The 57,671-nt window shown below is 56.3% G+C and carries 51 protein-coding genes (1 of these 51 running past the window's edge); 19 read left to right on the top strand and 32 right to left on the bottom strand.

Translation table 11 applies throughout. From position 1 onward, the window contains the following. The 7 genes from JXO48_01450 to JXO48_01420 form a co-directional block, all read right to left on the bottom strand. Positions 1 to 111, bottom strand: the 5' portion of a protein-coding gene (locus JXO48_01450) for a hypothetical protein (GenBank protein ID MBN2282534.1). Its footprint begins 477 nt before the window's first position; the window shows 111 of its 588 coding nt (coding positions 1–111); it begins with the start codon at positions 109 to 111; its stop codon lies off the left edge, out of view. A gap of 25 nt (positions 112 to 136) precedes the next feature. Next, positions 137 to 1,870, bottom strand: coding sequence for a 4-hydroxy-3-methylbut-2-enyl diphosphate reductase (gene ispH / locus JXO48_01445; GenBank protein MBN2282533.1), 1,734 nt, complete (start codon positions 1,868 to 1,870; stop codon positions 137 to 139). A 99-nt stretch (positions 1,871 to 1,969) separates the two neighbouring features. After that, positions 1,970 to 2,719 carry a TlyA family RNA methyltransferase gene (locus JXO48_01440; protein MBN2282532.1) on the bottom strand — a complete coding sequence of 250 codons (750 nt, stop codon included), beginning with the start codon at positions 2,717 to 2,719 and terminating at the stop codon, positions 1,970 to 1,972. Between the two features lie 34 nt (positions 2,720 to 2,753). Then, entirely contained in the window at positions 2,754 to 4,649 is a 1,896-nt protein-coding gene (locus tag JXO48_01435; protein ID MBN2282531.1) for a 1-deoxy-D-xylulose-5-phosphate synthase, read from the bottom strand. A gap of 29 nt (positions 4,650 to 4,678) precedes the next feature. Next, positions 4,679 to 5,569: a polyprenyl synthetase family protein gene (locus tag JXO48_01430; GenBank protein ID MBN2282530.1), complete on the bottom strand. Its 891-nt coding sequence runs from the start codon at positions 5,567 to 5,569 to the stop codon at positions 4,679 to 4,681. 4 nt (positions 5,570 to 5,573) lie between these two features. Then, positions 5,574 to 5,816: an exodeoxyribonuclease VII small subunit gene (locus JXO48_01425; GenBank protein MBN2282529.1), complete on the bottom strand. Its 243-nt coding sequence runs from the start codon at positions 5,814 to 5,816 to the stop codon at positions 5,574 to 5,576. Then, positions 5,797 to 7,158: an exodeoxyribonuclease VII large subunit gene (locus JXO48_01420; GenBank protein ID MBN2282528.1), complete on the bottom strand. Its 1,362-nt coding sequence runs from the start codon at positions 7,156 to 7,158 to the stop codon at positions 5,797 to 5,799. The genes JXO48_01425 and JXO48_01420 overlap by 20 nt, the downstream gene beginning before the upstream one ends. A 425-nt stretch (positions 7,159 to 7,583) precedes the next feature. On the opposite strand from JXO48_01420, the gene JXO48_01415 reads away from it, so the two are divergent. Beyond that, positions 7,584 to 7,967: a RidA family protein gene (locus JXO48_01415; protein ID MBN2282527.1), complete on the top strand. Its 384-nt coding sequence runs from the start codon at positions 7,584 to 7,586 to the stop codon at positions 7,965 to 7,967. Between the two features lie 129 nt (positions 7,968 to 8,096). On the opposite strand, the gene rpoD is transcribed toward JXO48_01415, so the two are convergent. The 9 genes from rpoD to hisI all read right to left on the bottom strand — a co-directional run bounded on the left by rpoD (position 8,097) and on the right by hisI (position 16,246). Then, the gene (gene rpoD, locus JXO48_01410; GenBank protein ID MBN2282526.1) at positions 8,097 to 9,854 is read right to left on the bottom strand and encodes an RNA polymerase sigma factor RpoD; all 1,758 of its coding nucleotides are present in this window, start codon (positions 9,852 to 9,854) and stop codon (positions 8,097 to 8,099) included. A gap of 18 nt (positions 9,855 to 9,872) precedes the next feature. Then, a complete protein-coding gene (locus JXO48_01405; GenBank protein MBN2282525.1) occupies positions 9,873 to 11,798 on the bottom strand; it encodes a DNA primase in 1,926 nt (641 codons plus the stop codon). Then, positions 11,798 to 12,244: a GatB/YqeY domain-containing protein gene (locus JXO48_01400; protein MBN2282524.1), complete on the bottom strand. Its 447-nt coding sequence runs from the start codon at positions 12,242 to 12,244 to the stop codon at positions 11,798 to 11,800. The genes JXO48_01405 and JXO48_01400 overlap by 1 nt, the downstream gene beginning before the upstream one ends. A gap of 153 nt (positions 12,245 to 12,397) precedes the next feature. Beyond that, the gene (locus JXO48_01395) at positions 12,398 to 12,742 is read right to left on the bottom strand and encodes a histidine triad nucleotide-binding protein (GenBank protein MBN2282523.1); all 345 of its coding nucleotides are present in this window, start codon (positions 12,740 to 12,742) and stop codon (positions 12,398 to 12,400) included. Positions 12,743 to 12,777: 35 nt separating this feature from the next. Next, positions 12,778 to 13,524, bottom strand: a complete 747-nt coding sequence (gene hisA / locus JXO48_01390) for a 1-(5-phosphoribosyl)-5-[(5-phosphoribosylamino)methylideneamino]imidazole-4-carboxamide isomerase (protein ID MBN2282522.1) — start codon at positions 13,522 to 13,524, stop codon at positions 12,778 to 12,780. Positions 13,525 to 13,603: 79 nt separating this feature from the next. Then, on the bottom strand, positions 13,604 to 14,311 hold the full coding sequence (locus JXO48_01385) for a hypothetical protein (GenBank protein ID MBN2282521.1): 708 nt from the start codon (positions 14,309 to 14,311) through the stop codon (positions 13,604 to 13,606). Positions 14,312 to 14,396: 85 nt separating this feature from the next. After that, positions 14,397 to 14,984, bottom strand: a complete 588-nt coding sequence (hisB, locus tag JXO48_01380) for an imidazoleglycerol-phosphate dehydratase HisB (GenBank protein ID MBN2282520.1) — start codon at positions 14,982 to 14,984, stop codon at positions 14,397 to 14,399. A gap of 12 nt (positions 14,985 to 14,996) precedes the next feature. Then, entirely contained in the window at positions 14,997 to 15,878 is an 882-nt protein-coding gene (locus tag JXO48_01375) for an ATP phosphoribosyltransferase (protein MBN2282519.1), read from the bottom strand. After that, positions 15,866 to 16,246, bottom strand: a complete 381-nt coding sequence (gene hisI / locus JXO48_01370) for a phosphoribosyl-AMP cyclohydrolase (GenBank protein MBN2282518.1) — start codon at positions 16,244 to 16,246, stop codon at positions 15,866 to 15,868. The genes JXO48_01375 and hisI overlap by 13 nt, the downstream gene beginning before the upstream one ends. A 238-nt stretch (positions 16,247 to 16,484) precedes the next feature. Between hisI and JXO48_01365 the strand changes: the two genes are divergently transcribed. The 5 genes from JXO48_01365 to JXO48_01345 all read left to right on the top strand — a co-directional run bounded on the left by JXO48_01365 (position 16,485) and on the right by JXO48_01345 (position 20,709). After that, positions 16,485 to 16,778 carry a hypothetical protein gene (locus JXO48_01365; GenBank protein ID MBN2282517.1) on the top strand — a complete coding sequence of 98 codons (294 nt, stop codon included), beginning with the start codon at positions 16,485 to 16,487 and terminating at the stop codon, positions 16,776 to 16,778. Positions 16,779 to 17,236: 458 nt separating this feature from the next. Then, complete coding sequence (locus tag JXO48_01360; GenBank protein ID MBN2282516.1) at positions 17,237 to 18,262, top strand: TRAP transporter substrate-binding protein; 1,026 nt, start codon at positions 17,237 to 17,239, stop codon at positions 18,260 to 18,262. 195 nt (positions 18,263 to 18,457) lie between these two features. Further along, positions 18,458 to 18,940 carry a TRAP transporter small permease gene (locus tag JXO48_01355; GenBank protein ID MBN2282515.1) on the top strand — a complete coding sequence of 161 codons (483 nt, stop codon included), beginning with the start codon at positions 18,458 to 18,460 and terminating at the stop codon, positions 18,938 to 18,940. Beyond that, a complete protein-coding gene (locus JXO48_01350; protein ID MBN2282514.1) occupies positions 18,937 to 20,238 on the top strand; it encodes a TRAP transporter large permease in 1,302 nt (433 codons plus the stop codon). The genes JXO48_01355 and JXO48_01350 overlap by 4 nt, the downstream gene beginning before the upstream one ends. Positions 20,239 to 20,247: 9 nt before the next feature. Continuing rightward, positions 20,248 to 20,709, top strand: coding sequence for a 3D domain-containing protein (locus JXO48_01345; protein ID MBN2282513.1), 462 nt, complete (start codon positions 20,248 to 20,250; stop codon positions 20,707 to 20,709). Between the two features lie 65 nt (positions 20,710 to 20,774). Here the strand turns inward: JXO48_01345 and JXO48_01340 are convergent, their stop codons facing one another. The 6 genes from JXO48_01340 to folD all read right to left on the bottom strand — a co-directional run bounded on the left by JXO48_01340 (position 20,775) and on the right by folD (position 28,146). After that, positions 20,775 to 21,251, bottom strand: a complete 477-nt coding sequence (locus JXO48_01340; protein ID MBN2282512.1) for a lipoprotein signal peptidase — start codon at positions 21,249 to 21,251, stop codon at positions 20,775 to 20,777. Positions 21,252 to 21,325: 74 nt separating this feature from the next. Next, positions 21,326 to 24,124, bottom strand: a complete 2,799-nt coding sequence (gene ileS, locus JXO48_01335) for an isoleucine--tRNA ligase (protein MBN2282511.1) — start codon at positions 24,122 to 24,124, stop codon at positions 21,326 to 21,328. Positions 24,125 to 24,301: 177 nt separating this feature from the next. Next, the gene (gene groL / locus JXO48_01330; protein MBN2282510.1) at positions 24,302 to 25,933 is read right to left on the bottom strand and encodes a chaperonin GroEL; all 1,632 of its coding nucleotides are present in this window, start codon (positions 25,931 to 25,933) and stop codon (positions 24,302 to 24,304) included. Between the two features lie 24 nt (positions 25,934 to 25,957). After that, entirely contained in the window at positions 25,958 to 26,248 is a 291-nt protein-coding gene (gene groES / locus JXO48_01325; protein MBN2282509.1) for a co-chaperone GroES, read from the bottom strand. Positions 26,249 to 26,633: 385 nt separating this feature from the next. Next, positions 26,634 to 27,248 carry an MBL fold metallo-hydrolase gene (locus tag JXO48_01320; GenBank protein MBN2282508.1) on the bottom strand — a complete coding sequence of 205 codons (615 nt, stop codon included), beginning with the start codon at positions 27,246 to 27,248 and terminating at the stop codon, positions 26,634 to 26,636. A gap of 43 nt (positions 27,249 to 27,291) precedes the next feature. Then, entirely contained in the window at positions 27,292 to 28,146 is an 855-nt protein-coding gene (gene folD, locus JXO48_01315) for a bifunctional methylenetetrahydrofolate dehydrogenase/methenyltetrahydrofolate cyclohydrolase FolD (protein ID MBN2282507.1), read from the bottom strand. A 197-nt stretch (positions 28,147 to 28,343) separates the two neighbouring features. Here folD and JXO48_01310 point away from each other — a divergent pair, with 197 nt between their 5' ends. The 6 genes from JXO48_01310 to JXO48_01285 all read left to right on the top strand — a co-directional run bounded on the left by JXO48_01310 (position 28,344) and on the right by JXO48_01285 (position 35,551). Then, entirely contained in the window at positions 28,344 to 29,807 is a 1,464-nt protein-coding gene (locus tag JXO48_01310; protein MBN2282506.1) for an AMP-binding protein, read from the top strand. 266 nt (positions 29,808 to 30,073) lie between these two features. Beyond that, a complete protein-coding gene (locus JXO48_01305; protein MBN2282505.1) occupies positions 30,074 to 31,363 on the top strand; it encodes an acetyl-CoA C-acetyltransferase in 1,290 nt (429 codons plus the stop codon). A 58-nt stretch (positions 31,364 to 31,421) separates the two neighbouring features. Continuing rightward, positions 31,422 to 32,282, top strand: coding sequence for a 3-hydroxybutyryl-CoA dehydrogenase (locus tag JXO48_01300; protein ID MBN2282504.1), 861 nt, complete (start codon positions 31,422 to 31,424; stop codon positions 32,280 to 32,282). Between the two features lie 17 nt (positions 32,283 to 32,299). Then, positions 32,300 to 33,082 carry an enoyl-CoA hydratase/isomerase family protein gene (locus JXO48_01295; protein ID MBN2282503.1) on the top strand — a complete coding sequence of 261 codons (783 nt, stop codon included), beginning with the start codon at positions 32,300 to 32,302 and terminating at the stop codon, positions 33,080 to 33,082. 49 nt (positions 33,083 to 33,131) lie between these two features. Then, complete coding sequence (locus JXO48_01290) at positions 33,132 to 34,280, top strand: acyl-CoA dehydrogenase family protein (GenBank protein ID MBN2282502.1); 1,149 nt, start codon at positions 33,132 to 33,134, stop codon at positions 34,278 to 34,280. A gap of 62 nt (positions 34,281 to 34,342) precedes the next feature. Continuing rightward, a complete protein-coding gene (locus JXO48_01285) occupies positions 34,343 to 35,551 on the top strand; it encodes a 2,3-bisphosphoglycerate-independent phosphoglycerate mutase (GenBank protein MBN2282501.1) in 1,209 nt (402 codons plus the stop codon). Positions 35,552 to 35,712: 161 nt separating this feature from the next. Here the strand turns inward: JXO48_01285 and JXO48_01280 are convergent, their stop codons facing one another. From JXO48_01280 to JXO48_01240, 9 genes are all read right to left on the bottom strand, one after another. After that, positions 35,713 to 36,168 (bottom strand): NAD(P)H-dependent oxidoreductase, encoded by a 456-nt coding sequence (locus JXO48_01280; GenBank protein MBN2282500.1) that lies wholly within the window; start codon positions 36,166 to 36,168, stop codon positions 35,713 to 35,715. Between the two features lie 33 nt (positions 36,169 to 36,201). Beyond that, positions 36,202 to 37,002, bottom strand: coding sequence for an alpha/beta hydrolase (locus JXO48_01275; GenBank protein MBN2282499.1), 801 nt, complete (start codon positions 37,000 to 37,002; stop codon positions 36,202 to 36,204). A 38-nt stretch (positions 37,003 to 37,040) separates the two neighbouring features. Then, on the bottom strand, positions 37,041 to 38,732 hold the full coding sequence (locus JXO48_01270) for a long-chain fatty acid--CoA ligase (protein ID MBN2282498.1): 1,692 nt from the start codon (positions 38,730 to 38,732) through the stop codon (positions 37,041 to 37,043). A gap of 327 nt (positions 38,733 to 39,059) precedes the next feature. Beyond that, the gene (locus JXO48_01265) at positions 39,060 to 40,310 is read right to left on the bottom strand and encodes a YcaO-like family protein (protein ID MBN2282497.1); all 1,251 of its coding nucleotides are present in this window, start codon (positions 40,308 to 40,310) and stop codon (positions 39,060 to 39,062) included. Positions 40,311 to 40,411: 101 nt separating this feature from the next. Continuing rightward, entirely contained in the window at positions 40,412 to 42,565 is a 2,154-nt protein-coding gene (locus JXO48_01260; protein ID MBN2282496.1) for a 4Fe-4S dicluster domain-containing protein, read from the bottom strand. A gap of 195 nt (positions 42,566 to 42,760) precedes the next feature. Continuing rightward, the gene (locus JXO48_01255) at positions 42,761 to 43,735 is read right to left on the bottom strand and encodes an electron transfer flavoprotein subunit alpha/FixB family protein (protein ID MBN2282495.1); all 975 of its coding nucleotides are present in this window, start codon (positions 43,733 to 43,735) and stop codon (positions 42,761 to 42,763) included. 22 nt (positions 43,736 to 43,757) lie between these two features. After that, a complete protein-coding gene (locus JXO48_01250) occupies positions 43,758 to 44,528 on the bottom strand; it encodes an electron transfer flavoprotein subunit beta/FixA family protein (protein MBN2282494.1) in 771 nt (256 codons plus the stop codon). Between the two features lie 127 nt (positions 44,529 to 44,655). Then, positions 44,656 to 46,626: an acetate--CoA ligase gene (gene acs / locus JXO48_01245; protein MBN2282493.1), complete on the bottom strand. Its 1,971-nt coding sequence runs from the start codon at positions 46,624 to 46,626 to the stop codon at positions 44,656 to 44,658. 663 nt (positions 46,627 to 47,289) lie between these two features. Then, a complete protein-coding gene (locus tag JXO48_01240) occupies positions 47,290 to 48,597 on the bottom strand; it encodes a hypothetical protein (protein MBN2282492.1) in 1,308 nt (435 codons plus the stop codon). 302 nt (positions 48,598 to 48,899) lie between these two features. Here JXO48_01240 and JXO48_01235 point away from each other — a divergent pair, with 302 nt between their 5' ends. From JXO48_01235 to hflX, 3 genes are all read left to right on the top strand, one after another. Continuing rightward, positions 48,900 to 49,826 carry an SHOCT domain-containing protein gene (locus tag JXO48_01235; GenBank protein MBN2282491.1) on the top strand — a complete coding sequence of 309 codons (927 nt, stop codon included), beginning with the start codon at positions 48,900 to 48,902 and terminating at the stop codon, positions 49,824 to 49,826. A gap of 438 nt (positions 49,827 to 50,264) precedes the next feature. Then, positions 50,265 to 51,491, top strand: a complete 1,227-nt coding sequence (locus JXO48_01230; GenBank protein MBN2282490.1) for a hypothetical protein — start codon at positions 50,265 to 50,267, stop codon at positions 51,489 to 51,491. A gap of 151 nt (positions 51,492 to 51,642) precedes the next feature. Further along, positions 51,643 to 53,289 carry a GTPase HflX gene (gene hflX, locus JXO48_01225; protein MBN2282489.1) on the top strand — a complete coding sequence of 549 codons (1,647 nt, stop codon included), beginning with the start codon at positions 51,643 to 51,645 and terminating at the stop codon, positions 53,287 to 53,289. 31 nt (positions 53,290 to 53,320) lie between these two features. Here the strand turns inward: hflX and JXO48_01220 are convergent, their stop codons facing one another. After that, complete coding sequence (locus tag JXO48_01220) at positions 53,321 to 54,112, bottom strand: SDR family oxidoreductase (GenBank protein MBN2282488.1); 792 nt, start codon at positions 54,110 to 54,112, stop codon at positions 53,321 to 53,323. Between the two features lie 393 nt (positions 54,113 to 54,505). Here JXO48_01220 and JXO48_01215 point away from each other — a divergent pair, with 393 nt between their 5' ends. Genes JXO48_01215 through JXO48_01200 form a run of 4 tightly spaced genes read left to right on the top strand, consistent with a single transcriptional unit; the run spans position 54,506 to position 57,477 of the window. Then, a complete protein-coding gene (locus JXO48_01215; protein MBN2282487.1) occupies positions 54,506 to 55,072 on the top strand; it encodes a 2-oxoacid:acceptor oxidoreductase family protein in 567 nt (188 codons plus the stop codon). 2 nt (positions 55,073 to 55,074) lie between these two features. Next, the gene (locus tag JXO48_01210; GenBank protein ID MBN2282486.1) at positions 55,075 to 55,371 is read left to right on the top strand and encodes a 4Fe-4S binding protein; all 297 of its coding nucleotides are present in this window, start codon (positions 55,075 to 55,077) and stop codon (positions 55,369 to 55,371) included. After that, complete coding sequence (locus JXO48_01205; protein ID MBN2282485.1) at positions 55,364 to 56,572, top strand: pyruvate ferredoxin oxidoreductase; 1,209 nt, start codon at positions 55,364 to 55,366, stop codon at positions 56,570 to 56,572. The genes JXO48_01210 and JXO48_01205 overlap by 8 nt, the downstream gene beginning before the upstream one ends. Before the next feature lie 5 nt (positions 56,573 to 56,577). Continuing rightward, positions 56,578 to 57,477 (top strand): pyruvate synthase subunit beta, encoded by a 900-nt coding sequence (locus JXO48_01200; GenBank protein ID MBN2282484.1) that lies wholly within the window; start codon positions 56,578 to 56,580, stop codon positions 57,475 to 57,477. The last annotated feature ends 194 nt before the right edge of the window (positions 57,478 to 57,671 follow it).

The raw sequence follows: 57,671 nt of genomic DNA, 5'->3' as shown, positions 1-57,671 counted from the left end.
GGGATGAAAATTCTCGAGGTCCGGCGCGAGCTGCGAATACCGTAGTCCGCCGCAGGCCCCGACCAGGAGAACACACAGAACGATCAGCATTGTTTTCAGTATTTGTTTCATATTGCCCCTCCCGGCATTTACACCGTTAAAAACGGGTGATGATCATAAACCACAGCCCCGCAACGAGTCCGGCGATTATGTAATTCGCCCCCAGAAGCCCTTCCAGCATAATGCTTGAAAATCGGGCTCTTTTATCACAAACCCGGAAACAAATCCACACATAAAATATGGGCAGCAGAAGCACCGGTGCAACGCCGGCACCCCATCCCGCCAGGTAACCCGCCACGAGCAGAAGCCCCATGGCAAGGGACATGACCTTGAGCAGTTTTTTCGTCCCCGCCTCACCCAGGACGACGGGGAGCGTCTCTTCTCCGACAAGCCGGTCACTCTGAATATCCATCATGTCCGAGAGCGCCGACTTTACAAACACAAGTGTAAAGACGAACAGAAAGGCCATGACCGCCGCCGGTTCGAAGAACCCGCCGGCACCCGCCGGGGGAAGAAGTGCCGTTGCGGCGGCCCACGCCAGCGCGACAAAGAGGCTTTTCGTTCCGGGGATATCCGCCAGGCGGTCCACCCGCCGGCGCCAGGGAAAGATCCTGATGTTGTAAAGGACGCCGAACACGGAGAGAACAAGGAGAATGACGAAGGGGGCCGGTCCCGCCAGGAAGGAAAGGACCAGGGCCACCGCCAGGCAGACGAGGGCGAGGGCGTACTGGAGGTTCGTATGCCGGCTGTAAAGTTCCTTGCGGTAGCTGCCCATGAGCCGCGCGATATTTCTGCTCCGCAGGCGGTTGATGACGTGCACGGCATAGACGTAAAAAGACGCGATAAGGATGGGGAGAACGCTGAGGGCCAGTCCCTGGAGGATCATGCTCGCCGCCGAGAGAAAGCCGGCGCCGATCGCCGAATACAGGTCGGTGCGGACCAGAAACGACCAGAAACGATAAAGGCGTGACAATCCGAACCGGCTCGATCCTTCCCGGTAATGCGTCAGATAATCTATGACACCGTCGGTGATCCAGTTCGGCGTCGACGCGCCGGCGGAGACACCTATCTTCTCATACCCGCCGAGGTCCAGGGCCTCCAGTTCGGCGGCCGTTTCGACATGGAAGGTCGGGGCCCCCAGTTTCCGCGATATGGCGGCAAGCTGGCGGGTATTGGCACTGTTCTTCCCTCCCACGATGATGATCGCGTCCATCTCGGTCGCCATGTTCCTGATCTCGGTCTGGCGGCGCTCCGTGGAATCGCAGATGGTGTTGAATATGACGGCGCCGGGATATTTTTCCCTGACGGCGGTGACGATCGATTCAAAAACGGCGGAATTCAGCGTTGTCTGCGTCACCAGGCAGACCTTTTCGAGGGGCGGCAGCGAGGCGATCTCATCGGGACCGCCCACCACGATGCCGCGGTCAGACGCGTAGCCGAGCAGACCGATAACCTCGGGGTGGGTCCGGTCGCCGGCGATGAGCACCGTATAGCCGCTGCCGCTGTGCTTCTTGATGATCGCCTGGACCCGTGCCACCTTGGGACAGGTGGCGTCCACGATGGCAATTCCCTTGCGCCTGATCTTCTCGCGGTCTTCGGGGGATATCCCGTGCGCCCGGATAATGACGAGCCCGTCCTGAACCCCGTTGACATCGGTCAGCGGAATGACCCCCCGTGATTCGAGGATCTCTATGGTCTGCGGATTGTGGATCAGGGGACCGTAGGTATATATCTTCTCTTCCCCGCCCCGCTGGGCCATATCGAGGGCGATATCAACGGCCCTCTTCACGCCCATGCAGAATCCCGCTGTATGTGCCAGTTTGACGCGCATCCGGAACCTTTCTGATCTTTTTACCGTCCCGAAGCATTTATGAAATATTCAATAGTTTCGAGTGTGTAAAGTCTTACGCGCAATCGGGCACCAGCCCTCTCAACGCTTGACCCCATGGAGAAAGAATTCCCTGTTCCCCTCGGGCCCGGTGATGGGCGACTCGCAGGTCCCCGCGACGGCCACTCCCAGACGGTCACTGAGATCGACGATCTCCCGCACCACCCGTTCATGGACCGCCGGGTCCCGCACCACGCCCTTTTTGCCCACTTCACCCCTGCCCGCCTCGAACTGCGGCTTGATGAGGGCAAGTATGCTTCCTCCCCGTTCCGTCAGTTTCAACACCACGGGGAGCACCAGTGTCAGAGAGATAAAGGAAACATCGACAACGGCAATCTCGATGGCCTCCTCGATGCCCCGGCCGTCGAAATGACGGATATTGGTGCGTTCAAAGAGAACGACCCGTTCGTCCTGCCTGAGCTTCCAGGCAAGCTGCCCGTATCCCACGTCCACGGCATACACCCTGCGGGCGCCCTCCTGGAGCAGGCAATCGGTGAAACCGCCTGTGGAAGCGCCGACGTCGAGGGCCACCTTTCCCCGGACATCGATACCGAACCGGTCCAGAGCTCCCTTGAGCTTCAAGCCGCCACGGCTGACATAGGGATTATCCTCGCCACGGACGCGGATATCGGCATCGGGCGAAACAAGGGCACCGGCCTTTTCGACGCGGTGGTCATCGACCACGACGGAACCGGAGAGGATCAGCGCCTTTGCCCGCTGCCTCGTCGCCGCTATCCCCCGTTCAACCAGGAGCGTATCGAGCCTCATTTTCCGAGGTGTGGCATTTTTCATGACCTGCCCGAACCGTTCGACCGCGTCACGGACACTATTCCCCGTCCGCCAGGAATTCCAGTGCCACCCGGGCGATCCCACTCGCGTCGAGGGAATACCGCCTCCTCAGTTCCGTCTGGGACGCGTGCTCTACAAAGGTATCGGATATCCCGATGCGCCTGATCCGGACATCCGAAATACCGCCGTCACCGAGAAGCTCCATGACGGCGCTGCCGAAGCCTCCCATAAGGACATTCTCTTCAACGGTGAGGATCTTTTTTATCCTTCGGGCCGTATCACGGAGGAGTTCCCCGTCCAGGGGCTTGATGAAGCGGCCGTTGATGACACAAGCCTCGATGCCCTTTTCCTCGAGAATGCCGGCGGCCTCAAGGGCCGGGTGGACCGAAGCGCCCACGGCGACGATGGCCAGGTCACCACCCGCCCGAAGGACCTCTCCCTTTCCGAGGGGCAGGGAGCGCGGTTCCTTATCCAGGGGAACACCGACACCCCGTCCCCGGGGATACCTGATCGCCGTGGGATGTTTCGATTCAACAGCGGTCTTCAGCATGTGCTGGAGTTCGTTTTCGTCCTTGGGCGCCATGAGGATCATGTTCGGGATCGATCGCAGGTAGGCAAGGTCGAACAGCCCCTGGTGGGTCTCCCCGTCCTCTCCGACAATACCGCCACGGTCGAGGGCGAACACGACGGGAAGGTCCTGGAGGCAGACGTCATGAAGGACCTGGTCGTAGGCCCGCTGCAGAAAGGTGGAATAAATGGCGACCACGGGAATGAATCCCTCCACGGCAAGACCCGCCGCGAAGGTGACACCGTGCTGTTCGGCGATACCCACGTCAAAGAACCGCCGGGGGATCTCCCGGGCGAGGAGATCGAGCCCCGTCCCGGTGCTCATGGCCGCCGTTATGGCCACGATGCGCGGATTTTCCCGGGCCAGGGTGACCATGGTCTTTCCGAAGACCGACGTGTATGCCGGGGGGGCGCCGTTTTCATGAGCGGGTTCGCCCGTGGCAATATCGAAGGGGCCGATGCCGTGGAACAGTGCCGGCCGTTCTTCCGCGAAGTGATACCCCTTTCCCTTTTTCGTTATCACATGCACGAGCACGGGCCGGTCCAGGGCCTTCACGTTCCGGAAGGTCTTGATGAGGTGGTCAAGATGGTGTCCTTCAAGGGGCCCCACATACATGAATCCCAGTTCTTCGAAGAGGATGCCGGGAACAATGAACGCCTTGAGGGATTCCTCCACCTGCTTGGTGAACTTCACCATCTGTTCACCGATACCGGGGATGGTCTTCAAAAAGGCCTGCACGCGGTTGCGCAGTTTCGTCATCTGCTGTCCCGTCATGATGCGGTTCAGGTACGAGGACAGCGCCCCCACGTTCTCGGAGATCGACATTTCATTGTCGTTGAGGACCACGATGAGGTCCTTTTTCTGATCACCCGCCCAGTTGATGCCTTCATAGGCAAGGCCCGCCGTCATGGACCCATCGCCGATGACGGCGATCACCTTGTAGGTATCATCCTTCAGGCACCGCGCCTCGGCAATGCCGGAGGCGGCAGAGATCGAGGTACTGCTGTGTCCCACGTCGAACACATCGTAAGGGCTCTCCTTGCGTTTTGGAAACCCGCTGATGCCCCTGTCTTTGCGCAGGGTATCGAAGACGTCCCGGCGGCCCGTGATGATCTTGTGTGCGTATGCCTGGTGTCCTACGTCCCAGACGATCCGGTCGTGGGGGGTATTGAAAACGTAATGCAGCGCCAGGGTCAGCTCGACGGTCCCCAGCGATGGAGCCAGGTGCCCCCCGTTCCGGGAGACCGTCTCGATGATCATGCCCCTGATCTCCTCGGCGAGTTGTTCCAGCTCTGCCGGTTCAAGAGCGCGTACATCGGACGGCGCGGTGATCCTGTCTAAAAGATGTTCCTTCTTTGTATCCAACGGCAATGCTCCCGTTTTTTTTCATCAATCTAGGACCGCCGCTCGATGATGAAGCGGGCGATAAGCCGCAGCGGTTCGGCTCTTTCATCAAAAGACGCGATCACCGAGAGTGCCTCCTCGACAAGGCGCCGGGCCTGCTCCCGGGATCTCTCGATCCCCATGAGGGCGGGGAAGGTCATTTTTCCCCGGACACCGTCGGCACCGGTGTCCTTTCCCAGAAGGTCCCTGTCGCCTTCAATATCAAGGATATCGTCGGCTATTTGAAAGGCAAGGCCGATGTTCCCGCCGTATTGTGTCAGCGCTGCAAGTTCAGTGTCCCCCGCCCCGGCCAGGATGGCCCCCGACCGGAGAGACACGGTGATCAGCGCGCCTGTCTTTTTTTCATGTATATAGGAAAGCGTATCAAGGTCCACGGCCTTTCCTTCCGAGATGATATCCACGACCTGGCCGCCCACCATGCCGTAAAAACCCGCCGCTCGTGATATTTCACCGATGACGGCGAGTATCCGTTCCGCCGGTACCAGGGGGCTGCCGGCAGGCTCCGACATGACCCGAAAGGCCTCCGTCAGGAGCGCGTCACCGGCCAGGATGGCGATATTTTCCCCGAAGACGGTGTGATTCGTCGGTTTCCCCCGCCGGAAGTCATCGTTATCCATGGCAGGTAGATCGTCATGGATCAGCGAATAGGTATGGATCATCTCCAGGGCGCAGGCAACGGGAAGCACCAACTCACTGTCACCACCCAGGGCCTCGGCGGCGGCCATGCAGAGGATGGGCCGTATCCGCTTCCCCCCGGCAAAGAGACTGTAGCGGACCGACTCAAAGATGGATGAGGACAGTGGATCGCCCGCCGGGATACGCTCGTTCAACGCTTCATCGACAAGCTCTTTCCGCTCCCTGAGGTACGCGTCCAGTTCCATGACTCTATCCCTCTTCACCCGGTTCACTTTCTCCGGGAAAGGGCTCCACGGTGAATCCTTCTTCATCGGCCAGCAGCACTTCCACCTTGCGTTCCGCCTCATCAAGCTTCTTTGAACAGAACCGCGCCAGCCGGATGCCCTCTTCAAAGGCCTTCAGCGATTCATCGAGGGTCATTTCACCCTCCTCCAGCCTGCGGACGATATCCTCCAGCCGTTCAAGGGCCTTTTCAAATTTCTTTTCCGCCATCTTCGTGCTCCTCTGTTACCTCTGTCACCCTCGCGTCAAAACCGCCGAGGGCGATCTTGACCGATACCAGGTCGCCCGCTGCGACCGTTGCGGCATCTTTGATCACCGTCCCGTCCGGTATTTTCCTGATGATCCCGTACCCGCGCCTGAGGACCGCGAGCGGGCTCAACCCGTCAAGCAGCGCCGCGTTCCGCCGGACCCTGCTTTCCAGCTCCCGCAGATACACACGCAATGACATGTGCAGGTGCCGCAGCGTGTTGTCGAGAGCTCTCCCGTGTTCCCGAACCCGCCTGTCCGGACTCGACCGAAGCAGGAGACCGCGCAGAGCGGATACCTCTTTCCCCCTGGCGCCGATATCACGCCTGAGGGTCTCGATCAGCTCCGACAGCCGATCGTCCACGAGAAGCCGCAGGTCGACGATCCGTCTTCTCGGGTGGGGTATCTTCCCCTGAAGGTAATTCACCCGCTCCCGCAGGCGGGCCGCCATGTTGCGCCGGCCCGATAACAGGCGCGCTTTCAGTGTTTCCAGGCGTTCCACCAGGTCCCGCCGGTTCGGCACGACCAGTTCAGCCGCCGCGGACGGCGTCGGGGCGCGCAGGTCGGCGACAAAATCGGCGATGGTGAAATCTATTTCATGGCCGACGGCGGAGATGACCGGGATCCGGGAGGCGAATATGGCCCGCGCCACCCGTTCATCATTGAAGGGATACAGGTCTTCAAGCGAACCGCCGCCCCGGGCGACGATAATGACATCTATATCGCTCAGGGAATTCAGGGCCTCGATTGCTCGGCATATCTCAGGGGGTGCCTCCATGCCCTGTACCCGGACAGGGGCGATAAGGATATTAACGGACGAGAACCGGCGGCGGGTGATGTTCAGGATGTCCCTGACGGCCGCTCCCGTGGGAGAGGTGACGATACCGATCCTGTCGGGCAGGAAGGGAACGGCCTTTTTCGCTTCGGGGGCGAAGAGGCCCTCCGCTTCGAGCCGCCGTTTGAGCTGTTCAAAGGCCATCTGCAGGGCGCCCAGCCCGCGTGGCTCCGCCGCTTCGACAATGATCTGGTATTCCCCGCGGGGCTGGTACAGGGACAGCCGGCCCCGGCAGACGATGCTCATCCCCTCCTCGAGGGCAAAACCGATCCGTGACGCGTACGGGCGGAACAGGACGGCGCGGATCTGGCTTTCTTCATCCTTGAGGGTGAAATAGACATGGCCGGACCCCGGCCGCCTCAGGTTCGACACCTCGCCGGCGACCCAGACGTATCCGAACCGGCTTTCCAGAAGGTCCTTTATCTGTTGCGTCAATTCCGTAACGGTCAGAATATGTTCCATAGGATGCATACCATGGTGCTTAAACGTAAATTATCTCAATAACAAAGGCGCCGTCCTTGTGCAAGGACAATCGGGATTCGTAAAACGCGATTCGGGAATCGTTAATCGTAACTCGTAATCCGTAATCCCTAATCCGTATTCCCTGACCCATTATTGTCGTTGCCTTATTTATAGGTTTTTCTCGTTTTTCTCCTCCCTTTGTAAAGGGAGGTTGGGAGGGATTTTTAAAGAGGATTACGGATCAAACTGGTGAACAGTCATGCGGATTCCGGAAAAACAAAGAGTAAAATCTCCCCCAATTCCTCTTTATAAAAGAGGGGGGGCAATAACAGGCACTCATACTTAGGAACTCAGGCACTCATTTTTTTTCATTGACCATTCCCCGCATCTGCGAGTAAAAGCAGGTAATCATCTTGAATGGAGGAGCGCCGCCCATGGAACGCACGCCCGTCATGACCGACAAGGCCCCGGAACCGGTGGGACCCTATTCCCAGGCAATCAGAGCCGGCAACTGGTTGTTCGTCTCCGGTCAGTTACCGATCGACCCGAAGACGGGAGAATCCGCCTCGGGGTCATTCGAACGCCAGGTACGGCGGGCCCTTGAAAACCTGAAAGCGATCATTGAAGCGGGCGGCTCCGACCTCGACCGTGTCGTGAAGGTCACCGTTTACCTGACCGACATGGAGCGGTTCGCCGAGCTCAACGCTGTTTATGATGAATACTTTGGAGATTCGCGGCCTGCGCGGGTCTGCATCGAGGTACGGGACCTTCCCCGCGGCGCTCCGCTCGAGATAGAGGCGATCGCCTTCTGCGATTGACCGGATTCCCGCCTGCGCGGGAATGACAGAATAAAAAAGCCCGATAAATCGGGCAACTGCAATAAGGGATTACGGATTACGAGTCCCGAATTCTGAATAACGAATCACGGATCGTACTCAGGCACTTTTTTACTTCGTCCCGCTCTTGATCTCCCGCCTTCGCGATGACGATCGCATCTTCTTGAGCACGTTCGCCTCTATCTTCCGGGCCCGCTGGACCGTGTCGGTCAGCTTGTCACTGTTCAGGTCGAGATCATAATCACACTTTTCGCTGATACCGAAGCGCATCCGCAGTACCTTTTCCTCCCGCGGCGTCAGCGTGGACAGGATCTTTCTGGTCTGGTTGGCCAGGTCCATGCTCATCGTCGCCTCCGAGGGAGACATGATCTTCTTGTCCTCTATGAAATCACCCAGCGAGCTGTCCTCTTCCTCGCCGATCGGGGTTTCGAGAGAAATGGGCTCCTTGGCGATCTTCAGGACCTTTCTTACCTTATCCAGGGGAAATTCCATTTTATCGGCAATCTCAGCGGGATTCGGTTCCCTGCCCAGTTCCTGCACGAGGTATCGAGAGGTCCGTATCAGCTTGTTGATGGTCTCTATCATGTGAACGGGGATCCGTATGGTACGCGCCTGATCGGCAATGGCACGGGTTATGGCCTGCCGGATCCACCAGGTGGCGTATGTGGAGAACTTGTAACCCCTCTGGTACTCGAACTTCTCCACGGCCTTCATGAGGCCGATGTTGCCCTCCTGGATGAGATCGAGGAATTGCAGTCCCCGGTTCGTGTATTTCTTGGCAATGCTGACGACGAGACGCAGGTTTGCCTTTATCAGCTTCTGTTTGGCCTCGTTGGCCTCCCGCTCTCCATTGGAGATCTGCTCGAGTATGTTCTTGAGCGCTTCCTTCGGCGCTCCGATCTCTGCGGCCACCCGCTTGAACTCCCTCCGGCCTTCGCGTATCGTCTTTTCCGCATCTTTCAGCTTCTCCAGGGATACCCTGTTCTCCTTGGCGATGGCCTTCACCTTTTGGGGCTCGTTGCGCATCCGGGCGAATACCCGATCGAGCGCGTTCAGGGACATACCCGTTTTATCCTTGCATACCTGTATCTTCCTCTCATATTTTTCGATCCGGGCCACGGCGTCCTTCAGATCGGAGCTCATTTTGCTGATGCGCCGTTTGCTGAACCGCACTTCCATGCACAGTTCGACGATCTTCTGCCGGTTGTTCTCCAGCTCCCTGGTCAGCCGTTTGATCCTCTTTTCATCCAGATCGGGGTCTTTGAGACGCTCCTCAATGGTACCATTCCTCCGGTGCAGTTTCGTGATCTGATCGATAAGTTTCTGCACCCGCTCTCGCTGGATGTCCTCCTCCATGAAGCCGCTCTCGTCCTCCAGGTTGTCGACGACGGACTTGATGCGCACCTCTCCCGTTTTCAGACGCGCGCCGATAATGACGATCTGGTCCACGTAAATGGGAAGGCTCAAAAGGGTGGCCAGTATCTTCTTTTCCCCCTCTTCGATCCGCTTCGCTATTTCCACCTCTTCTTCACGGCTCAGGAGAGACACGAGGCCCATTTCCCTGAGGTACATCTTAACGGGGTCACCGGTCTTGCCGAGTGTCGATATGGGCACCGCCGAAAGGAGGTCGGCCTCCTTCTGATCGTCCGTATCATCGACATCCTTCTTGATGTCTATCTTGTCGGCCTTGTCGGCGTCGACGACATCGATGTTCTTTTCCCCGAAGAGGATCATGATGTCGTCGATCTGTTCGGACAACACGATATCCGATGGAAGCATATCATTGATATCGTCGTAGGTAAGGAAGCCCTTTTCCTCGCCAAGTGATATAAGTTTCTGTACCTCATCGGATTTCATTATTTTTTTCATTGTCCTTGCTCCTTGCCTTCAGAATATTCCCTCTTCACGACCCATCGGTCCCTCTCCCCTGCCGGCTTCGGACAGACCCCGCTCTTCCTTTATCAGTCCGTCCTTTTCCCTGAGCAGTTCATGCAGCAGTTCCGCGTCGCCCCGTTTCTGGGCTTCCGCAAGCTTCATCTTCAGCACCTGGTGCTTTCTTCGATACCAGCGGGACCTGATCTTGCGTATCGTATCCTGAAGCATCCTTTCAACAACGTCATCGCTGCACGGTGATTCCACCATCCGCTTCAGGAGCCCCTCCCGGACGCTTCCCGCCGGAAGGGCGGCGACAAAATCCCCGGCGTCCGTTCCGGTGCCACGCTTCCATTCATCGATCATTTTCCACGCCGCGTCACGGACATCCTCGTCCAGGCACCATTCGACGACGTTCCCGGTGACGACCGTATCAATAACACCGGGGTATTCCATCATGAGGTGCAGCAGGTTCAGCTCGACGGAATCAGTGGCTGGAACCTTTTTTCTCCCCCGCTCGGGCGGCTCCTGCTCTCCCGTCCCGCGCGGCTTCGAGAGGAGCCGTGACACGCCGGCCGTGAGAAGCGCCTCCTCGATCCCCAGCCGTTCGGCGACACGCCTGATAAAAAGCCCCCGCTGGATGGGGTCCGCGATGCCGGCGAAGAAACTCACCGATTCCCGGGCGGAACGAAGATTCTCTTCAAGGGTCTTTTTTCCGCCGATGACATGATCGATATAATAGTCCACCATGGAACGGGCGCCGCCGATCAGTTCCCGAAGGGCATCACCGCCCGATTCCGACACAAAGTCGGCGGGGTCGCGCTTATCGGGGAGAATAACGATCTTCGCCTCCATCTGTTCTTCGAGAAATATCTGGAGCCCCCGCTCGACGGCGTGGATGCCCGCCTCATCGGGATCGAAGATCATGATGACGTTCCGGGTGAACCGTCGTATCAAGGCCGCCTGATCCCTGGTCAGGGCGGTGCCGAGCGTGGCCGCCACATTCGTAACGCCGGCGTTCCAGAGCGCCAGGAGGTCGAAATACCCCTCCACGATTATGACCGCGTCGGCACGGCGGACGTCGTCCCTCGACTGGTAGAGCCCGTAGAGTGTTCTCCCCTTCGTATACACGGGCGACTCCGGCGAATTGAGATATTTCGGCTCGCCCTCACCGAGAATCCTGCCGCCGAAGGCGACCACCTTTCCGTTCAGGTCCTGGATCGGAAAGATCAGCCTGTTCCTGAAACGATCATAGGGCTGCCCCGTATCGGGGAATACGATCAGTCCCGCTTTTCCGGCAAGTTCCAGGGGTATGCCTTTTTTTTCAAAGTGTCCCTTCAGTTCCCGCCATTCATCGGGCGCGTGGCCCAGAAAATATTTCTTGACGACGGGATCACTGATACCTCTTTTCTTCAAATATTCCCGAGCGGTACGACCTCTCTTCGAGGAGAGGCCGGCGAAAAAAAATTCGGCGGCCGCCATGTTGATCCGGTGGACCGCCTCGCGCTCGCTGATTTTCTTTTTCTCCCCGGGAGTCGGATCGCTCACGGGGATGATGACACCCACCTTTCCCGCCAGGCTCCTGACCGCCTCGGGAAAGGTCATCGTGTTCATTTTCATGAGAAACGATATGACATTCCCCCCTTCTCCGCACCCGAAGCAGTAAAAGATCTGTTTTTCGGGATTGACGGTAAAGGACGGGGTCTTTTCCCGGTGAAAGGGGCACAGGCCGATGTGGTTTCTGCCCCGTTTCCTGAGGGTTACGTACTCGGAGACGATATCGACGATCTGCGCCCGGCTTTTGATCTCTTCTATTGTTTCCTGAGGAATATGCCCTGTCAATCTCGACCTCCCCTTCGGGTCGCGATGGGCACGTGCCCTGTCCCGCGGTGACGCGGCGGGGGGCACGCCGCCTTCGGCGCGGCGCTCCTTCATCTCCATCAGGAAGAAAGTTTCGCCTTGACCATGTCACTGACGACTTTTCCGTCGGCCTTTCCCGTCAACCGGGGCATGAGGACCTTCATGACCTTTCCCATGTCCCGCGCGCTCGTGGCGCCGGCTTCTTCAATGGCTTTCTCGATCACCGACAGTATCTCTTCTTCCGACATCTGCTCGGGCATGAATTCCTGGATCACCCTGAGTTCCTGCTCTTCTTTTTCAGCCAAGTCAATCCGCCCACCGTTCCGGAACTGTTCGATAGAGTCCTTTCTCTGTTTCGCCAGGGAAGAAAACACCTGCAAGGCCTCTTTTTCCGTGAACTTTTCCTTCAGATCAATCTGCCTGTTATGGAGCGCAGCCTTCATCATCCTGAGGGCCGACAGGCGTATTTTATCCTTCGCCTTCGCGGCCGTGATCATTTCCGCGTCAACTCGTTTCAAAATATCCATTCCGAACACTACCTTTCCATCGGGCACCGGAGGGTGCCTTTCACTCTCATGAGTTAGGCATTACTCTTAATTTAGTTGTTCCCCGGCGATTGTCAAATCACCGGACCGCCTTTCAAAAAAAAATAACGACGGGGCATGGACCTGCCCGCTGTTTCATCCCATATCGTCTTCCAGGCGCCTGCCTCCCAGGACGTGGACATGGAGGTGAAAAAGGACCTGTCCTCCTTCCTCGTTACAATTGATGACCATCCTGAAACCTCGTTCATCGACACCCTTGATGCGCGCCACTTCCTGGACCGCTTTCGTGATATCCTTCATCACGTCCAGAGAATCATCCCCCAGGTCCATGAGGGTTGCCACATGCTGTTTCGGCACCACGATGACATGGACCGGGGCGGCGGGGCTGATGTCGTCAAAGGCAAGGACACGCTCGGATTCATAGACGATAGTGCTCGGGATCTCTCCTCTGACAATCTTACAAAAAATGCAGTCTTTCATGACCCATCCCTCCGCGCATATTCACCGGCTTTCCCTCACGGGGAGTCCCGCCGGATGTTCCGCCGAGCCGCGGCAATGGCATCTTCCAGGTTCAATGCCCCCGTGTAAAGGGCTTTCCCGATAATGACACCGCTGATACCCGCCGATTCTACGGCCAGCAATCTGTGAATATCATCCAATCCCCGCACGCCGCCCGACGCGATGACCGGCACCCTGACAGCCCGGGCAAGGGCCGCCGTCATCTCCACGTTGACGCCCGTTTCCATGCCATCCCGACCGATGTCGGTGTATACGATCGCATCAAGGCCGCACTGCTCGTAATCCGCAGCGATCTCGGCGGGGGATTTTTCCGTTTTTTCGACCCATCCCTCGACGGCCACGACCCCGTTCCTGGCGTCGATGCCGATGATTATCGAACCCCGGTGCCGGTCGCAGATAGCGAAGACGCTTTCCCGGTCCTTTAACGCCGCCGTGCCCAGGATAACCCGGCTCACACCCATATCGAGATATTCCCGGACCGTCACCTCATCACGGATACCGCCGCCGACCTGCACCGGTACATCCACGGCCTTGACGATATCCCCGACGACCCGCCTGTTTCGGGGACTTCCCTCACGGGCCCCGTCGAGATCGACAACGTGGATACGCTGTGCGCCCCGATCCTGCCATTGCCGGGCAACGGCGGCGGGATCATCCCCGTAAACGGTGCTCCGGGAAAAATCCCCCTGAAGAAGGCGCACACAGTTTCCGTTCTGTACATCAATGGCCGGTATGATCAGCATAACACCATTTCACGGGAAGGGTACCGAAACGCCTGCTCCTGCCCGGTCCCGTTTTTCCCCGCATCCATTTTTCTTTGTATTATTCTCCGGTTCCCGGGAACGTCCTGAGGATTTCCGTGACTCCTTCCTCAGCAAGGCGGCCGGCGGTCACCCATTTCCCCCGCTCCCTGATGAAGGACGGCAGAGAAAGAAGGTTTTCAAAGAGGGAGCTCTGGGTCTTGTCGAAAATACCCCGCCACACCAGGGCCCCGTCTTCCACCCGTACCAGGTGTACACTGAAGACGACCGATGAGGGAGTATCGACGGAATAGGCATACCCCTTTCTTTCCCGGTAACAGAACACGTACCCGGCCAGGACATGATCGACCTGCAACTCGCGACCGAGGGCCTGCATGACCTCCCGTTGCGACAGGGTAAAGGAATCGGTCAATATCCTCCGGTAGACGGCGGCGACCTTCTCGCCAGGTATGACCGACGGACTTTTACGCTCCCGCAGGCCTTCGAGGAACAGGTCTTCCACGATCCTGCAGGGATCACCGGAAGACCGGCAGGGACAGCTTCTCATCATCATGCCGCAGAGAGGACAGATACCGTATTCCCCCCGTGAGACATCGACGGGGACCGTTTGAAAAGGAGCCACCGCAATGGCATTGCAGACCACGGTGCTTTCAGGAACAAAATGTCTCGTTGATACCGCGCTCCCGGCGGAACAGCCGGCAAGGAAGAGCAACAACAAAGCGCAGCACCCCGGGACGGATTTCACCCACCTGAAAAGTGTTCTGTTCATGAAATTCACCCCCTCTGCACCTCTTCGGCATGAAAGGGTATGCCCGGAATATGTCAAGAGGGTATCAATAGTCGAACGCCCGGTTTCAGAGGCTGCCTTTCGTGGACATGACGCCTTCGACACGGTCATCAATGGAAACCGCCTCGCTGAAAGCCCGGGCAAATGCCTTGAATATGGACTCGGCCATGTGGTGGGGGTTTGTACCATACACCATGTTTATGTGCAAGGTTATTCCCCCGTTGTCCACCAGGGCCTTGAAAAATTCCTTGAAGAGCAACGGATCGAAATCCCGTATTTTCTTGCCCTTGAAATCGGCCTTGAAGACCAGGCAGGACCTGCCCGACATGTCCACCGCGACCGACGCGAGACTCTCGTCCATGGGGATGAGCGCCGCGCCGTACCGGCGGATCCCCCGTTTATCACCGATGGCCTGCCTCATGGCCTCTCCCAGGCAGATGCCGAGGTCCTCCACGAGGTGATGGTAATCCACATCGGTGTCGCCGCTCCCCCGCACGGTGATGTCCATAAAACCGTGTTTCGCCATGAGCGCCAGCATGTGGTCGAGAAAAGGTATGGTCGTCGCGATCTCTCCGGCACCGTTCCCGTCGAGTCTGATCTCTACGAAGATATCGGTTTCCCTGGTCTTTCTTTCAACAACACCTGTTCTCGTCATCGCCCGCACCTTTCATATCACCTTGTTCAAGGGGTACTCTATGATGCCCTCCGCACCGGCGTCCTGAAGAATGGGGATCAGTTCCCTGACAATGTCCTTGTCCACGATCGCCTCAACGGCGAACCATTCCTCATTATAGAGGGCCGACGTGGTGGGCGCCTTCAGGGATGGGAGCAGTAGGACCACCCGGCCCAGATTTTCCCGGGACACGTTCAATTTCAGCCCCACCTTGTTCGTGGCGGACAGGGATCCCTGCAGAAGGGTATTGATCTGCGTGATCTTGTTTCTCTTCCAGGGGTCCTTCCAGGCATTCCTGTTCGCGATGAGCTGAGTGTTGGTCTTCATGAGTTCATGAATGATCTTCAGCTTATTGGCGCGGAGAGTGCTTCCCGTTTCCGTCACTTCCACGATGGCGTCAACCAGCCCCTCCACCACCTTGGCTTCCGTGGCACCCCATGAAAACTCCACCTGGACGTTGATATTTCTGTCCCGGAAATACATAGTGGTAAAGTTGACCAGTTCCGTGGATATTTTTTTCCCTTCCAGGTCCTCGATCGTCGCGATGGGGGAATCCTCCCGTACCACCAGTACCCACCTGGCCTGGCGGGCCGTGGATTTTGAATACACCAGGTCCTGGACGACCATGACGTCCGAACCGTTTTCAATGATCCAGTCCCTGCCGGTCAGACCGAGATCGATCGTTCCCTGCTCAACGTACCGCGACATCTCCTGGGCCCGCACCAGGGAGCAGTTGATCTCATCATCATCTATGTCGGGGAAGTAGCTGCGGCTGTCGTAAGTGATCCGCCATCCGGCCTTTTTGAACAACTCAACCGTACTGGCTTCAAGACTTCCCTTGGGAATTCCCAGTTTCAACAGACTCATGAGCGATATACGTCCTCCGGATCAAATATTTTTTCACCGGTGATCTCCAGTGTGTCAGAACCCGCCAGCCGGCGGTGAAAACAGGACCGGTACCCCAGGTGACAGGCTGCACCGCCGACCTGTTCGACCTTGAGCAGGATCGTATCGGAATCACAGTCCACAAACAGGTCTTTAACCAGCTGAACGTTCCCCGACGACTCACCCTTCACCCAGAGCGTGTTCCGTGAACGGCTCCAGTAGGTGGCCCTGCCCGTCTCCAGGGTCTTCGCGAATGATTCGCGGTTCATGTAAGCAAGCATCAGGACTTCACCGGTTTCACAGTCCTGCACTATGGCGGGAACCAATCCGCCGGCCTTATCAAAATCGAGATCGATCATGTGCTTCACCACCGTGACAGAGTTCGCGGGAACACCGTCCGACAGGACGGCCTCCATCCACTGAAAGGGTTGTAACTTAATGTAATATGTAATTTTAAGCAAGAATTTTTTCTGTATTTTCACCTTGCCTGAGAATGGGATTTATGTTAGCAAAAGTTCTTTAGTGACCATTCCACATGCCGTAATCGGTTTTTTACTATGCCATCAACGGAAATTATTCATTAGGAGGTTTGCGGAAATGCAGGTATTAATCGGAGGTCTCGTTGCAGCGGTTCTGGGGTTTGTCGGTCTTGTACTGTGGGGTTCTGATTTCCTGATCATTCTCAAGGGCGGAATTCCCATCATTCTTCTTCTCGGCGGCGCCCTTGCCGTTTACGTTGGCATCGACGAACTGAAGGACCAGATGCAGGAAAAGAAGGACCTGCAGAAGGAACAGGAGATCAAACAGAAAGAGCTTGAGGAGACAAAAGCGGAACTGGAAAAGCTGAAAGCTGAAGTGACCAAGGGCAAAGACAAGAAAAAAGACGAATAAGAACAGCTTGTTACGAGATGGCCGCGGGGGCGGCCCGGGAAGAAGGCCCGGTCCCCGCGGCGGTCCTGTTCAACGGAACCCCTTGTCATCCCAGCATCGCGCACCTGTTGGAAGATCGCTGCACGGTACCGGGCAGAGCCCCGTCAAAAAAACGGGACCGCCGGAGAACGGACAGGGACCGTACAAAGTACTTGACAGGAACCGTAAAATTACATACAGACAGCACTAATCCTTTGAATTGAGCTGAGCAGATGAACGAAAGACAGCATCATCCTTTCAAAAGCCTTCCTTTTTATTTCTACGCCTACATGTATTAATGCCTGCTGCCCGTCCGTCCGTGGATGGTCAAGCAGGCTTCCCGAACCAACCACTTCGTGGTTGCATGAATCGATCAGCAGCTTATTCTATCGTTAAAACAAATGAATGCCATATCAATATGTTAGATGGAGGGAACAACAATGAGGAGAATGACGCAGAGTATCTTGGCAGTGGGGCTGGTACTGGCATTTCTGTGCATACCGGCCGGTCCCGGGGTGGTCCAGGCACAAACGGTGAACCTGACCTACAGCATATTCTTTCCACCCACGCACGATCAGTGCAAGGCAGCCGTTGACTGGGCTCAGGAAGTGGAAAAACGAACCGACGGCAGGGTCCGAATCACCCTTTTCCCGGGGGGCACCCTGACGGCGGCCAACCAGTGCTATGACGGGGTTGTGAACGGCATTTCCGACATCGGCATGTCCTGCTTCGCGTACACCCGTGGCCGGTTTCCCGTTATGGAGGCCCTTGACCTTCCTCACGGATATCCCAGCGGTCTGGTGGCGACACGGGTCGCCGACGAATTTGCCAGAACCATGCAGCCGGAGGAACTCAAGGATGTCAAGGTCCTTTACATCCACGCCCACGGACCGGGTCTTCTCCACACACAGAAACCCGTCAGGACCCTGGAAGAACTGAAGGGCATGAAGATCCGCTCCACCGGCCTGAGCGCAAAGGTTGCGGAGGCACTGGGCGGTGTTCCGGTCGCCATGCCCCAGGGAGCCACCTATGAGGCCCTGCAGAAAGGGGTCGTCGAGGGGACCTTCACTCCCATCGAGACGCTCAAGGGATGGAAACAGGCCGAAGTGATCAAATACACCACCGATTGCAACAGCGTGGGATACACAACCGCCATGTTCGTGGTCATGAACAAGGATAAATGGAACTCGCTCCCCCAGGATATCCGTGACATCATGGACGGGATAAGCCGCGAATGGGTCGACATCCATGGGAAGGTCTGGGATTCGAGCGATGACGAAGGACGGAAGTTCACGCTCGAAAGGGGAAATGAGATCCTTTCACTCACCGACGAGGAAAGCAAACGGTGGGTAGCGGCGGTCCGGCCCGTTATCGATGAATACATATCGGGCGCGGAAGAGAAGAACCTCCCCGGGAAGCAGGCCGTTGAGGAGGTTCAGCGTCTGATAGGAAAGAACAGGAAGTAATAGCGACTTCGTTAAAAGTCCATATGCTTCGGTGCGCTTCTGGCACTTTTCACAAAGCCGCATCAACTGATACTGTTTTCGATCTTTTGAGAGAGATCGGTGTCTGGCATATTCCAGAGGTCACGGCTCCCCGTGCGCAGGGCAGTGCGCCGGGGCGCCTGACCTCCCAATACGGGGAGCGCGGGAGAGCGAGCCATGCTTCACTTTGAAAAACCTGTCGGCATTCTTTCAGATGTCTTCAACTGGGTCGCGGCGGCGGCATTGACGGTCATGATGCTGCTGACCTGCTGCGACGTGGTGCTTCGCCTTTTCCGGCACCCCATCCCCGGCACCTATGAGATCGTCAGCCTGCTGGGAACGGTGGTCGTGGCCTTTGCCCTTGCTTACACGACCCTGCAGGGTGGTCACATCGCCGTGGAATTTCTCGTCCAGCGATTCTCGAAGCGGGTGCAGAACGCCATTGACGCCGTCAACGGCATCATCAGCATGCTTCTCTTCGGGATCATATCGTGGCAGAGCTTCATGTACGGGTTGAGCCTCCGAGCAACCGGCGAGGTATCCCTCACGATCCAGTTGCCGATCTATCCCTTTGCCTTCGGAATCTCCCTCGGGTGCGCCGTCGTCTGTCTGGTACTCATAAAGGAGATCGCCGCATCACTGAAAAAGGTGCTTTCATGAACCCCACCGTCATCGGCCTGATCGGAATCGTTGCTCTGTTCATCTTTATCTTTTCGCGGATGCCTGTGGGATTCGTTATGGCCGTCATCGGGTTCCTCGGCTTCGGGTATCTCGTTTCCTTTGACGCCTCTCTGAACCTCATCGCCAAGGACATCTATTCTGTTTTCGGCTCCTACAATCTGACGGTGATCCCCCTGTTCGTGCTCATGGGCCAGCTCGCGTACCATTCCGGCATCAGTAAGCGACTTTTCGATTCCGCATACAAGTTCATCGGTCACTGGCCCGGCGGGCTGGCGATAGCGGCAATCGGCGCCTGTGCCGCCTTCGCGGCGATCTGCGGTTCAACGAACGCGACGGCGGCCGCCATGGCGGCAGTGACCCTTCCGGAGATGAAACGCTATAATTATAAACCGGAACTTGCCACGGGAGTGATCGCCGCCGGGGGAAGCCTTGGCATCCTGATCCCCCCGAGCGTTATATTCATCGTTTACGGCATTCTCACGGAGCAGTCCATCGGCAAGCTGTTCATGGCTGGAATTCTGCCGGGATTACTCCTGACCGTTCTTTTTGTCATCACGATCCTCATATGGGCCAGCCTCAGGCCGGACCTGGGGCCCCGGGGACCGCGGGCATCGTTCAGGGAACGACTTGAATCACTGTCAGGCGTCCTGGAGACCCTGATCCTGTTCGTGCTCGTCATGGGAGGTCTCTTCGTGGGTTTTTTCACGCCTACCGAGGCGGGAGCGATCGGGGCCTTTGGAACCCTGCTCCTGGCAGTGATACGGCGCAACCTGAGCTTGAAGGGGTTTGCCACTTCCCTTTTCGAGACGACCCGCATCACCTGCATGGTCATGGTGATCGTGGCCGGCGCCACCATCTTCGGTCACTTTCTCGCGGTGACCCGCATCCCCTTCGACATCGCCACCTGGATAGCGGGCATCGATCTGCCGAGGTTTTTCATCATCCTCATCATCATTGCCCTCTACCTCGTCGGCGGCTGTTTCATCGACGCCCTGGCACTGGTCATGCTGACCATTCCCATCTTCTATCCCGTCATTCTCTACCTCAACTACGATCCCATATGGTTCGGCGTCATCATCGTTCTCATCACACAGATCGGCGTCATCACCCCTCCTGTGGGTATCAATGTCTATATCGTCAGCGGCGTCGCCCGGGACGTCCCGCTCCATGTTATCTTCAAAGGCGTGATGCCCCTCCTGATCGCCCTCATCGTCGGAACACTGCTGCTGATCCCCTTTCCCCAGATCGCGCTCTTCCTGCCGAGCCTTATGCGGTAAGGGGGTGCCATGAGACGATTCCGATCGACCGCGACAGCCAGGATCATCATCCTTACCGCCATTATCACACTGGTCGGCGGGTGCTGTTCCCTGCCGAAACACGCCCGGCACAGAAAGATCGTTCGCACCATGCTCGTCACCGCTTATGACGCGGGTCCGGAATCCTGCGGGTGGGAACGGAAATACGGCTGCATCGGTCCGCCCGTGCATGCCTACGGCCCCCGCAAGGGGGAGCGTAAAATCGTGGGCATGACGGCCGACGGTTCACGGGCACGGCCCGGGACCATCGCGGCCGATCCCAAATATCCCTTCGGCACGCGGATGTATGTCCCCGGCTATGGATGGGGAGTTGTGCATGACCGGGGCACCGCCATACAGGGCGATCACATCGATATCTTTTTCCGCAGCCACGACGATGCCCTCGAGTGGGGACGAAAATATCTTGACGTAACGATCATTCTGCCGGAATGAGAGGCGCCGCGCGGTCCCGCGGTGGATTTCCCCGCCATGGTCCTTCAGGTGCCGCTTCGCGGGGACTATGCCCTTCGCCTGAATATTTCGTAAAGAAGCAGCAGTGCCCCGATCGTGATGGCCGTATCGGCGATATTGAACGCGGGCCAGTGATAAGAAGCGATATAGAAGTCAAGAAAATCGATCACTTCTCCGTATCGTACCCGGTCTATCAGATTGCCGAGGGCCCCTCCCATGATGAGAGAGAGCGAGAAGGTCAGCAGGACCTCCCGCGCCTTGCTCTTGGCGATGAAATAGAGGATCAGGATCATGGCGATCAGGGTAACAATGATCAGGAAGAAGGATCGGAAAACGGGTGGCGCGTCGGCAAGAAAGCCGAAAGCGGCTCCCGGGTTCTTCACGTAGGTGAGATCAAGGAATCCCGGAATGATACTGACCGATTCATGGGGCCAGAAATGCGAGCTGATATAGAGTTTCAGGAACTGATCGAGGAGAACGACGGCCAGCAGGGTCACAAAGAACACAAAATACTTCGTTTTCATATCAGATGCCTCCGAAGGAATATATCACAGCCTTTCCGAATTCCATGAAGACGGACGTGCCATCCCCCCTGTTTTCAGAGGTTGCTCCGACACCGTTCGCAGATCTCGGGATGCTCCGCATCGGTCCCGACCGTTTCGCTGTAATTCCAGCAGCGGTTGCATTTTTCACCCCGGGCCCGGGACACGCCGATAACAAGGCCTTCATATTCGGCGCTTTCATAAGGTTCGGCGATTCCCTTCCGATCGGTCAGTTCAACCTGGGATACGATCAGAAGCGATCTGAGGCTCGGCAGGTATTTTTCCAGAAGGTCGCGCAGCTTTTCCGGCGCGTCCATTTCCACCCGGCAATCGAGTGAATGACCGATGATCTTTTTCTGTCGCGCCAGTTCCGTTGCCTTTGAGACCTCCCATTTCACCCCGATGAGCGTTTTCCATCGCTCACCGAGATCGGCATCGATATAGCATTCGTCCTCTTCCGGAAACTGCGTCATGTGAACGCTTTCCATCTTTCCCTCACAGAGAGGAAGGCTCTGCCATATTTCCTCGGACGTGAAGGTCAGGATCGGGGCAAGCAGGCGGGCCATGGCATCGAGAATGATATGCATGGCCGTCTGGGCCGACCGCCGCTCCGTCGAGGTCGCCCGTGACGTATACAGGCGGTCTTTCAGAACATCCAGGTACAGAGCGCTGAGGTCTACGGTACAGAAATTATAGAGGAGATAGTACACCATGTGATACTGATAATTTTCATAGGCACCGCGCACGCGCCTGATGATCTCCTGAAGCCGGTGCAGGATCCACCGGTCGATCTCTTCCATTTCCTCATAGGGCACACTGTCGGCCGTACAGTCGAAGTCATAGAGGTTGCCCAGGATGTAGCGGCTGGTGTTGCGAATACGCCGGTAGGCTTCGACGAGACGCTTGAGTATTTCTTCGGAGATACGGATATCAACGGTATAATCCTCTGCGGCCACCCAGAGCCGCAGTATTTCGGCACCATACTGATCGACCAGGACCTGGGGATCGACAAAATTTCCCATCGACTTGGACATCTTCTTCCCATCGCCGTCGACGACGAACCCGTGGGTGAGAACCGTCCGGTAGGGTGCCCGGTCCCGGGTCCCCACGGACTCGAGCAGCGACGAATGAAACCAGCCCCGGTGCTGGTCGCTGCCCTCGAGATAGATGTCGGCGGGCGACCGCAGGCCTTTCCAAGCCTTATTGTTTTCCAGAACGGCCGCGTGGCTCACGCCTGAGTCGAACCAGACATCAAGGATATTCATTTCCTTTTTGAAGTCACCGCCGCCGCACTCTGGACAGACGGTCCCTTCCGGGAGGAGGTCACCGGCCTCTCGGTCGAACCAGACATCGGCGCCGTGTTCCCTGACAAGGGCCACCACGTGGTCCATGATCTCCTTCGTCACCAAGTATTTTCCACAGTTCCTGCAATAGAATATCGTCAGAGGGACGCCCCAGAGGCGCTGGCGTGAAATACACCAGTCCGGGCGGTTTTCTATCATGCCGTAGATACGGTCACGGCCCCAGGCGGGGACCCATGTGACCTGGTCGATCGCGTCAAGGGCACGGCGGCGAAGATTATTCGCCTCCATCGAGACGAACCACTGTTCCGTCGACCTGAAGATGATCGGGTTCTTGCAGCGCCAGCAGTGCGGGTATTGATGCTCCATGCTGTGCAGACCCAGGAGCGCCCCGACCTCCTTCAGCTTTTCGTTGACGGCGTCGTTCGCATCAAAGACGAACTGGCCGGCGAAGAAATCGACGTCTTTCGTGAAATTTCCATCGTCATCGACGGGGGCGTACACTTCGAGACCGTATTCCAGCGCTATCTCATAGTCTTCCTGGCCGTGGCCGGGGGCGATGTGGACGGTCCCCGTTCCGGCGTCAAGGGTGACGAAGGGTGCCAGGATCAGCACGCTCTCGCGGTCGATGAAGGGATGCCTGCACTTCTGTCCCTCCACGACGGAGCCGTTGAACTCATCAAGTATCTCATAGGGTTCGTCGCGATATCCGAAGGCGTCCATGCAGTAATCCATCAGTTCCTTGGCGAATATGAGCACATCGCCGCGGACCTTGACGGCCACATAATCGAAATCCTTGTGAAAGGCGATGGCCAGATTGGCGGGTATCGTCCAGGGGGTGGTGGTCCAGATGACCACAAAAACCTTTTCACCGGCGAGTTTCGGCAGCACCGACGAAATGTCGGATATGACGGGGAACTTTACGTAAATGGACGGGGTCGAATGATCGGCGTACTCCACTTCCGCCTCGGCAAGTGCCGTTTTACAGGAGGCGCACCAGTACACCGGTTTCTCACCCTTGTAGATATCCCCCTTGAGGAAGAGTTCCCCGAACTCCTCGACGGTCCGCGCCTCATAGTCATAGCTCATGGTCACATAGGGATTGTCCCACTCACCGAAAACACCGAATCGCTTGAACTGCTTGCGCTGGATATTTACGAACCGTTCGGCGTAGTCCCGGCAGAGCCGCCGCTTTTCTCCCTGTGAGAGGGTATACTGCTTGTCACCGAGCTTCAGGTCCACCTGGTGCTCGATGGGAAGTCCGTGGCAGTCCCAGCCCGGGACGTAAATGCTGTCAAACCCCGACATGTTCTTTGACTTGACCACGATATCCTTGATGATCTTGTTCAGGGCCGTGCCGAGATGGATATCGCCGTTGGCATAGGGCGGCCCGTCATGCAGAATATATGATTCCCTTCCTTTTGAAATATCCCTGATCTTTTTATAGATATCCATTTCTTCCCAGCGCTTGAGCATTTCCGGCTCCTTCTGCGCCAGGTTGGCTTTCATGGGAAATGATGTTTTCGGCAGATTCAACGTATCCTTGTAATCCATGTACTTCTCCCGGTCATTTTTATTCCGCCTCTCTTAGCATACTTCATCTTTTATAGGCAATATCTTTGACGACTCCGCAGAACGTCCATTTTGACGGAACGCAAAAAGCCCCGTTCCTGCCGGTAACGGGGCTTTTTCGTTACGTTATGTTTCTGACTTTTTACCGGAATGCCGGTCTTACATCATTCCACCCATTCCGCCTCCGGGAGGCATGGGGGGCATGGGCGGTTCCTCTTTCGGTTTCTCCGCGACCATGCACTGCGTGGTGAGCATCAGCGACGCCACGCTGGAGGCGTTCTGAATGGCGAACCGTGCCACCTTCGTGGGATCGATGACGCCGATCTTCATGAGATTATCATACTTGTCGGTCTGCGCGTTGAACCCGAAGTCGCCTTTTCGGCTTTTCACCTTTTCGACAACGATGGACCCCTCATGGCCCGCGTTCTGGGCTATCATTCGAAGGGGCTCTTCCACCGCCTTTTTGATTATGTTCACACCGACCTGCTGGTCGCCGGTCAGCTTCAGCTTGTCGAGGGCGGGGATGGTCCGCACCAGGGCGACACCGCCACCGGGGATGATCCCTTCTTCGACGGCCGCGCGGGTCGCGTTCAGGGCGTCCTCGACACGGGCTTTCTTCTCTTTCATTTCCGTCTCCGTGGCCGCGCCGACCCTGATCACGGCTACACCGCCGACCAGTTTCGCCAGGCGTTCCTGGAGCTTTTCACGATCGTAATCGGAAGTGGTCTCCTCGATCTGCGCGCGGATCTGTTTGACCCTGCCCTCAAGGCTTGCCCGGTCACCGGCACCGTCGATGATCGTGGTGTTGTCCTTGTCGATGACGATACGCTTGGCCGTTCCCATATCTTCGAGTCGCGCCGTTTCCAGTTTCGATCCCATTTCTTCGGAAATGACCTTCCCGCCGGTCAGAATGGCGATATCTTCCAGCATGGCCTTCCTGCGGTCACCAAAACCGGGGGCCTTGACGGCCGCTACATGAAGGGTCCCGCGGATCTTGTTGACGACCAGCGTGGCAAGGGCTTCGCCCTCCACATCTTCGGCGATGAGGAGGAGCGGTTTGCCCATCTTGGCGATATTTTCAAGGATGGGAAGGAGATCTTTCATGTTGCCGATCTTCTTGTCATGGATAAGGATGAAAGGATCTTCCAGGTTCGCTTCCATCTTTTCGGCATTGGTCACGAAGTAGGGGGAAATATATCCACGATCGAACTGCATGCCTTCCACGACCTCGAGTTCTGTCTGCAGGCTTTTCGCCTCTTCCACGGTGATGACGCCTTCCTTGCCGACCTTGCCCATGGCCTCGGCGATGATATTGCCGATCGTGTCATCATTGTTGGCCGAAATGGTTCCCACCTGGGCGATCTCTTTCTGGTCCTTCGTCGGTTTGCTGAGCTTCTTCAGCTCCGCCACGACCAGTTCAACCGCCTTGTCGATACCCCTCTTGACCTCCATGGGATTGCTTCCGGCGGCAACCGCCTTGACACCTTCCCGGTAAATGGCCTGGGCGAGGATCGTGGCCGTCGTGGTCCCGTCACCGGCGACGTCACTGGTCTTGCTCGCCACTTCCCGCACCATCTGGGCACCCATATTCTCAAACTTGTCTTCCAGCTCGATCTCTTTCGCGACGGTGACACCGTCCTTTGTTACGGTCGGTGAACCGAATGTCTTTTCAAGGATGACGTTTCGTCCCTTGGGTCCAAGGGTTACTTTTACCGCATCGGCAAGAGCATTGACGCCACGGAGGATAGACTTCCTGGCCTCCTCATCATATTGCAAAATTTTAGCACCCATTAAAAACTTCCTCCTTTACGCTTTTTACTTTTCAATAACTCCCAGGATATCATCTTCCCGCATGATGAGATGTTCCACGTCGTCAATCTTCACTTCCGTTCCCGCGTATTTGCTGAAGAGGACCCGGTCACCGGCCTTCACATCGACCTTTATCAACTTACCATCTTCCGTGCGCTTCCCGGGACCGACGGCGATGACCTCACCCTCCATCGGTTTTTCCTTCGCGCTGTCGGGAATGATTATCCCGCCCTTTGTCTTTTCCTCTTCCTGCAATCGCTTAACAATGATCCTGTCATGCAATGGCCTGATCTTCATCCTTTCAAATCTCCTTTCTTGCAATGTAATAAACCAATGGTTTCTATTGATTTTTCGATGAGCACCACTAACATATGCATGATTTCCATCCTGTCAAGCGTGCTCTCACAATTTTTTTAAAGCCCGGAACTTTATTCACGGAAGCATTCTCTCAGGAGCGGCCATTGAAACGTTTTTGGGAATTCAAGGGTTTTCTCCTCCCTTTGCAAAGGGGGAACTTAAGGAACACTTGATATCACAGGTTTCACGATGTTCACTTTGTCGCTCTGTCGCTTTGCCCCTTTGCCACTGACCATAACGTTTCGGGCCGATGAAAAGTGATGGCTTCCATGAGCAGATATTCGTATGTGTTTTTTCATGCAGAACGGCTTCGTATAAGGGATGATCATCCTTGGACGACCGGCTTTATATCCACGGGGCAGTCACAGAGCTCACGGAATCTCTCGGCGTCCTCGATCGATCCGACGATGTCGCCGTAATGGATCGGGATCGCCGCCTTCGGCCCTATGATGTTCACCATGCGCGCGGCTTCCTCGGCCGTCATCGTGTAGGTCCCGCCGACGGGCGCGATGACGATGTCCGCTTGTATCGCATCCATCTCGGGGATGTAATCGGTGTCACCGCAATAGTAGATCCTGGTCCCATCCATGGTGATGATGAACCCGACCCAGTTGTTGTGCTTCGGATGAAACGGTTTCGACGGATTGTAGGACGGCACGGCTTCGACGGATACGTTATCAACGGTGATGGTCCCGCCGGGCGTGATGACCCTGACCGTTCCCGAAAGCCTGCCGGCGCAGTCCCCAGTGGTGATGATGACCGTATCGGGCGTCTGTACCTTCTTTACATCCGCCGGAGAAAGGTGATCATCATGGGAATGACTGATGAGCACGAGGTCGGCTTTCTGCTCGCCCCTGATCTTCCAGGGATCGATATAAATGATCTTTTCTCCGTTTATCCTGATGCTCGAGTGGCCGAGCCAGAAAATGTTTCCCGTCATATCTCCCTCCTTTTGTCTCTTTTCCCCTCCGGGTCCGCTTTCCCTATCGGACGTCAGGGCTGCTTTCCGCTGCCTGCAGCGTGTTTGAAAGCAGCATGGCGATGGTCATGGGGCCGACACCGCCCGGCACGGGTGTTATATAGGAAGCCTTGCCGGCAACCGTTTTCGCCACATCGCCCGTCAGCCGGCCCTCGGGCGTCCGGTTCATCCCCACGTCGATCACGACGGCGCCATCCTTTACCATCTCGGGGGTGATCATCTCGGCACTGCCGGCCGCCGCCACCAGAATGTCGGCTCTCGCCGTGACGGAGCCGAGGTCCCGCGTGCGCGTGTGACAGACCGTAATGGTGGCATGTCTTCTGAGAAGCATCAGGGCGAGGGGTTTTCCCACGATGTTGCTTCTTCCCACGATGACCGCCTCCTTGCCCTCGATGCCGATATCGTACCGGTCAAGCAGCTCGATGATCCCCAGTGGGGTGCAGGCACTATGGTAAGGGGTGCCAGTGAACAGTCTTCCCCTGTTGTAGGGATGGAACCCGTCGACGTCCTTTTTGGGGTCAACGGCTTCGACGACGGCCTCCGGATCCATCCGTCCCGGCAGGGGAAGCTGCACCAGGATGCCGTGAATGTCGGCGTCCCGGTTCAATTCCTGCACCAGGTCAATGACGACGTCCTGTTGCGTGTCGCCGGGCAGCCGGTATTGACGGGACAGGAAACCCGCCGCGGCACAGGCTTTCTCCTTGTTCCTGACGTATATCTGCGACGCAGGATCATCCCCCACCAGGATCACCGCCAGTCCCGGCGTGATACCGCGCGTCTCCCTGATCCGAGCGGCCTTTTCCCGTATCTCGTTCCTGATATCTTCCGCCGCCTTTTTCCCGTCGATAATAACCGCCATGTCATCGCTCCGTTTTCCAGATGAAATAAATTTTTTTTATGTATCGTACCACGCGGTGAAATGTCAAGAAACTACGGCAAACCGATGGAACACAGTAGATTCGGGCGATCCCGGGACAGGCAATAACGTTGTCAATTTTGTTGAAGTAAAATAGTCCTTTGTGCTATGTCACGTGCTTGTGAATCGTGGAGGATTTCATGGAAACGGAAAATCTTGGAACGATGCTGGATGAAACCTGCGGCCGCTATCCCGACAGATCGTTCCTGACATATAAAGACACTCGATATACCTATGAAGACCTTGACCGGGCGGTTGGGCTTCTCGGCCGCCGGCTCACGGGTCTCGGCATTACCCGCGGGGACAAGGTGGCCATCATGCTCCCCAATATCCCGGAGTTCATCGCCGCCTACTTTGCTGTTCTGAAACTCGGCGGCGTGGCCGTCACCGTGAATGTGGCCTCCACTCCCCATGAGCTTACCTATCTTCTCAACAACAGTGATGCCCGGGCCTTTATCACGACCCCCCAGGGAGCAAAAAGATACGGCGAGATGAAGAACAACGCCCCGGGGTGTCCTCACCTCATCACCGTTGACGACACCGATGACGGGTTCTCCATGGAAAAGGCCGGGACGGGAACCGCCGAACGGATCGAGACCGTTGCAATGAAGGCCGATGACCCGGCGGTCATGATCTATACATCGGGTCTCACGGGAAAACCGCTCGGCGCGGTGCTGACCCACGGAAACCTTCTGACCCAGTCCATATTGCTGCGGGACGTCTGTAATGGAACGAAGGACGACAAGGGTCTGTGCCTCATCCCCCTCTACCATTCCTTCGGCGCCACGGTGAACATGCTGATGATCCTGAAGATCGGCGCCGGTCTGGTCATGATGGACCAGTTCAATCTGGAAACGATCTTTCGCGCCATCGAAACGGAACGGGTCACCTATATCGCCGCCGTTCCCCGGTTGTACCTGGGCATGCTTCTCTATCCCGACGCGGACAATTACGATCTCAGCTCTCTGCGGTTCTGCATTACCGGCGGGTCCAAGATGCCCCCGGAGCACATCTCCCCCTTCAGGGAGAAGTTCGGTGCCATTCTCATGGAGGGCTACGGCCTGACCGAGGCGTCACCGGTCTGTTCCGTGAACCGGATGAACATGGTGAACAAGCCGGGTTCCACCGGCATACCGATCCCTGAAGTTCAGGCCAGGATCGTCGATGATACGGATCGGGAACTCGCACCGGGCGAGATTGGGGAGCTGCTTATCAAGGGTCCCAATGTCATGAAGGGATACTACAAGACAGAGGAAGCAACGGCGGAGGTGCTGAAAAACGGGTGGCTCTACACGCGCGACCTGGCCTACATCGATACCGAAGGCTATATCTTTCTGACGGGCCTGAAGAAACGAATGATCATCACCAGCGGGTTCAATGTATACCCGAAGGAAGTTGAAGACATTCTCGACCTCCATCCCGCCGTCGCCGCTTCCCGCGTCGTCGGGAAAGAGGACCTGATGCGGGGAGAGATCGTCAAGGCCTTCATTATACGGAAGAACCAGGAAGGGGCGGACGAAAAGGACATCATCCGCCATTGCAGAACCTACCTATCGGCATACAAGTGCCCCAGAGAGGTTGAATTCGTCACCGAATTCGATTAAACAGAGGAACACCTCGTTCACCGGCACTCCGCTCTCAGAAACAGTCACCGGGGTGGAGCCGCGATGAACATCGGTTCTTTTCTAAAAGGCGGACCTGACGAGGATATGCCGGACCCCTTATACCCTGTGAACGGGCCGACGGTTCCTCGCAGTCGGAGATGACGGAGATCGCGAACACAGCTCCACGAATGACCTGGTCATTTCGTTCCGCCGGCTTTGAAGCGGATACAATTAAAAAAAACATTACGATTGAAGGGAGAATATCCATGAAAGATGTTGTTATTGTGAGCGGAGCGCGAACAGCCGTTGGAACCTTCGGCGGATCTCTGAAAGATGTTAGGTGCGTCGACCTCGGAGCTCTCGTTATCAAGGAAGCACTCAAACGTGCGGGCCTCAGGCCGGTCATCAGCGATTTTATCAAGTCGTGCCGTCCCGATATCTTCGGCGAATTCGACAAGACGGAGATCAACCAGAAATATTACGACTACGATGATTCACTGAACGCGGTCTACGTGGACGAATGCATCATGGGGAACGTCCTGACCGGCGGGCAGGGTCAGAACCCCGGGCGGCAGGCATCGATCTATGCGGGCCTGCCGGAAGAAACCAACGCAATCACGGTGAATAAGGTCTGCGCCTCGGGTATGAAGGCCATCACGCTTGCCGCGCAGATCATTCAGTCGGGAGACGCCGATATCATCGTCGCGGGCGGCATGGAGAACATGAGCCAGGCGCCTTTCGCTCTTCCCAACGCCCGGTGGGGATACCGGATGAGCATGCCCTTCGGCAAGATCGCCGATCTGATGGTTCATGACGGTCTCTACGAGATCTTTAATCAGTACCACATGGGATTCACCGCCGAAAACATCGCCGCTAAGTACGGGATCTCACGGCAGGAGCAGGACGAACTCGGTCTCATGAGCCACCAGCGGGCCCGGGCGGCCATCGCCGCCGGTTCCGTGGCGGACGAGATCGTCCCCGTCGTCATTCCGAAGAAAAAGGGCGACCCCACTGTTTTTGACACGGATGAACGGCCGATGGACACGACCATTGAAAAGATGGGAAAACTGCCGCCGGTCTTCAAGAAAGACGGGACCGTCACGGCCGGCAACGCCTCGGGGATAAATGATGCCGCCGCGGCCGTTGTCGTGATGAGCGCCGAAAAGGCGAAGGAACTCGGCCTGAAACCGCTGGTGAAGATCAGGGGATTCGCCTCCGGCGGCGTGGATCCCGCCTACATGGGTTTGGGACCGATACCGGCGACGAGGAAGGTCCTGAAAAAGCTCGGCCTCACCATGAAGGACATAGATTACGTTGAACTCAATGAAGCCTTTGCCTGCCAGGCGATCGCCTGCATGAGGGAACTGGATATCAGTATCGACACCTGCAACCTGAATGGAAGCGGTATATCCATCGGCCATCCCATCGGCTGTACCGGGGCCCGCATCACCTACAGTCTCGCCATGGAAATGAACAAGAAGGATTTCAATCTCGGCCTGGCGACCCTGTGCATCGGCGGAGGTCAGGGAATGGCCATCGTTCTGGAACGTGTGTAACGATCCGCACCCGGGACCATGCGCAACACCATAACGGAAACATAAAGGAGTAAACACCATGAAAGTGAAAACATTCGGTATCGTCGGCGCCGGCCAGATGGGCAGCGGCATCGCCCAGGTGGCCGCGCACCTGGGAGGCCTGCAGGTCATCCTGAACGACATAAAAGACGAATTCGTCGACCGGGGATATGCTTCCATTGCCAAGAATCTCGACAGGCTGGTTTCAAAGGAAAAGATCTCGGCGGCCGACAAGGAAGCCGTTCTCGGGCGCATTCAAAAGAGCACCTCGCTGGACGACATGAAGGACGCCGATTTCGTCGTCGAGGCAGCCATTGAACGAGAGGACCTCAAGCTGGAAATATTCCGGACCCTTGACACTGTCTGCAAACCCGGTGTCGTCCTTGCGTCGAACACATCTTCGATCCCTATCACCCGGATCGCCGCCGCCACGAAGCGGCCCGAGTTGGTTATTGGAATGCACTTCATGAATCCCGTGCCGGTCATGAAACTCGTTGAGATCATCAAGGGTCTCGCCACCGCGGAGGAAACATTCCTGATCACGGAAGAGCTGTCGAAAATGTTCGGCAAGGTCCCGGTATCGTGCAACGACTTCCCCGGATTCATCTCCAACCGCATCCTGATCCCGATGCTCAACGAGGCCGTGTACGCCCTCTATGAAGGGGTCGGGACCGTTGAGGCCATTGACAGTATCATGACCCTGGGCATGAACCACCCCATGGGACCGCTGAAACTGGCCGATCTGATCGGTCTCGACACCTGCCTGGCGATCATGGAGGTCCTGCACAAGGGATTGGGCGACAGCAAGTATCGGCCCTGCCCCCTGTTGAAAAAGTATGTGGACGCCGGGTACCTGGGACGAAAGACGGGCAGGGGTTTTTACGATTACAGCGGAGAATAGGCAAAGGAGGAACCGCAATGGAATTCAAAAACCTGCTGATGAGCATTGAAGACGGGATCGCCACGATCACCTTCAACCGGCCGAAAGCGCTCAACGCCATGAATTCAGAGACCATGTCGGAACTCAGGGATGCCGTCACGGCATGCCGTGAGAACGAGGATGTAAGGGTCATCATCCTGACCGGCTCGGGAGACCGGGCCTTCGTGGCCGGCGCGGACATTTCGGAAATGCAGAACCTCGAACCGAGGGAGGCCCTCGCTTTCATGGAACTCGGGCACGAAACCCTGAGACTGCTCGAAACGACGCCGAAGCCGTCCATTGCGGCCGTCAACGGCTTCGCCCTCGGCGGGGGAACCGAGATCTCCATGGCCTGCGATATCCGGTTCGCATCGGAAACGGCACGCTTCGGACAACCTGAAATCCTCATCGGGCTGATCCCGGGTTGGGGAGGAACACAGCGTCTGGCGCGCCTGGTGGGAATGGGCCGGGCCAAGGAACTCATCATGGGCGGTGGTCAGATCGATGCCCGGCGGGCCTATGAGATCGGCCTCGTGAATCAGGTCTTTCCCGCCGACCAGCTCATGGAAGAAACGGTGAAATTCGCGAAAAAGCTGTGCGGCATGCCCCCCTTCCAGTTAAAGATGGCAAAGCATGCCATCAACTTCGGATATGACCTCTCTCTGGACAACGCGAACCGGCTTGAAGTTGAGTGCTGCGCGCAGTGCTTCAGTACCCGCGATCAGAAGGAAGGCATGACGGCCTTCCTTGAAAAGAGGAAACCGGCATACACGGGGAAATAGGCCGCCCGGAGAAGGCTGATCATTCAAACACACGAAAAGGAGTATGTCCATGAACTTCGCACCCACGGAAGAACAACAGATGGTCAGAGACATGGTGAAGCGGTTTTCCGATGAGGAGATCAAGCCGATCGCCGCTGAACTGGATGAAACCCATCGACATCCGGAGGAGATCTGCCGGAAGCTCGGTGAAATGGGGCTTATGGGAGTATCCGTCTCGACCGATTATGACGGTGCGGGAATGGATAACGTCACCTACGTTCTCGCCCTGACGGAAATATCACGGGGCTGTGCGAGCTGCGGCGTTATCACTTCCGTCAATAATTCGCTCTACGGCCATCCTGTAAAATCGTACGGAACCCACGAGCAGAAGCTGGAATTTCTCGCCCCCGTCGCCGGCGGCACGGTGGAGGGCTGTTACGCCCTGACGGAAGCCGGAGCCGGCTGTGACGCGGCAGCGCTGCGGTGCCGTGCCGAGTTGAAAGGCGACACTTACGTCGTGAACGGTGTCAAAAAATTCATCACCAACGGAAACGTCGCGCGCTACTGTGTGCTGGCGGCAACGGAAGACCCGTCGAAAAAATACAAGGGTATTCTGAATCTGGTCGTTGACCTGAAGAACACCCCCGGGTTTTCACTGGGAACGATCGAAGAGAAAATGGGGATCCTGGCCTCCGGGACGGCGGAACTGGTCTTTGAAGACGCCGAGGTGCCGGCCAAAAACCTGCTCGGCAAACCGGGCGAGGGGTTCCGCCAGATGATGGAAGGCCTGAACGCGGGCCGGATCGGCATCGGCTGCCAGGCACTCGGCATCGGACGAGCCGTCCTTGAAGACTCGATCGATTATGCCAAGGACCGGGTCCAGTTCGGACAGCCCATTACATCCTTCCAGGCGATCCAGTGGAAGCTCGCGGATATGGCGACACAGCTTGACGCCGCTGAAATGCTGCTGCTCAAGGCGGCCTGGCTCGAGGACAACGGTTTTAATTTCGAGAAGGAATCGGCCATGGCGAAAATGTACGCATCGGACGTCGCCATGCATGCGGCCGTCGAGGGCGTACAGATATTCGGCGGGTACGGCTACTGCAAGGATTACCCGGCTGAACGGCACATGCGCGACGCGAAGATCTGCCAGATCTATGAGGGAACCAACGAGATCCAGCGGGTCGTCATTGCGCGGAAACTGCTGGGTATGAGATAATGCGGGACAACGACACAACGGGCGGGAGTCATCCCACCCGCTGACCGGGAGCAGGTGGTCCGATGAATCCGGGACTTATAGACACGCTGGTCACCGACAGTGACAGGAAGATCGTTTTTCTCATCATGGACGGCATTGGCGGACTTCCCCACCCGGAAACGGGATTGACGGAACTCGAGTCCGCCGCAACGCCCAACCTCGATGCCCTCGCCCGTGAAGGCGTATGCGGCCTCCTGGACCCCGTGGGTTACGGGGTCACTCCGGGGAGCGGACCGGCACATTTCGCCCTGTTCGGTTATGATCCCGAGGCACATACTGTCGGCAGGGGCCTCCTGGCCGCGGCGGGAATTGATTTCCCCATGAAGGAAGGAGACCTTTTCGCCCGGATCAACTTCGCCACGGTCGACGATAACAACATGGTGATCGACAGGCGCGCGGGACGGATCGATTCGGAAACGAACCGGCGGCTCTGCGAAAAACTCAGCGACACGGTCAAGCTTGCGGGAAATATCTCGGTTTCATTTGAAACGGTCAGAGAACACCGGGCACTGCTCGTCCTCAGGGGAGAGACCTTCCATGAGGACATTGAAGACACCGACCCGGGAACAACTGGAAAACAGCCCCTGCCGCCTCGCCCTCTCTCGCCGGAGGCAGGGGAGACCGCCGCGGTCATTGAAGATATCATCGGGCAGGCACAACGGGTCCTCGCCGACGAACAACGGGCGAACATGATCCTTCTCCGCGGTTTCGCCCGCTACCGGGCATACCGGACGATGCGGGAACGATACCGGCTGAATGCCCTGGCCATCGCCAACTACCCGATGTATCGGGGCATCGCACGCCTGCTGGGGATGACCGTCCATTCGGGGACCGATTCGATCCCCGATGAATTCACGGCACTCGGGACCTCTTTCGAACAGTACGATTTTTTCTTTCTTCATGTGAAGCAGACGGATTCGCGGGGCGAGGACGGCAACTTCGCCGGCAAGGTACAGGTCATCGAGGAAGTGGACGCCCTGATCCCCTCGGTCACCGCTCTGAACCCCGATGTCCTGGTGGTAACAGGCGATCATTCGACACCGGCGGCCCTCTCCTCGCACAGCTGGCACCCCGTTCCGGTCCTGATCCACGGGGCGACGGTCCGCACCGACGGCGTAACCCGCTTCGGTGAAAGAGACTGCATCGCCGGCGGCATCGGCCGCATGCCCATGGTTCACCTCATGGGGCTCGCCCTGGCCCACGCCGGCCGGTTGAAGCGATTCGGGGCCTGACCAAAGCAGGTCCGTCAAACTCCGGGTGTCCCATCATTGCCGATCCACCGAATCGCGGGCAGTAATCTCATCATATATCCCTGAGATCACTTCGTAATAACGGAGGACAGGTTAACACTTAATCCGTAATCCGTAATCCTTTTAATCCGTAATCCCGACGTTCAATATATTCCCGCGTCTATTCCCCCCGCCAGGACCTGGCCGAGTTCACGGCATCTGTCGAGGGTCTCCAGTGTCAACACCCCTCTGGAGATCACGGGCTCGTATACTTTCTTGAATTTATAACCCAGGGCGATACGTTCGATGCTGTTCAGAGCACCGGTGCCATCGTTCCCTGCACTGATGAACACCACATAGGGTTTTCTGAACACCTTCCCCTCGGCGGGATAGAAGGTACGGTCAAAGAAATCCTTCACGGCCCCCGACATGTATCCGAAGTTTTCAGGCGTTCCCAGGGCGATCCCCTCACAATCGAGCAGGTCATCGATGCCGGCCTCGCCGGCCGTTTTCATCATCACTTCAGCCGTTTCAATGCTGAGAACTCCCTCACGCACCGCTTCGGCCATCCGTTTCGTATTCCCCGTCTGAGAGTGATAGACAATAAGTATTTTCGCCATGATGAGCTCCTTTTGATCTGCGATCACCGCTGGTCAGCCCCGGCCGGAAAGCCCGCGGGAAATATCTTCCACAAATTCCGTGACGGCGGCGTTGAAGGCAGCCGGGTCCTCCAGCATGGGGAAATGACCGCAGCCGGGAAGAATGGAAAGACATGAACCGGAAATGGATTCGTGCAAAAAGCGGGAGAATCGGGGCGGCATCATTTTATCCGCGTCGCCGCATATGACCAGGACCGGTATCTCGATCCGGTGCAGGTCATTCGTGATATCAAATCCGTCACAGGCTTGAAAATCGTTATAGAGGACATCGGGCGGTACCCGTGAAAATCCTTCGATCAGGATATCCCTCAGGCTTTCCCGGTTCTCCTTTGCAAGGGCGAGCTCAGGGGCAAAGGCGATGAAGGACGAGTAATCCCCGCGAATCCCCTCAAAGACCATCGGACTGACCGGCATGACGGCACCGCCGCCGACGGCGATCACGGCCGCGGCATCGCCGCCGTGCTCAAGTCCATAGGAAAGAGCCACGGCGGCACCGAGAGAATGCCCCGTGACGACCGGCCTTTCCAAGCCGAGCCCCTCTACCAGGTTTCGTACCCGGGACACGGAACAGGCGATGGTCCGGTCTCCCTCGCCCTCGGACCGGCCGTGACCGGGAAGATCGAGGGCCACGATATTATAGCGGTTTCCCAGTCCCTCAAACTGCGCGGACCAGACATGATGGTCCCCACCCGAACCATGAATGCACAGGAGAGTCGGGCGCCCTCGCTCAAGCCCCCCGTCATTGACCGCGTACGCGACGTTGATTCCTTCGATCGTCTCGTATGCCACCTTCATATCGCAACCCTTTCCCCGTGCCGGCGTTCCCGGACGGATCACGCATCCCGCGCAGTGTCTTTCAATGCCATCCGGTCGATCTTGCCCGCTCTGGTCCGGGGAAGCTCCCGGCGAAATTCGATATGCGCGGGCCACTTGTATTTTGCAAGCTTATCCCTGCAGAAGGCCAGCAGCTCCTCTTCCGTGACCGTCGCGCCCTCCCGGGGAACCACGAAGACCTTGACGGACTCACCGCGCCGTTCATCGGGCACGCCGACGGTGAAGGTTTCCCGAACCTTCGGATGCTGCGTGAAGACATCATCGATATCACGGGGGTAGATATTATATCCGCTCGATATGATGACGTCCTTCTTTCTGCCGACAATGTAGAAAAAACCGTCCTCGTCCATGGTGGCGATATCACCGGTATGCAGCCAGCCCTCCTTCAGCAGCTGTTCCTCCTGACCGGACGCGTCCTTATATCCTTTCATGACCTGAGGTCCCCGAACGAGCAGTTCACCCCGTCCCCCCGCGGGCACGTCATCGGTACCCGTATCCAGGTCAACGATCCGGCATTCCGTGTCGGAAATGGGAATCCCCACGCTTCCCACCTTCCGTGACCTCCCCGTTACGGGATTGACGTGGGTCACCGGCGATGTTTCCGTCATTCCGAACCCTTCCATGATAGCCACGCCCGTTGTTTTCTCAAAGTCATGCATGACCTCGACCGGCAGCGGCGCTCCGCCCGAAAAACAGCCGACCAGGCAGGACATGTCTGTCCGCCGGAGAGCGGGTTCTTTCAAAATTCCGATAAACATGGCCGGCACCAGCGGGGCGAAGAGCGGCCGATATTTTCTGACCGCCGCGAGTATGGCTTTCGGCTGTGGCCGCGGGAGCAACACGGTGGTCCACCCCAGGTAGACGGCCAGGTTCATCACCGCCGTCAGGCCGAAGATATGAAAGAATGGAAGGGCTCCCAGGATCACCGTTTCTCTGCCGGCCACGTCCTGAAACCACATTCTGAGCGCCTGCACCTGGGTACTGAGATTCCGGTGGGTCAGCATGACGGCCTTCGACACCCCTGATGTTCCTCCCGTATACTGATACATGGCGATGTCCTCGCCTTGAAGCACCGGAGAAACAGCAGTCTCCTCACCGGTTCCCCTTTCCATGCAGGTCTTCCAGGAATAGACATCCTGATCCCGCCTGACGGAGGCGGCGAGATTCATGCGACCTCCCACGAGCCGGAAAAGAATCTTTTTTGCGCGGGGAAGATAGTCGCCAAGCGAGCAGTGGATGATCGTCCGTATGGACGTTCGAGGGCGGAGCGCGATCATCCGGTTCGCAAGAATGTCAAGGGTGATCAGGAGCCGCGAACCGGAATCATTGAACTGACGTTCCAGTTCCGGATCACTGTACAAGGGATTATTGACCACGGCGACGGCGCCTGTTTTCAGGACGGCAAAATAGGAAACGACCAGGGGAACGACATTGGGAAGAAGGATGGCGACGGAATCTCCGCGGGTTATCCCGAAACGGCTGAGACAGGCGGCACATTGATCGACCATATCCTTCAGTTCCCTGAAGGTGATCCGGTATCCCTCAAATATCAGCGCCGGCCTGTCGGGGAAACCGGCCGCGGACCGGTCGAGGAATTCGGGCAGGCATGCCGGCTCGTATTCAATATGTTCGGGGATCCTCCGGTCATAGAACTTCAGCCATGGTTTATCACGACAGGTAATGCGAAGCATGGTCACCAACTGTCATATTCATTACCGCGAAACAGGCTGTCATACTTTGCTTCGGTAATTTACACATCACATGTCTTGATGGACGTGATCCGGTATCCAGACAAATCATGGATTCCCGCGTTCGCGAGAATGACAGCTCGGTCGGATAGTGTCTGCCAGAGTAATAATAAATTACAGGTGAAAAAGCCAATCAAAAAAGCAACCGGCCTTTGTCTATCACCCCTGAGATATCTTCAGAAAAATTGAAGGCAGTTTGCGCGATTCCCGATTCCCGAATTCCGAATCACGATCCCCGCCTCCGACGAAGGAGGATGTTTCACGACGTCATCAATCCTTGATAAAGGAAAGTACGGGACTAAAGTCGAGATACCCGTTTTTCATCCCTGAAATGAGGACCCGCGCGACAGGGATGGCCAATTCGGGATGGGTCAGGTCGAATCCCACGACACGGTGCGACCTCGACAGAGACGAAACCAGGCTCTGAAGGTCCCGGGGGAAAGGTTCGCCGGCCTGCTCGACAGGCAGCGGTTCCCCGCACCGCCCGGTCCAGAATGAAGCGGGAGGTTCGTCTGCGTACCTCTCGGGATGAATCCGTTCCCTGATATACCTGATAATGGGGAAATGCCGGCGGCGGGTTTTCCACTCACTGAAAAAGGTAAAGGACCGTTGCTGGATGAGTTCCAGGATCGCCCCGGTCAGAGCCGTACGAAGATCCGGATCAGCCGCCATGCCGGTAACGTGGATACGGCAATAGCGGTCCCAGCTGACCGCGATGGCCGTGTACACACAGTCGACATGGTTCAGATGAAATCCCCTGAGGGTGAGGTCATGGGCGGCGAAGAGCCGAACCCATGCATCAAGATCGGGGTCCCCGGCAAGGAGCAATTCCGTCGGCATCGGTCCGTCCCCGCTCAGGAGGCGATACTGAGCGTCACGTTCGACCACTTCGCAGATCCCCGATATCAATGCTTCATCGAGGGAGGGTCCCGCCGAGAGGCCGTTGGAAAAAAAGAAACCCAGGCGCTTTGTTTCAAATCCCTCAAAAGGGTACGCTGAGTCCGGCATATCCATAAGAACACAGTCGACGGGTGCCGCCACCGATCTTCCGCTGATCACATCGGTCCCGCAGTACCACTGCAGCTTTTTGTCCGGCGAAAAATGAACACCCGGCGGCAGATAGAAATCCCTCGGATCAAGCGCGATGGCTCCCAGATCATGAAACGTATCTTCCCGTACCCGTTCAACCAAGCACCCGGGGCCGGCGCTGTAACGCTCGATGGCTTCCATGATGCAGGAAACGCGGGCATCTTCGTGACCGAGTCCTTTCCCTGAATGGACACAGCAGAAATCAAGCTGTCCCCATTCCTTCATGGAAGAAAGCGCACATCCCCGCAGGTCGGTGGTTCGCACGGTCAGATACACGGGAATTCCCAAATCATCCGCAAAACTGATATCAAGGGGAGGAGCCGCTCCGATGCAGTGCAACAGCGGCTCGATCCGTGCCAGAAGTTCCTTCGCCGGGAGCGCTCGCCATTGAAACTTCCTGTTCATGCTTTCTGGATCAAACCCTTCATACATGTCATGTCCCTCAAAAGGATCCTTTCAGGCGCCACAAAAAAGCCCCCGAAGGCACAGCCTTTTCGGGGGCTTCTGTTTCATGGCGATTCCCTGAGGTGCGGCTACTCGGTTTTTTCCGCCGCATCGGCCGGGCTTTCTTCGGCCGCTCCGGTCTCTTTCGGTTTTTCTTCAAGGCCCATGGCAGCCCAGACTATTTCCGCGATGTCGAGGGCTTTCATCTCTTCTTCCTTACCCCGGTCCTTGATACCGTCGGCCATCATGGTCAGACAGAAGGGGCATCCGACGGCAATCGTCCCGGCATTCACCTCGATCGCCTGATCGGCTCTCATATCGTTGATCCTCTCGCCGATATCCTCTTCCATCCACATTCTGCCGCCGCCGGCGCCGCAGCAGAAACTCTTCGCATAATTCCGTTCCATCTCAACAAGTTTCATGCCGGGGACGGCGTTCAGGGTCTTTCGAGGCTGTTCGTACACGTTGTTGTACCGCCCCAGGAAACAGGAATCATGATAGGTAAAAATCCCTTCCACCGGCTTTTTCAGCTGTATCTTTCCCTGAGCGATCAAGTCGGCGAGAATTTCCGAATGATGATAGACCTCATAGTTGCCGCCGAAATGGGGATAATCCTTCTTAAGGGCATTGTACCCGTGGGGACAGGAACAGATGATCTTTTTCACACCGTAGCCGTTCATGGTCTCGATATTCATCTGTGCCAGGGTCTGATAGAGGTACTCATTCCCACCCCTCATGGCGGAGTCGCCGCAGCACCCTTCCTCGGCCCCGAGGATACCGAAACTGACACCGGCGGTTTTCAGAATCTTCGCCAGAGCGATGGATACCTTCTTGGCACGGTCGTCAAAGGAGCCGGAACAGCCGACATAGAAGAGGTACTCAACATTCGGGTCCTCGGCCAGGGTCTTTATATCCAAGCCCTGGGCCCACTCACCGCGCAGATGGGCACCAACTCCCCAGGGGTTGGAATTGTTTTCCATGTTCCGGTAGGTCAGCTGGAGTTCCGGGGCGAAATCGGCATCCATCAGTACCTTGTACTGCCGCATCCCGACGATCTTCGGCACGTGCTCGACGAAGGCGGGACAGTTCTCCATGCAGTACATGCAGTTTGTACAGGCCCACAGTTCGTGCATATCGATAACTTCACCGAGCAGGGCCTTTTCCGGCGCCGGGATTTCGGGTTCACCCTCTTCCCCGGCCGCTTTTCTGGCGGCCATGACGATCGGCACCCTCTCTTCCCAGTGTTTTTTAATATCCTGGATCAGCTTCTTCGGCGACAGGGGCTTACCGGAGAGATAGGCCGGGCATCCATCCTGACAACGGCCGCAGCGCGTGCAGGCATCGGAATCAAAGATCTGTTTCCAGGTAAAATCTTCAAGCCGCCCCACACCAAAGGACTCGGCCGTTTCGAAATCGGCTATCGGCTCGAGATAGCCCGCCGGCTTCAGCGACTTCATGTACTGGTTCACCGGTGTGGTAATGATATGAAGCAGTCGGGACCATGGCAGATAGGCGATGAAGGCAAATGTCAGAAAGGCGTGGGTCCACCAGAGAACTTTATGGAAGATCCGTGCCGTATCAAAGTTGACGCCCGTGAAGGTCTTTGACAGGGCATAGCCGACAAATGACCAGTGGCCCCAGGTAAAACCATCGACGTTGACGTTGACATGGAGCCGCAGGGCCTCAATGAAAAATCCCGTCACCACGATGCCGGCGATGATGATAAGCACGATGGCGTCATCGGCCGTATTGTCGGGTATACCCCGGTATCCAAGAAGATCGGGTTTCTGAATATACCGCCGCATCAGTGCCATAACGACACCGATCAGAACGGCAAGCCCGAATATTTCCATTGTTAATGAAAACCACAGATAGAAGGGTCCGTGAAAGAAGGGGAGTCCGATGTGAAACTGGGTTGCGTCAATGGCGGCGCCGAAGATTAAAACAGCAAATCCAAAGAAAATCAATGCATGCAGAATGCCGGCGTATGACTCTCTGAAGGTGCGCGCCTGCAGCAAACCATTAATGATGAGTGCCTTGATCCGTTCTCCCGGCTGATCCGTCCTGTCTTCCGGTTTCCCGATAGCCTTCCACATCTGCCAGCGCCGGTACAGTCCATAACCGAATATGACGAGAACAATGGCTGTCAGAATGAAGAGAATCGGTTCCGTCGGAAACGGGGCGTTCCAGAAAACTTCTCTCCCTTCGTTCCCTACCGTGTATATGTGTCCACCGTGTGCCATAACGCCTCCCTCTCACTTAAATACGCTTCATGACGTCTATATCGAACGAAAGGCCCGCTGGGATACTGCCATGCATTCCAAAGGGGCTCTCGATTATGTCGCGTCATCATTTTCCAGTAAAAGAACAAGTCGGTGCGGATCGCGGTAATGAAGCGGCGTCCGGGGGAATACCCCGGACGCCGAACATGTCCGCTGTTACATGATTTTCTTCGCTGCGTTCGTGATCTCGGGAACCACCTTGAACAGGTCATCAACGATACCGTAATCGGCCTTCGCGAAGATGGGAGCTTCCGGATCCTTATTGATCGCGACGATGTATTTCGAGGAGCTCATACCGGCCAGATGCTGGATGGCGCCTGAAATACCGCAGGCAACGTACAGGTTCGGGGACACGACCTTGCCCGTCTGCCCGACCTGATCGCTCTGGGGCCGCCAGCCGGCATCAACGGATGCTCTCGACGCGCCGACGGTGGCACCGATCACGCCTGCCAGTTCTTCCAGAATAGTGTAATTTTCCGGTCCCTTCATACCGCGCCCGCCTGAAACGATCTTGTCGGCCTCGGTGAGGTCGACCTTGCCGCTGGCGTCCTTCTGGACTTCCAGGACCTTTGTTTTCAGGGCACCGGCATCGAGTCCGGCGTCAAATTTGACAACTTCGCCTGCTTTCGCGTTTTCCACGACGGCAAACACGTTGGGCCGCAGGGACGCCATCTGGGGAGTCACGTCGGTCACGACCTCTCCGAAGCACTTACCAGCGTACATGGGCCGCTTCGCAAGAAGCTTGCCGTCGGCGATGCCGAGTTCCACGCAGTCTGAAGCCATTCCCGTGGCCAGCGCACCGACCAGTCGTGACGACAGGTCTTTCCCCTGTACCGAGGCACCGAGAAGCAGGATGGCCCCATCGTTTTCCTTGACCACTTTCGCGACGGCCGCGGCATAAGCATCGGTCGTGTATTGCGCAAAGGCGGCGTCATCGGCCACATATACTTTATCAACACCGTATTTTCCCAGCTCGGGAGCCAGTCCTTCGACACCGGACCCCAGGAGAACTGCGCACACTTCAACTCCCAGTTCATCGGCCAGTTTTCTCGCCGCGCTGGCTATTTCGAAAGAAACCTTACGTAAGGCTCCGTCTCTCTGTTCCGCTACAATCCATACACCTTTTGCCATGATTCATCCACCTCCCTTTCTTTTATATTACCTTGGCCTCTTCCCTCAGAAGCCTGACCAGCTCGGCGGCTTTTGCAGCCGGATCATCGCCGGCGATGATCTTACCGGGAGCTCTCTCTGGAGGGGGCGTCATTTTGGCAACCTTTGATTTCGGGGCCACGGAAACACCGAGTGCCGCCGCGTCCTTCACATCGACGGGTTTCTTCTTTGCCTTCATAATACCCGGCAGTGACGCATACCGGGGCTCGTTCAATCCCTTCTGCGCCGTGACGACACAGGGAAGGGGACTTTCGATAAGGAGCTGGGCACCTTCGATCGGCTTTACGGCCTTGATCTTTCCCTCTTCGTAATCGATCTTCGTTACGACCGTTACCTGAGGAAGACCAAGAAGTTCCGCCAGCACCGAACCGACCTGACCGTTGTCATCGTCGATCGCTCTCATACCGCAGTAAATGATATCGGGATTGACACCCTTGATCGCCGCGGCAAGAGCGGCCGCCGTGTTGTAAGCATCAGCATTGTCAAGGGCCGGATCGCTGATATGAATGCCCTTTTCGGCGCCCATGGCGAGAGCGGTGCGGATCGACTCAATAGCACGAGCCGGACCGACGGTCACGATCGTCACTTCGCCGCCCTTCGCTTCTTTCAGCTTCAAAGCTTCTTCCACGGCATACTCATCATAGGGATTCATGACCCATTTGATCCCGCCTTCGTCGATACCGGAGCCGTCCGGTTTCACCTTGATCAACGCTTCCGTATCAGGAACCTGTTTTACACATGCAACAATGTTCACAACAACCTCCTTTCGCGGACAAATGATTTCCTGCCTTGCGTCCAGGACCACTCATCCTCAGTTTTTTCATGCAAAGATTTTAAATGGGCCGGACCGTCGTGAAACGGCCCGGCCCCGTGTGCTGCTCTCAGACTCTGTTATTGACGATGTCGTCAACGACCGACGGATCGGCCAGGGTTGAAGTGTCTCCCAGGTCGGAAATTTCATGGGCGGCAACCTTTTTAAGGATCCTTCTCATGATCTTGCCGCTTCTCGTCTTGGGAAGTGCGTCGGCCCACTGGATCTTCTCAGGGGTGGCAATGGGACCGATCTCTTTTCTGACATGCGCCACCAGCTCTTTCTTCAGTTCATCGGTTTTCTCGACACCGGCGTTCAGGGTCACAAAGGCATAGATCGACTGACCCTTGATCTCATGCGGATAGCCGACGACGGCCGCTTCGGCGACCTTGTCATGGGCGACGAGGGCGCTCTCAACCTCTGCCGTTCCCATTCTGTGACCGGAAACGTTGATAACGTCGTCGATCCGACCGGTGATCTGGTAGTAGCCGTCCTTATCCCGCCGCGCACCGTCACCGGCGACATAGTATCCGGGGAACTGCTCAAAGTAGGTTTCCTGGAATCGCTTGGGATCGCCATAGACGCCTCTCATGATCCCCGGCCAGGGCTTCTTCATGCACAGGGCGCCGGAGGTGACCGTTTCCGTCAGTTCCTTGCCCTCGTCATTGAGCAGGACCGGCCAGACACCCATGTAGGGAACCGTGGCCATGCCCGGTTTGATATCGATCGCGCCGGGAAGGGGCGTGATCAGAATGCCGCCCGTCTCCGTCTGCCACCAGGTATCGACGATGGGGCATTCACCGCGGCCGATCAGGTTGAAATACCAGTTCCACGCTTCGGGATTGATGGGCTCGCCGACGGTACCGAGAATCCTCAGTGAGGATATATCGGCGGCCTTCACCCAGGTGTCGCCTTCCTTGGCGATGGCACGGATGGCCGTGGGTGCCGTATAGAAAATGTTGACCTTGTATTTTTCGACGATCTTCCAGAAGCGGCTCATGTTGGGATAATTCGGAACACCCTCGAACATGATCGACGTCGCCCCGTTACAGAGCGGTCCGTAGACGATGTAGCTGTGTCCCGTTACCCAGCCGATGTCGGCGGTGCACCAGTAAATATCGCCTTCATGGTAATCGAATATCATCTTGTGAGTGTAGGCGACGTAGGTAAGATAGCCACCGGTGGTATGCATGACGCCCTTCGGTTTTCCCGTGGAACCCGAGGTGTAAAGGATAAAGAGGGGGTCTTCCGCCTCCATCGGGACCGGCTCACATTCGGCGTTCACTTTCGCCATTTCATCATGCCACCACAGGTCCTTTCCTTCCGTCCAGTCGCACTTGATCTTGTCGCCGACCCGCTCAACGACGACGACCGTCTTCACCGACGGACAGGTCGTCAGGGCCGCGTCGGAGTTCGCCTTCTGGGGAACGGCCTTGGAACCACGGAAGGTACCGTCACAGACAACGAGAAGTTTCGCTTCGCTGTCCTGGATCCTGTCCCGCAGCGCATCGGAGGAAAATCCGCCGAAGACGATGCTGTGGATCGCGCCGATCCGGGTACAGGCAAGCATGGCGATGGCAAGCTCGGGGATCATGGGAAGATACAGACAGACCCTGTCGCCCTTTTTGATCCCGTGGGCCTTGAGCACATTGGCGAACTTGCAGACCTGCTCGTGGAGGTCCTTATAGGTGAACGCCTTGTCCTCACCGGGCTCGTTGCCTTCCCACTGGATGGCAACCTGGTCGCCTCTCTTTTCCAGGTGCCTGTCGAGGCAATTATAAGAAACATTGAGCTGACCGCCGTCGAAGTATTTGACATAGATGGGACCTTTTCTCATGTCGAAATTATAATCTTCAGCCTTGTCCCATTTCTTGAACCACGTCACATACTCCTCGGCGACCTCACCCCAGAATCCCTCAGGATCTTCGATCGATCTCTTATAGAGTTCCTCGTACTGCTCCTTGCTGCTGATCCACGCACCCTTACGAATCCACTCCGGTACGGGATAGACATCCTTCAACTGCACCTTCTCTTCTGCCATAGTCCAACTACCTCCATTTTTTTGCTATTTAATGGTCTTCCGTCCTGTCCTTATGCTCGATTAAAAATGCAAAGATTCAAAAACCAGACAGATAAACAAAGGTCATAATATGACTCAAGGTCACATGACACTAACTCACGGAAGGTAATCAAAAAATGTATCCACTGTCAAGAAAAAAATAGGAAGAACAACGGACTTTCAAAAGAGGGGCCGAATTAACTCAAAACCTTTGAAAACAAGGGAAGCAGGGAACCGGTAATGGGACGGAAAAAACATCCTCACAAGCGGTCAACGCCGGTCGAATTTCCGGGGTGTGAACACCCTCTTTTCTGAACGGCGAGGGGTATTCAAAATGCCCGATCGTGAATACGCCGCTGCCCTTATGCTCGAACTCACTCTAAAATCCAGTTGTTGCTTCACACACCATGAAAGCGATTGAAAGGCTGATCGGGATCAGAGTAAACGAGACAGCTACGTAAAAAGTCCATAGGCAAGGCGCGCGAATCCTGAGGAATGAGGCGTACTGTTGCGTACGTCGCAATGACGAAGGATGAAGCGCAACGCAGCATATGGACTTTTTACGAAGTTGTTAATCTTTCGGCAAAAAAAAGGCCGGAAGCAGATGCCCCCGGCCTTTTCCGAAGTACGTGCTACAGGGTGTCCTTAGAAGCTTAAGGACAGGCGGGTGCCGATCTCGTAAGGATTGGCATCGTCTTTCGCCTTACCCGTCGTTGCATCGCCGGCAAAGAGGTAAGCGGCGACGAAATCGAGGTTCAGATTTTCCATCAGGTTGTATGTAACGATCAGGTCGACTTCCGTTCCCAGGTCGTCCTCGCCATTGGCATCATCCTCAGCCAGCGTGGCATACCACAGGTCGAGGGTCACGGACAGTTTGTCCATGGGCTTCGCAGTGGCACCCAGGTTGACGGCCATGATGTCGGAAATCCCGTCGGCACAGGAACCGTTAGAGGCCTGCTCGTCAAATATGCCAAGACCCATGATCTCCGCCCAGTAATAGCTCTGACCGGCGGTAACGGTGAAGGCATCCAGGTCATCACCATTGAAGATGACCGTTCCCAGGCCGTCTTCCTGGCCGGTGGCATAGAAGAACTCGCCATGGACACTGGCCATATCGGTAACATCAGCACTGCCGCCAAGGGCTATGAGGTATGCACTGACATCAACGGAATCCGCGGGGGGCGCAACCCCATAAATGGCCTGATATACAGCAGCATTTACATCGGCATCACCGAACTCGTAAATACCGGTAAACCACACACTGGCAGCACCCAGGTCGGCGTCCACATCGAGACCGAGGTAGTAGACATCACAAGACTCTGCTATTGTAAGAAGGGGATTTCCCAGATTGACGCCCCAGCCATTGATATCCTGCGAGGTCATCCACACCGCGTAGGGGCTCACTGTGATCTTGTCCATCTTGATGATGGGAGCGAGGACGTAAACATCGACGTCCCGGTCGTTCATGTCCTTGCCGGCGCCGCCTTCAAAGGCCTTCACCCATACAAAGGGAACCAGGAGGTTGTCCTTGAAGTAGGTGACCTTCAGTCCCGAAGCGTCGTCATCGAAGAGGAACCCGCGGCCAAGGACGAAACCCTGGATACCGGCCTTTATGTTCACTGAAGGAACGGTGAAATCAACGTAGGAGTTTTTGATCTCGAAGACCTGTCCATCGGACCCGATGTCTCCCAACGGACCGGTGCCCCACACTGCATCAAACTCGAACTTGTTGACGAACTTGAAATAATCGGTGAATTTCGCCGTGTAATAGAGGCGGGTCCGGGTATCGACCTGCTGCAGGTCCATGGCTTCCGAATCGTCACCGGTAAAGTTTTTCTCCATGATGGCGCGCGTACGCCAATACCCGCCAAAGATGTTCTCCAGTGCCGAGGCGGGCATGCTGAATGCCACGACAAGGCCCAGAGCCAAGAGTACTACGAGTACTTTTTTCATATCTATTTCCTCCTAATTGTTCATTAGCTTAAACCCGTTTACTGTGCCGTTTACATATACAACATTTTTGTTTTCCGAAACCACCCCCTCCCTTTTGTATTTTTCGCATAACTATACGCCTGAATTTCCAATGTTGTCGCGAAGCTACCATCGCTTTTCCCGCTTGTCAAGTCATTTTTTCCCATTGACATTCCATTCTTTTCCCCCCTATATACGCTTCAAGAGACAAAAAAACACCGCTTCGGCGCAGGCCACAGCCATGAATCGGCCCCCCGCCCATCACACGTGAAGGAGTTCTCGAAATGAGGAATTTTTTGATATTATTGATTATAATTGCTTTTTCTGTCGGATGCACCGCCTGCACGGAAGCAGAAAAGATAAAAAAGGATTTCTCCGATCAACTTCAGAGCATCGGAACGGACCGGTATCTTGATGATCACGAATTTGTTTCACCGGCCGATCCACCGGTCCGGATCACCATGGACAGGACCTTGGACTTCATCGGCACCGTTGAAGAGTCACGGAACATAGAGCGGCAGGGAGGGGTCGGAACCGCTCGCGACGAGGCACGAATGAGCAAGGTTTCCCACCTTTTCGGACTTCCCGGCACGTCGGGCGTCCTGAAAGAGGGGGTGGTAATCCGCATATACTCCCTCATCGGTGATCCAAGCCTGGTGACGTTCGATTCCTCTCGAAACTGGATCGATACCGGCATCGAGTCGGGGAACATCAATATACTGGGCGATGAATACCGTTACCAGCTGTATACTTCGTCGCGCCTGTTTCCCGACGATGAAGTCGACATTCTTACCGCAAAGGGATACACCGTCCCCGAATGCCTGCTGGTAAAAGCCTTCGACAAGCGGATCGATTTCGGCAATAAATCCGTTCTCTACATCATGTATTTCGAAGTACTCGATGCGGCTCGCTGTGAGGGCATGGTGGAAGCCAGGAACGCCTCCCCCGAGCAGAAACAGTTTCTCGGGGCATTCGTGAAGAGAAGCAATGACAGCATTCGATTCTCTCCCTACGCGGGAACCATCGGCGTCGTCACGTCACCCGAAGCGGCATCGTCACCGGCGGTCACGCAACCCGCCGTAACGGAACAACCTGCTCCTGCCGGGGATATCACGACAAAACTGGAGACCCTGAAGGGACTCCTTGACAAGGGGCTCATCACCGAGGAGGACTACGAACGGAAAAAGAAGGAGTTGCTCGAACAATTCTAAGGGGCTTCCGTTCAGGCTTCATCACTTTTTAAGCGACCATTGAAATGTTTCCGTGGGATTCAAGAATTTCTATCCTTCCTTCGTAAAAGAGGAGATGGGGAAGGATTTTCATATTAAAATCCCCCTTGATCCCCCTTTGCCAAAGGGGGATCTGAAGGAACACTGGATATCACAGGTTTCACGTTTTTCACTTTGTCACTCTGTCGCTTTGCCCCTCTGCCACTTCCTTTAACGTTTCGGACTGTCTAAAAAGGGAACGGCGGCACCAAAAAGGCTATAAAAATAATTTCTTGACACAATAACAAGGCATTGATAGGAAAGAATATCGGAGGAAAAGGCTGGTTCTGATAGAAAAAAGGGAGGTATAGTTTACACAGGGACATTGGAACAGGCAAGTTCCGAAAGGGTTTTTGCTCGGGTATTTGGGAGGATATCTCGGTGAAAAAACCGATTATGGGGCTGTTTCTTCTGACGGTGTTCTGTCTTACCGGCATACCCGTCGAAGCAACGGATTCTTATCATTTTATATCAGATACTGTCTATACGGATTCATCCATCTGTGCGGCAGAGAAATATCGTCTGTCGGGCATCCAAAGGGTTCCCCTTTTTAAAACCTCCCACCGCCTGATGCCGAGCGAAGCGACGAACCACACAGGAACGGAATTCCTGTCCGGCGTCAAGCCTTTTCAAAGCGATCCGACCATCCTGCGTTTCATGACCACCTTGGGTACTGTTGATATCGGATACGTCCGTGCCCGTGACGCCTGGGGAACGGGATTCGGCTCAACATCGAAGAGCGGTCCCCGGATAATCGTTACACCCGCGGAAAGTCCCGTATCGCTGGTTTTCTTTACGGAAAAAACGATGGAACAGACGTCCGATCCCATCCTGCCTTTCACCGCCGACGACAGATACGCGGCGGGCGCCGTTTACCGGGATGAGGAAATAGAAGGTGGAATGCTCTATACCCTGGTCATCGACAACGGGGACGAACGGGTTCGTTCCGGATCACGGACGCGGTACCATATCCTTTCACCCTATTTCAAAGCCAGTATGGGACCGACCTACCTGGAAGGTCAGGTCAATTATGCCTGGGGCACGGTTCAAAACGACCTTGAGCGGAAGATATCCGTGGGATACGCGGAAAGTGACATCGCATCCTACTCATGGTACCTCAAGGCGAAGTATGACCTGGGACAATCATTCGTTGGGGCGATGTACGCCTTCGTCAGAGGTGACGATCCCGACACGGACAATGTGGAAGGAGTTTTGACCGGGGGAAACGGCTGGGATCCCTGCCTGATCCTCTGGAACGACGCCCTCGATCACTGGGGGAAGGAATACGGGTTCTCACCGGATGAGGACGTAGAAATATCCATGACGAACGCCAGTCTTTACCAGTTGTTCTTCGGAACATCACCCTTCGATGAACTGACCCTGACCGCCTCCTATACGTTCGCCCGGGTAAACGAGAAAAAAGGAAGATTGAACGCTGATTACGGCCAGGAGATAGATGTCACGGCAACCTACAAGCTTTACGATAACCTCGACTACATGATCGGGTTCGGATACCTCATGGCGGGAGAGCCGACCAAGGATGCCGGAATCAGCAATGAGGGCAATGACGATTATCTTCTGCTGAACAAGCTGACGGTGAACTTCTGAACTTCCCGGCTGAAAAAGGACAGACAGGACAGCGACCCCGGCTTTGCCCGGGGTTTTTTCTGTTGAATGGTTCAATGCGCCATGGTAGGCTGAAAAACACAGGGACCCTCAATAAGGGGACCGTTGGTTTCATACAAGCGAGGTGCCGGCAATAAACAGGATCTACGGTAACGTAACCGGGCTGAAAGCCGCGGAAATCAGAAAGATACAGCAGCTTTACAGAAGAAAAATCCCGCCACGGACCATCCTTCCCCATGATCTCGCCAGAAACCTGACCGAAATATCGCGCGATATTAACCGTCAGATCGGAATCCTTGTGAGCCGACGTGGTGAAATCAACTACGTGATCTGCGGAGATCACAAAGAAATCGTCATACCGAACCTGGATGGATTCAGGGCTTCATCAACACGGCTCAAAGGCCTGAGACTGCTGCACACCCATTTGAACGGCGAATCACTCACCAGGGACGACCTGACGGACCTCGCCATGCTCCGTCTCGATCTGGTCTGCGCCATAGAGGTGGATGACAAGGGGCTTCCGGGGAAGGTTCACACGGCCCATCTCATTCCGGAAAACCAACAGGGAACTTACTGGTTTCAGATGGAACCGGCACGGCCGTCGGAACTCGAAGTCGACTTTCTTGAATTCATCCAGGCCCTGGAAGACGAAATGGCACGGAAACAGACGGCGCGGAAGGTCGATTCCCGGAACCGCGCCATCCTGGTCAGGGTTGAAACGGACCTGCGTCTTGACGGTGAGAACTCCATGGCGGAACTCAGGGAACTCGCGCGTTCCTCGGGTGTTGAGGTATTCGATTCCATCGTTCAGCACCGGGACAGGATCGACCCCAAGTATGTTCTGGGCAGGGGGAAACTGTCTGACCTGGTGATCCGGGCCCTGCAGATCGGCGCCAATATTCTCATTTTCGATCACGAGCTGACACCGGCACAGATCCGTTGCATCGCGGATTTCACCGAGCTCAGGGTCATAGACCGCACACAGCTGATCCTCGACATTTTCTCACAACGGGCGCATTCGAGGGAAGGCAAGATCCAGGTGGAACTGGCCCAGCTCAAATATCTGCTCCCCCGCCTGATAACCAAGAACACGGCCATGTCCCGGCTCACCGGCGGCATCGGGGGTAGAGGCCCGGGCGAAACAAAGCTCGAGATCAACCGGCGGAGGGTCTACGACCGGATCAACCATCTCGAAAAAGAGCTGAAAACCGTCAGGAAGGGCAGGAACCAACGAAGAGAAAAAAGGAAGCGAAAGGCACTTCCCGTCATTTCCATCGTCGGCTACACGAACGCCGGCAAATCGACGCTTCTGAACATGCTGACCGACAGCTCCGTCCTGACAGAAGACAAGCTCTTCGCCACCCTTGACCCGAAAAGCTCCCGCCTCCGATTTCCCCGGGATACGGAAGCGATCATCACCGACACGGTGGGATTCATCAGAAATCTTCCCAAGGAGCTTTTTGCGGCTTTCCGCGCCACACTGGAAGAACTCCACGAAGCGGACTTGCTTCTTCACGTCGTCGATATATCGAACCCGAACTTCGAAGAACATATCGAGGCCGTCATGACGATCCTTGAAGAACTTGACCTGATGCACAAGAACAGGCTCCTTGTCTTCAACAAGGAGGACCGGGTCTCCGACAAGACACTGCTGAAAACGCTCTGCGACCGATACAGGGCAACGCCCATATCGGCCCTTAACCCGGAAACGTTCCCACCTCTTCTGGAGCAGATGGAATGGGTCATCGGGGATTCGGGATTCGACCTCACTAATCCGTAATCCGGTAATCCCTAATCCGCTAATCGTATTTTCACATCACCCCCTTATACCAGCCCCCGTCTATCTGGATCGCCGCTCCTGTGATGTACCCGGAACGTTCCGAGGCAAGAAAGGTGACCAGGCTGGCGAATTCCTGCGGTGTTCCAAGCCTGCCCATGGGAATGGCGGCCTCCCACCGGGCGATGACCGCCTCGGGTGTCGTATTCTCCTTCCCGGCGACGGCCGCGGCGAGATTTCTCACTCGATCCGTGAGGGTGTAACCGGGACATACACTGTTGACGGTAATGTTGAAGGGGGCCAGCTCGGTGGAGAGGGTCTTCGCGAGACCGATCACACCCGATCTGATCGTGTTTGAAAGGATAAGGCCATCGATGGGCTGTTTCACCGAAATGGAGGTCATGTTGATGATCCGCCCCCATTTTCGTTCCTTCATGACCGGGATCACTTCCCGGGTCATGACGATGGTGCTCAGAAGATTCAGCCTGAACCCGAATTCCCACAGACCGTCATCGATCTCGAGAAAGGGGACCGATGGGGGACCACCGGCGTTATTCACCAGGATATCGAGGCTCCCGAACCGATCCAGTGATTCGCGGACGGCTTTTTGTGCCTGCTCTGCATCGGCGAGATCGGCGGCGACGGCATATATCTCGCCGCCCGTTTCGCCGGCGATCTCCTTCACCGCTTTCGGCAGTTCAGGATCATCGAGGGCGCAGATGGTCACCCGTGTTCCTTCCCGGCACAGTTCCATCGCCACGGCTTTACCAAGCCCCATGCTCCCGCCGGCGACAAAGGCCGTCTTACCCTGTAATCCAAGATCCATCGCAACTCCTCCTTCAATCTCCCTTTGGTCTTCCGGCTTTCTACTCACCGGATTCCCCCGCCCGGCGGGATCTTTTATCCTGTAACAGATACCCCGGAGCGCGTCAACAGCTCAGAATCAGTCAAAAATAGCTGTTGACATTCCGAACCGTTTGGTATAGGAATTGCGGAATTCTTCATGGTTATACCATGACAGGCCGGACGGAACGAACAGTGCAGCGAAAAAGCCTTTTATACCTCTTGTGCCTCGCTCTTACCAGGGTGACATACCCGTGGCCTGTTCATCGTTGGATGTAAAGGAAGAAACAGAGAAGCAAGGAGGCCATGGGTGACTCACCCATGGCCTTTTTTTTACCTGTACACGCACGCCCGGGGCGTGCATGAGGGAACGGCCATGTATGAAATCATCTGGTACGGCAGGGGCGGACAGGGTGTCGTCCTGGCATCGGAGATCGTCGCGGAATCAGCCTATATTCAGGGCTTCAAGGGAGTGACGACGGCCCCGACCTTCGGTCCGGAGAGACGGGGGGCCCCGCTGACCGCCTCAACGAGAATATCGGAAGAGCCCATCCGGACCTTTTCACAGATCGAATACGCCGATTACGCCGTCGTGCTCGACGAATCACTCCTCGACATCATGAACATCCCGGAACGGTTGAAGGAAACCGGGACCATCATCATCAACACGTCGCGCTGTCTGGAGGACCTGTCATTGAACGGCTGCCACAGCGCCGTTGTCATCGATGCCGCCCGCATAGCCCGGGAACAGCGTCTTTTTGTCGGCGGCCTGCCGACGGTAAACACGCCGCTTGTCGGGTCCTTTGTAAAAATGTCCGGATTGATCACGCTGGACAATATTCAGCGGGGGATCAGGAAAAAAATGGCCGAAGATCAGGCTTACGCAAATTTTGAGGCCATCAGGATCGCCTACGAGCGAACCGGCGCACCGAAGGAAGACTGACAATGGAGAAACAAGACACGAATATCGCGGGTATCTGCTCCCCGGCCATCGGTGAAGCAGGGAAAACGGGGGACTGGAGCGATCTGAAACCGGTCATCGATCACACCAAGTGCATCCCCTCCTCAAAGAACAAGGCCGCCTGCTTTCTCTGCTGGCTCTATTGTCCCGACGGCGTTGTTTCCATGTCCATCCCGGTGCGGATAAATCTCGACTACTGCAAGGGGTGCGGCATCTGCGCGGAAGAATGCCCACCGAATGCCATCAGGATGGTAAGAAAGGTGGAATGTGACGATGAGTGACGTCAGGATCATTACGGGTAACGAGGCGGCGTCCCTGGCGGTCAAGCTCGTGAAACCCCATGTCATAGCCGCCTATCCGATCACCCCCCAGACCAGCCTGTCGGAAAAGCTCTCGACCTACGTGGAAAGCGGAGAGCTGCGGGCCGAATATGTCCGGGTTGAGGGTGAACATTCGGCGTTGACGGTCTGTATCTCGGCGTCGACCGTGGGGGCCCGGGTCTTCACCGCGACGAGCGCCAACGGGCTTCTCTACATGCACGAACAGATCCACTGGGCCGCCGGCTCGCGGCTTCCCATCGTCATGTGCTGCGTGAACCGCGGCGTAGGGGCACCCTGGTCCATTTTCAACGACCAGCAGGATTCCTTTTCCCAACGGGACGCCGGGTGGATCCAGATGTACTGCCGCAACAACCAGGAGATCATCGACACGATCATCCAGGCTTACCGGATCGCCGAATCGGTATATATTCCCGTCATGGTCTGCTACGACGGGTTCGTTCTGTCCCACACCATGATGCCCGTGGAAATTCCCGAAGAAAGTACGGTGCGGGAATACCTGCCGCCGTACAAGCCGCACACCGAGATTTCGCCGGAACACCCCCGGACCGTCAACCCCGTCTTTTTCCCCTGGCGGCGGGAAAACGCCGAGGGGGTCCTGTGCGACGGCTACATGGAAATGCGCTACAAGCTGCAGGCGGCACTGCTGGACTCGGCTCCCGTCATCGAGCGGGCGAGCGATGAATTCGCCCGGCTCTTCGGCCGTGATCACGGCGGCATGATATGGGAATACCTGACCGAAGACGCCGACATCCTCCTGACAGGCATGGGTTCCATAGCCGCCGAGACGACCGTCGCCGTTGACGCCCTTCGAAAAGAAGGAATCAAGGCCGGTGCAGTCGGCATCAGGGTTTTCCGTCCCTTCCCGATATCAGAAGTTCGAAACGCCTTCGCCCGGGCGAAGATGATCGTCGTATTTGAAAAGTGTGTCAGCTACGGCTTCACCGGAGGCATGTCGACGGACCTGAAATCGGCGCTTTACGGCAGCGAGGTGAAGGCGCCTGTTCACAACTACATCTCTGGGATCGGCGGCCGTGACGTCAAGGCACGGGAATTGTCAGAAGCGGTGGCGTCCTCCATCGAAATGATGGAGCGGGGAGACCGGGACAATAAAACATTCTGGCTGAATTGTCACACGGGGTAGAAGAAATGCAGGAAAATATATTCAGAATAAACGAAACCGAATACATACTTCCCGGCAACCGATCCTGCCAGGGATGCGGCCTTTCCCTGGCCTATCGTTTCATCCTCAAGGCGCTTCGGGAAAATACCATCGTGGCCATTCCCCCCAGCTGCCTCTGCGTTCTCCACGGGCTTTATCCCGTCTGCTCGGTCATCGTTCCGGCGATCAACATCACCTTCGCCGGAAATGCCGCCTCCGCCTCGGGGATAGTCGCGGCCCTGAAGGCACTGAACCGTCCCGACATCACCGTTCTGGCGCTCACGGGAGACGGCGGCACCTATGACATGGGAATCCAGTCGCTCAGCGGCGCCGCCGAGAGAAACACGGATTTCATCTTTGCCTGCTATGACAACGAAGCCTATATGAACACGGGAACCCAGAGGTCCGGAGCGACACCCATGGGAGCACTGACGACCACGACGCCCATCCTGACCAAGCAGGAAAAAAAGAAGGACCTGATCAAGATCATGGAAGCCCATGATATTCCCTACCTGGCAACCGTATCACCCGCCTATCCCGCCGATCTTTATGACAAGTTCGTCAAGGCAAAGAGGATCAAGGGCACCCGGTATATCCACATCGACACGCCCTGCCCCCCGGGCTGGGGATACCCGGCAAAGGACACGGTACGGATCGGAAAACTCGCGGTGGAAACGGGCGTGTTTCCCCTCTTTGAGATCGAGGACGGAAAATTCCGGTTCACGGGAAGAAGCGAGACACTGGCCAAGAAAGGCAAGCGCCAGCCCGTCGTCAGCTATGTCGAGCGGCAGAGTCGTTTCAAGAAGATGAGCATCGAGCAGCTCAATCGCTTTCAACATCACGTTGACAGCCGGTGGGATGAATTCGTTCGGCGCGCCGAATCGTGAGCCGTCCCCGGAGACTTCGTAAAACGTCCATATACAAAGGCAGGGATCGGGATTCGAGAGTCGGGATTCGGAAAATAGTTGATCGTTATTTCGCTTGACGCTTCATTATGATGCACTCGCAAAAAGTCGATTCTGCTCTGGCTTGTCATTCCGTGCTTGACACGGAATCCAGTATTTTTAAGCAGTTATGGGCT

It is taken from the genome of Deltaproteobacteria bacterium (genome assembly GCA_016933965.1).
GTDB lineage: Bacteria > Desulfobacterota > Syntrophia > Syntrophales > UBA2210 > JAFGTS01.
Note: the sequence above shows the minus strand (reverse complement) of the source record. Positions and strands in the feature narration are given on the sequence as shown.

Excerpts from the sequence above, each read along its gene's own strand:
- hisA (MBN2282522.1), bottom strand. The coding sequence starts at position 13,524 with ATGCTGATCATACCGGCCATTGATGTACAGAACGGAAACTGTGTGCGC.
- JXO48_01350 (MBN2282514.1), top strand. The coding sequence starts at position 18,937 with ATGAACCCCACCGTCATCGGCCTGATCGGAATCGTTGCTCTGTTCATC.
- groES (MBN2282509.1), bottom strand. The coding sequence starts at position 26,248 with ATGAAGATCAGGCCATTGCATGACAGGATCATTGTTAAGCGATTGCAG.
- JXO48_01205 (MBN2282485.1), top strand. The coding sequence starts at position 55,364 with ATGAGTGACGTCAGGATCATTACGGGTAACGAGGCGGCGTCCCTGGCG.
- groL (MBN2282510.1), bottom strand. The coding sequence starts at position 25,933 with ATGGGTGCTAAAATTTTGCAATATGATGAGGAGGCCAGGAAGTCTATC.
- JXO48_01340 (MBN2282512.1), bottom strand. The coding sequence starts at position 21,251 with ATGAAAACGAAGTATTTTGTGTTCTTTGTGACCCTGCTGGCCGTCGTT.
- JXO48_01430 (MBN2282530.1), bottom strand. The coding sequence starts at position 5,569 with ATGGAACTGGACGCGTACCTCAGGGAGCGGAAAGAGCTTGTCGATGAA.
- JXO48_01360 (MBN2282516.1), top strand. The coding sequence starts at position 17,237 with ATGAGGAGAATGACGCAGAGTATCTTGGCAGTGGGGCTGGTACTGGCA.
- JXO48_01215 (MBN2282487.1), top strand. The coding sequence starts at position 54,506 with ATGTATGAAATCATCTGGTACGGCAGGGGCGGACAGGGTGTCGTCCTG.
- JXO48_01295 (MBN2282503.1), top strand. The coding sequence starts at position 32,300 with ATGGAATTCAAAAACCTGCTGATGAGCATTGAAGACGGGATCGCCACG.
- JXO48_01240 (MBN2282492.1), bottom strand. The coding sequence starts at position 48,597 with ATGAAAAAAGTACTCGTAGTACTCTTGGCTCTGGGCCTTGTCGTGGCA.
- JXO48_01200 (MBN2282484.1), top strand. The coding sequence starts at position 56,578 with ATGCAGGAAAATATATTCAGAATAAACGAAACCGAATACATACTTCCC.
- JXO48_01280 (MBN2282500.1), bottom strand. The coding sequence starts at position 36,168 with ATGGCGAAAATACTTATTGTCTATCACTCTCAGACGGGGAATACGAAA.
- rpoD (MBN2282526.1), bottom strand. The coding sequence starts at position 9,854 with ATGAAAAAAATAATGAAATCCGATGAGGTACAGAAACTTATATCACTT.
- JXO48_01320 (MBN2282508.1), bottom strand. The coding sequence starts at position 27,248 with ATGACGGGAAACATTTTCTGGCTCGGCCACTCGAGCATCAGGATAAAC.
- ileS (MBN2282511.1), bottom strand. The coding sequence starts at position 24,124 with ATGGATTACAAGGATACGTTGAATCTGCCGAAAACATCATTTCCCATG.
- JXO48_01285 (MBN2282501.1), top strand. The coding sequence starts at position 34,343 with ATGAATCCGGGACTTATAGACACGCTGGTCACCGACAGTGACAGGAAG.
- JXO48_01290 (MBN2282502.1), top strand. The coding sequence starts at position 33,132 with ATGAACTTCGCACCCACGGAAGAACAACAGATGGTCAGAGACATGGTG.
- JXO48_01425 (MBN2282529.1), bottom strand. The coding sequence starts at position 5,816 with ATGGCGGAAAAGAAATTTGAAAAGGCCCTTGAACGGCTGGAGGATATC.
- JXO48_01260 (MBN2282496.1), bottom strand. The coding sequence starts at position 42,565 with ATGGCACACGGTGGACACATATACACGGTAGGGAACGAAGGGAGAGAA.
- JXO48_01415 (MBN2282527.1), top strand. The coding sequence starts at position 7,584 with ATGGAACGCACGCCCGTCATGACCGACAAGGCCCCGGAACCGGTGGGA.
- JXO48_01395 (MBN2282523.1), bottom strand. The coding sequence starts at position 12,742 with ATGAAAGACTGCATTTTTTGTAAGATTGTCAGAGGAGAGATCCCGAGC.
- JXO48_01235 (MBN2282491.1), top strand. The coding sequence starts at position 48,900 with ATGAGGAATTTTTTGATATTATTGATTATAATTGCTTTTTCTGTCGGA.
- JXO48_01270 (MBN2282498.1), bottom strand. The coding sequence starts at position 38,732 with ATGCTTCGCATTACCTGTCGTGATAAACCATGGCTGAAGTTCTATGAC.
- JXO48_01305 (MBN2282505.1), top strand. The coding sequence starts at position 30,074 with ATGAAAGATGTTGTTATTGTGAGCGGAGCGCGAACAGCCGTTGGAACC.
- JXO48_01355 (MBN2282515.1), top strand. The coding sequence starts at position 18,458 with ATGCTTCACTTTGAAAAACCTGTCGGCATTCTTTCAGATGTCTTCAAC.
- JXO48_01440 (MBN2282532.1), bottom strand. The coding sequence starts at position 2,719 with ATGAAAAATGCCACACCTCGGAAAATGAGGCTCGATACGCTCCTGGTT.
- JXO48_01300 (MBN2282504.1), top strand. The coding sequence starts at position 31,422 with ATGAAAGTGAAAACATTCGGTATCGTCGGCGCCGGCCAGATGGGCAGC.
- JXO48_01265 (MBN2282497.1), bottom strand. The coding sequence starts at position 40,310 with ATGTATGAAGGGTTTGATCCAGAAAGCATGAACAGGAAGTTTCAATGG.
- hisB (MBN2282520.1), bottom strand. The coding sequence starts at position 14,984 with ATGACGAGAACAGGTGTTGTTGAAAGAAAGACCAGGGAAACCGATATC.
- JXO48_01255 (MBN2282495.1), bottom strand. The coding sequence starts at position 43,735 with ATGGCAAAAGGTGTATGGATTGTAGCGGAACAGAGAGACGGAGCCTTA.
- JXO48_01405 (MBN2282525.1), bottom strand. The coding sequence starts at position 11,798 with ATGGAGATGAAGGAGCGCCGCGCCGAAGGCGGCGTGCCCCCCGCCGCG.
- hisI (MBN2282518.1), bottom strand. The coding sequence starts at position 16,246 with ATGATCGATCTCGATTTTGATAAGGCCGGCGGATTGGTTCCCGCCATA.
- ispH (MBN2282533.1), bottom strand. The coding sequence starts at position 1,870 with ATGCGCGTCAAACTGGCACATACAGCGGGATTCTGCATGGGCGTGAAG.
- JXO48_01310 (MBN2282506.1), top strand. The coding sequence starts at position 28,344 with ATGGAAACGGAAAATCTTGGAACGATGCTGGATGAAACCTGCGGCCGC.
- JXO48_01345 (MBN2282513.1), top strand. The coding sequence starts at position 20,248 with ATGAGACGATTCCGATCGACCGCGACAGCCAGGATCATCATCCTTACC.
- JXO48_01365 (MBN2282517.1), top strand. The coding sequence starts at position 16,485 with ATGCAGGTATTAATCGGAGGTCTCGTTGCAGCGGTTCTGGGGTTTGTC.
- JXO48_01210 (MBN2282486.1), top strand. The coding sequence starts at position 55,075 with ATGGAGAAACAAGACACGAATATCGCGGGTATCTGCTCCCCGGCCATC.
- JXO48_01420 (MBN2282528.1), bottom strand. The coding sequence starts at position 7,158 with ATGCATCCTATGGAACATATTCTGACCGTTACGGAATTGACGCAACAG.
- JXO48_01220 (MBN2282488.1), bottom strand. The coding sequence starts at position 54,112 with ATGGATCTTGGATTACAGGGTAAGACGGCCTTTGTCGCCGGCGGGAGC.
- acs (MBN2282493.1), bottom strand. The coding sequence starts at position 46,626 with ATGGCAGAAGAGAAGGTGCAGTTGAAGGATGTCTATCCCGTACCGGAG.
- JXO48_01275 (MBN2282499.1), bottom strand. The coding sequence starts at position 37,002 with ATGAAGGTGGCATACGAGACGATCGAAGGAATCAACGTCGCGTACGCG.
- JXO48_01385 (MBN2282521.1), bottom strand. The coding sequence starts at position 14,311 with ATGAACAGAACACTTTTCAGGTGGGTGAAATCCGTCCCGGGGTGCTGC.
- folD (MBN2282507.1), bottom strand. The coding sequence starts at position 28,146 with ATGGCGGTTATTATCGACGGGAAAAAGGCGGCGGAAGATATCAGGAAC.
- JXO48_01400 (MBN2282524.1), bottom strand. The coding sequence starts at position 12,244 with ATGGATATTTTGAAACGAGTTGACGCGGAAATGATCACGGCCGCGAAG.